The 57,525-nt window shown below is 65.8% G+C and carries 50 protein-coding genes (1 of these 50 only partly in view); 35 read left to right on the plus strand and 15 right to left on the minus strand.

Features of this window, described 5'->3' with window-relative positions:
- A partial coding sequence (locus tag RM532_RS13495; RefSeq protein ID WP_311653859.1) for a hypothetical protein occupies window positions 1-341 on the minus strand: 341 nt, incomplete at its 3' end.
- A gap of 180 nt (window positions 342-521) precedes the next feature.
- On the opposite strand from RM532_RS13495, the gene RM532_RS13500 reads away from it, so the two are divergent.
- Entirely contained in the window at window positions 522-1,499 is a 978-nt protein-coding gene (locus tag RM532_RS13500) for an integron integrase (RefSeq protein ID WP_311653860.1), read from the plus strand.
- Between the two features lie 136 nt (window positions 1,500-1,635).
- Here the strand turns inward: RM532_RS13500 and RM532_RS13505 are convergent, their stop codons facing one another.
- From RM532_RS13505 to RM532_RS13525, 5 genes are all read right to left on the minus strand, one after another.
- Complete coding sequence (locus RM532_RS13505) at window positions 1,636-2,124, minus strand: SH3 domain-containing protein (protein WP_311653861.1); 489 nt, start codon at window positions 2,122-2,124, stop codon at window positions 1,636-1,638.
- Between the two features lie 338 nt (window positions 2,125-2,462).
- Window positions 2,463-5,189, minus strand: a complete 2,727-nt coding sequence (gene acnA, locus RM532_RS13510) for an aconitate hydratase AcnA (RefSeq protein ID WP_311653862.1) — start codon at window positions 5,187-5,189, stop codon at window positions 2,463-2,465.
- 147 nt (window positions 5,190-5,336) lie between these two features.
- Window positions 5,337-5,966: a lysogenization protein HflD gene (locus tag RM532_RS13515; RefSeq protein ID WP_311653863.1), complete on the minus strand. Its 630-nt coding sequence runs from the start codon at window positions 5,964-5,966 to the stop codon at window positions 5,337-5,339.
- Complete coding sequence (gene mnmA, locus RM532_RS13520; RefSeq protein WP_311653864.1) at window positions 5,963-7,069, minus strand: tRNA 2-thiouridine(34) synthase MnmA; 1,107 nt, start codon at window positions 7,067-7,069, stop codon at window positions 5,963-5,965. The genes RM532_RS13515 and mnmA overlap by 4 nt, the downstream gene beginning before the upstream one ends.
- Window positions 7,066-7,527, minus strand: coding sequence for an NUDIX hydrolase (locus tag RM532_RS13525; protein ID WP_311653865.1), 462 nt, complete (start codon window positions 7,525-7,527; stop codon window positions 7,066-7,068). Before RM532_RS13525 ends, mnmA begins: the two co-directional genes overlap by 4 nt.
- A gap of 139 nt (window positions 7,528-7,666) precedes the next feature.
- Here RM532_RS13525 and fabD point away from each other — a divergent pair, with 139 nt between their 5' ends.
- From fabD to RM532_RS13575, 10 genes are all read left to right on the plus strand, one after another.
- Window positions 7,667-8,608, plus strand: a complete 942-nt coding sequence (fabD, locus tag RM532_RS13530; protein ID WP_311653866.1) for an ACP S-malonyltransferase — start codon at window positions 7,667-7,669, stop codon at window positions 8,606-8,608.
- 21 nt (window positions 8,609-8,629) lie between these two features.
- Window positions 8,630-9,367, plus strand: coding sequence for a 3-oxoacyl-ACP reductase FabG (fabG, locus tag RM532_RS13535; protein ID WP_311653867.1), 738 nt, complete (start codon window positions 8,630-8,632; stop codon window positions 9,365-9,367).
- 117 nt (window positions 9,368-9,484) lie between these two features.
- Window positions 9,485-9,724 carry an acyl carrier protein gene (acpP, locus tag RM532_RS13540; RefSeq protein ID WP_311653868.1) on the plus strand — a complete coding sequence of 80 codons (240 nt, stop codon included), beginning with the start codon at window positions 9,485-9,487 and terminating at the stop codon, window positions 9,722-9,724.
- 48 nt (window positions 9,725-9,772) lie between these two features.
- Window positions 9,773-11,017, plus strand: a complete 1,245-nt coding sequence (fabF, locus tag RM532_RS13545; protein WP_311653869.1) for a beta-ketoacyl-ACP synthase II — start codon at window positions 9,773-9,775, stop codon at window positions 11,015-11,017.
- A 10-nt stretch (window positions 11,018-11,027) separates the two neighbouring features.
- The gene (locus tag RM532_RS13550) at window positions 11,028-12,398 is read left to right on the plus strand and encodes an aminodeoxychorismate synthase component I (protein WP_311653870.1); all 1,371 of its coding nucleotides are present in this window, start codon (window positions 11,028-11,030) and stop codon (window positions 12,396-12,398) included.
- The gene (pabC, locus tag RM532_RS13555; RefSeq protein ID WP_311653871.1) at window positions 12,395-13,225 is read left to right on the plus strand and encodes an aminodeoxychorismate lyase; all 831 of its coding nucleotides are present in this window, start codon (window positions 12,395-12,397) and stop codon (window positions 13,223-13,225) included. The genes RM532_RS13550 and pabC overlap by 4 nt, the downstream gene beginning before the upstream one ends.
- On the plus strand, window positions 13,210-14,208 hold the full coding sequence (gene mltG / locus RM532_RS13560; protein WP_311653872.1) for an endolytic transglycosylase MltG: 999 nt from the start codon (window positions 13,210-13,212) through the stop codon (window positions 14,206-14,208). Before pabC ends, mltG begins: the two co-directional genes overlap by 16 nt.
- A complete protein-coding gene (gene tmk, locus RM532_RS13565) occupies window positions 14,205-14,822 on the plus strand; it encodes a dTMP kinase (RefSeq protein ID WP_311653873.1) in 618 nt (205 codons plus the stop codon). Before mltG ends, tmk begins: the two co-directional genes overlap by 4 nt.
- Entirely contained in the window at window positions 14,819-15,823 is a 1,005-nt protein-coding gene (locus RM532_RS13570; RefSeq protein WP_311653874.1) for a DNA polymerase III subunit delta' C-terminal domain-containing protein, read from the plus strand. The genes tmk and RM532_RS13570 overlap by 4 nt, the downstream gene beginning before the upstream one ends.
- The gene (locus RM532_RS13575; protein WP_311653875.1) at window positions 15,820-16,185 is read left to right on the plus strand and encodes a PilZ domain-containing protein; all 366 of its coding nucleotides are present in this window, start codon (window positions 15,820-15,822) and stop codon (window positions 16,183-16,185) included. Before RM532_RS13570 ends, RM532_RS13575 begins: the two co-directional genes overlap by 4 nt.
- A 510-nt stretch (window positions 16,186-16,695) precedes the next feature.
- Here the strand turns inward: RM532_RS13575 and RM532_RS13580 are convergent.
- On the minus strand, window positions 16,696-17,346 hold the full coding sequence (locus RM532_RS13580) for a TetR/AcrR family transcriptional regulator (protein WP_311653876.1): 651 nt from the start codon (window positions 17,344-17,346) through the stop codon (window positions 16,696-16,698).
- Window positions 17,347-17,552: 206 nt separating this feature from the next.
- Here RM532_RS13580 and RM532_RS13585 point away from each other — a divergent pair, with 206 nt between their 5' ends.
- The 15 genes from RM532_RS13585 (at window position 17,553) to RM532_RS13655 (ending at window position 38,771) form a co-directional block, all read left to right on the plus strand.
- Window positions 17,553-18,758, plus strand: a complete 1,206-nt coding sequence (locus tag RM532_RS13585) for an acetyl-CoA C-acetyltransferase (RefSeq protein WP_311653877.1) — start codon at window positions 17,553-17,555, stop codon at window positions 18,756-18,758.
- 91 nt (window positions 18,759-18,849) lie between these two features.
- Window positions 18,850-21,042, plus strand: a complete 2,193-nt coding sequence (locus RM532_RS13590) for a 3-hydroxyacyl-CoA dehydrogenase NAD-binding domain-containing protein (protein ID WP_311653878.1) — start codon at window positions 18,850-18,852, stop codon at window positions 21,040-21,042.
- 74 nt (window positions 21,043-21,116) lie between these two features.
- A complete protein-coding gene (locus RM532_RS13595) occupies window positions 21,117-23,366 on the plus strand; it encodes an acyl-CoA dehydrogenase (RefSeq protein WP_311653879.1) in 2,250 nt (749 codons plus the stop codon).
- A 196-nt stretch (window positions 23,367-23,562) separates the two neighbouring features.
- Complete coding sequence (locus RM532_RS13600; protein WP_311653880.1) at window positions 23,563-25,341, plus strand: acyclic terpene utilization AtuA family protein; 1,779 nt, start codon at window positions 23,563-23,565, stop codon at window positions 25,339-25,341.
- A 17-nt stretch (window positions 25,342-25,358) separates the two neighbouring features.
- On the plus strand, window positions 25,359-27,008 hold the full coding sequence (locus tag RM532_RS13605; protein WP_349255329.1) for an electron transfer flavoprotein-ubiquinone oxidoreductase: 1,650 nt from the start codon (window positions 25,359-25,361) through the stop codon (window positions 27,006-27,008).
- Between the two features lie 196 nt (window positions 27,009-27,204).
- Entirely contained in the window at window positions 27,205-27,951 is a 747-nt protein-coding gene (locus RM532_RS13610) for an electron transfer flavoprotein subunit beta/FixA family protein (protein ID WP_311653882.1), read from the plus strand.
- Between the two features lie 148 nt (window positions 27,952-28,099).
- Window positions 28,100-29,047, plus strand: coding sequence for an electron transfer flavoprotein subunit alpha/FixB family protein (locus tag RM532_RS13615; protein ID WP_311653883.1), 948 nt, complete (start codon window positions 28,100-28,102; stop codon window positions 29,045-29,047).
- Window positions 29,048-29,171: 124 nt separating this feature from the next.
- Window positions 29,172-30,044 carry an SDR family oxidoreductase gene (locus RM532_RS13620; RefSeq protein WP_349255330.1) on the plus strand — a complete coding sequence of 291 codons (873 nt, stop codon included), beginning with the start codon at window positions 29,172-29,174 and terminating at the stop codon, window positions 30,042-30,044.
- 3 nt (window positions 30,045-30,047) lie between these two features.
- Window positions 30,048-30,524 carry a hypothetical protein gene (locus tag RM532_RS13625; protein WP_311653885.1) on the plus strand — a complete coding sequence of 159 codons (477 nt, stop codon included), beginning with the start codon at window positions 30,048-30,050 and terminating at the stop codon, window positions 30,522-30,524.
- A gap of 35 nt (window positions 30,525-30,559) precedes the next feature.
- Window positions 30,560-32,176, plus strand: a complete 1,617-nt coding sequence (locus RM532_RS13630) for an acyl-CoA carboxylase subunit beta (protein ID WP_311653886.1) — start codon at window positions 30,560-30,562, stop codon at window positions 32,174-32,176.
- 108 nt (window positions 32,177-32,284) lie between these two features.
- Window positions 32,285-33,448, plus strand: coding sequence for an acyl-CoA dehydrogenase family protein (locus RM532_RS13635; protein WP_311653887.1), 1,164 nt, complete (start codon window positions 32,285-32,287; stop codon window positions 33,446-33,448).
- A gap of 4 nt (window positions 33,449-33,452) precedes the next feature.
- Window positions 33,453-34,253, plus strand: a complete 801-nt coding sequence (locus RM532_RS13640) for an enoyl-CoA hydratase/isomerase family protein (RefSeq protein WP_311653888.1) — start codon at window positions 33,453-33,455, stop codon at window positions 34,251-34,253.
- Between the two features lie 104 nt (window positions 34,254-34,357).
- Window positions 34,358-36,361 carry an acetyl/propionyl/methylcrotonyl-CoA carboxylase subunit alpha gene (locus RM532_RS13645; protein ID WP_311653889.1) on the plus strand — a complete coding sequence of 668 codons (2,004 nt, stop codon included), beginning with the start codon at window positions 34,358-34,360 and terminating at the stop codon, window positions 36,359-36,361.
- A 119-nt stretch (window positions 36,362-36,480) separates the two neighbouring features.
- Window positions 36,481-38,304, plus strand: coding sequence for a DNA helicase RecQ (gene recQ / locus RM532_RS13650; RefSeq protein ID WP_311653890.1), 1,824 nt, complete (start codon window positions 36,481-36,483; stop codon window positions 38,302-38,304).
- A 20-nt stretch (window positions 38,305-38,324) separates the two neighbouring features.
- A complete protein-coding gene (locus tag RM532_RS13655) occupies window positions 38,325-38,771 on the plus strand; it encodes a YaiI/YqxD family protein (protein WP_349255331.1) in 447 nt (148 codons plus the stop codon).
- A 4-nt stretch (window positions 38,772-38,775) separates the two neighbouring features.
- Here RM532_RS13655 and RM532_RS13660 read toward each other — a convergent pair whose 3' ends face one another.
- The 6 genes from RM532_RS13660 to RM532_RS13685 form a co-directional block, all read right to left on the minus strand.
- A complete protein-coding gene (locus RM532_RS13660) occupies window positions 38,776-41,142 on the minus strand; it encodes a spermidine synthase family protein (RefSeq protein WP_311653892.1) in 2,367 nt (788 codons plus the stop codon).
- 4 nt (window positions 41,143-41,146) lie between these two features.
- Window positions 41,147-41,869, minus strand: coding sequence for a protein-L-isoaspartate(D-aspartate) O-methyltransferase (locus tag RM532_RS13665; RefSeq protein WP_311653893.1), 723 nt, complete (start codon window positions 41,867-41,869; stop codon window positions 41,147-41,149).
- Window positions 41,870-42,000: 131 nt separating this feature from the next.
- Window positions 42,001-42,777, minus strand: a complete 777-nt coding sequence (locus RM532_RS13670; RefSeq protein ID WP_311653894.1) for a glutathione S-transferase family protein — start codon at window positions 42,775-42,777, stop codon at window positions 42,001-42,003.
- 25 nt (window positions 42,778-42,802) lie between these two features.
- A complete protein-coding gene (locus RM532_RS13675) occupies window positions 42,803-43,516 on the minus strand; it encodes a VOC family protein (RefSeq protein ID WP_311653895.1) in 714 nt (237 codons plus the stop codon).
- Window positions 43,517-43,524: 8 nt separating this feature from the next.
- Complete coding sequence (locus tag RM532_RS13680; protein WP_311653896.1) at window positions 43,525-44,604, minus strand: phosphotransferase; 1,080 nt, start codon at window positions 44,602-44,604, stop codon at window positions 43,525-43,527.
- 27 nt (window positions 44,605-44,631) lie between these two features.
- Window positions 44,632-45,201: a carboxymuconolactone decarboxylase family protein gene (locus RM532_RS13685; RefSeq protein ID WP_311653897.1), complete on the minus strand. Its 570-nt coding sequence runs from the start codon at window positions 45,199-45,201 to the stop codon at window positions 44,632-44,634.
- Window positions 45,202-45,502: 301 nt separating this feature from the next.
- Between RM532_RS13685 and RM532_RS13690 the strand changes: the two genes are divergently transcribed.
- Window positions 45,503-46,492 carry an AraC-like ligand-binding domain-containing protein gene (locus RM532_RS13690; RefSeq protein WP_311653898.1) on the plus strand — a complete coding sequence of 330 codons (990 nt, stop codon included), beginning with the start codon at window positions 45,503-45,505 and terminating at the stop codon, window positions 46,490-46,492.
- 66 nt (window positions 46,493-46,558) lie between these two features.
- Here the strand turns inward: RM532_RS13690 and RM532_RS13695 are convergent, their stop codons facing one another.
- The gene (locus RM532_RS13695) at window positions 46,559-47,932 is read right to left on the minus strand and encodes a DUF1329 domain-containing protein (RefSeq protein WP_311653899.1); all 1,374 of its coding nucleotides are present in this window, start codon (window positions 47,930-47,932) and stop codon (window positions 46,559-46,561) included.
- 163 nt (window positions 47,933-48,095) lie between these two features.
- Here RM532_RS13695 and RM532_RS13700 point away from each other — a divergent pair, with 163 nt between their 5' ends.
- Complete coding sequence (locus tag RM532_RS13700; protein WP_311653900.1) at window positions 48,096-49,391, plus strand: helix-turn-helix domain-containing protein; 1,296 nt, start codon at window positions 48,096-48,098, stop codon at window positions 49,389-49,391.
- On the opposite strand, the gene RM532_RS13705 is transcribed toward RM532_RS13700, so the two are convergent.
- Window positions 49,386-51,422, minus strand: a complete 2,037-nt coding sequence (locus tag RM532_RS13705) for an FAD-dependent oxidoreductase (protein WP_423246903.1) — start codon at window positions 51,420-51,422, stop codon at window positions 49,386-49,388. The two genes, RM532_RS13700 and RM532_RS13705, sit on opposite strands and share 6 nt — an antisense overlap.
- Window positions 51,423-51,658: 236 nt before the next feature.
- Here RM532_RS13705 and RM532_RS13710 point away from each other — a divergent pair, with 236 nt between their 5' ends.
- From RM532_RS13710 to RM532_RS13740, 7 genes are all read left to right on the plus strand, one after another.
- Entirely contained in the window at window positions 51,659-52,567 is a 909-nt protein-coding gene (locus RM532_RS13710; protein ID WP_311653902.1) for an acyltransferase, read from the plus strand.
- Window positions 52,564-53,241 carry a DNA-3-methyladenine glycosylase I gene (locus tag RM532_RS13715; protein ID WP_311653903.1) on the plus strand — a complete coding sequence of 226 codons (678 nt, stop codon included), beginning with the start codon at window positions 52,564-52,566 and terminating at the stop codon, window positions 53,239-53,241. The genes RM532_RS13710 and RM532_RS13715 overlap by 4 nt, the downstream gene beginning before the upstream one ends.
- Window positions 53,242-53,245: 4 nt before the next feature.
- Window positions 53,246-53,869 carry an MliC family protein gene (locus RM532_RS13720; RefSeq protein ID WP_311653904.1) on the plus strand — a complete coding sequence of 208 codons (624 nt, stop codon included), beginning with the start codon at window positions 53,246-53,248 and terminating at the stop codon, window positions 53,867-53,869.
- Between the two features lie 116 nt (window positions 53,870-53,985).
- Complete coding sequence (locus RM532_RS13725) at window positions 53,986-54,519, plus strand: PepSY domain-containing protein (RefSeq protein WP_311653905.1); 534 nt, start codon at window positions 53,986-53,988, stop codon at window positions 54,517-54,519.
- 140 nt (window positions 54,520-54,659) lie between these two features.
- The gene (locus RM532_RS13730; RefSeq protein WP_311653906.1) at window positions 54,660-56,108 is read left to right on the plus strand and encodes a TolC family protein; all 1,449 of its coding nucleotides are present in this window, start codon (window positions 54,660-54,662) and stop codon (window positions 56,106-56,108) included.
- Window positions 56,105-57,097, plus strand: a complete 993-nt coding sequence (locus tag RM532_RS13735) for an efflux RND transporter periplasmic adaptor subunit (protein ID WP_311653907.1) — start codon at window positions 56,105-56,107, stop codon at window positions 57,095-57,097. The genes RM532_RS13730 and RM532_RS13735 overlap by 4 nt, the downstream gene beginning before the upstream one ends.
- Window positions 57,098-57,128: 31 nt before the next feature.
- Window positions 57,129-57,525, plus strand: the 5' portion of a protein-coding gene (locus tag RM532_RS13740) for an efflux RND transporter permease subunit (RefSeq protein WP_311653908.1). The gene runs 2,702 nt beyond the window's last position; 397 of the gene's 3,099 nt are visible here — the first part of the coding sequence; it begins with the start codon at window positions 57,129-57,131; its stop codon lies beyond the right edge, outside the window.

A 57,525-nucleotide genomic window follows, 5' to 3' on the forward strand; every position in this document is an offset into this window, starting at 1 on the left:
GACTCTTCGATGACCTGCTCGAGTGGATTGACGGCTAAGCGCATTGCAGCGGGCGAACATGTCAATATATACGAAACAAAACCGCTAACTACAAAGATAACGTCCTCGTCGATATCCCCATCGGCAATGGCTGCAACTGCCGCATTGTACTTCGGTTCGATGTGCTTAAGAAATTCCTCAATTGCCCGTTCTTCCGTTACATACGGGTTTGTGCTGCCGTTCTCAATCCGACAAATTGCCTTTGCGTCTGGAGTGAATGTTTTTAAATCTGACTTCCTGATCGCATACAGGCGGTTGCCCAAATTTGGAGAGTAGAAGTTCCTCAGGTGAACTTGCGACACGTAGTGATCTAGTGGCATAAGCAGTACTGCCTCCTCTCCCCCTGGCACCTAAGCTTAACTATACGACTTGATGTAGGTATAGCACCTAGGGTATTTGTCGCATAGCATAACTCGTGCATCACGCATTAACTGTGAATACCATGATTCTGTGTGGCTATACGACAACGATGCGGGCACATAATGCCTCATCGTGATTCAAGGCCGCCCAAGCTGCTTGATCAGGTGCGGGCGCGATGCCGGGTGAAGCATTACAGCCTCCGAACGGAACGGAGTTATGCGGCCTGGATTCGACGTTACATTCTTTATCACGGCAAGCGCCACCCGCGGGATATGGGCAAGAAGGAGGTCGAGGCGTTCCTGAGTCATCTTGCCGTTGATCGGTCGGTAGCGGCCTCGACGCAGAATCAGGCGCTGGGGGCCATTCTTTTCCTTTATCGCGATGTTCTCGGTATCGAGTTGCCGTGGCTGGATGACGTGGTTCGGGCGAAGCGGCCGGCGCGGATTCCGGAGGTGTTGAGCCGGCAGGAGGTGGGTGCGCTTTTTGCACATCTGGAAGGGCAGAACTGGCTGCTGGCCGGGCTGCTCTACGGGTCGGGGCTGCGGCTGATGGAGGCGGTTCGGTTGCGCATCAAGGATGTGGACTTTGATTACCGGCAGATCGTGGTTCGTGACGGGAAGGGCGGCCGCGAGCGGGTGGTGCCGGTTCCGGCCCGTCTGGTTGAACCGTTACAGGCGCAGATCGACTCGGTGGCCACGATCCATGCCGGTGACCGCGACGCGGGGTACGGGCGTGTTTACATGCCGTTCGCCCTGGCGCAGAAGTATCCGAATGCGGCGGGGGAACCGGCCTGGCAGTACGTGTTTCCCTCGAAGCGATTGTCCCGGGACCCGCGCTCGGGGGAAACCGGACGCCATCATGTCAATGAGAAGGGGTTGCAGCGGGCCGTGAAGGCAGCGCTGGGAAAGGCGGGCATTCGGAAGAAGGCCAGTTGTCACACGCTGCGGCATTCGTTTGCCACGCATCTGCTCGAGGGTGGTAGCGATATTAGAACGGTGCAGGAGTTACTGGGCCATCAGCATGTGCAGACGACGATGATCTACACGCATGTGCTGCAGCGGGGCGGGCAGGGGGTGGTCAGTCCGCTGGATTGGTTGTGAGGGTGGGCTGGCGCCGGTACTGGTGCCTGGAGCTTGTTCAGGCCTTGGTGCCTCGGGCGGGGTTCCCTCTCCCTGGCCCTCTCCCGCGGGCGGGAGAGGGGATGGCTTCGCGGGGCGTTTGGCGGTTAGTGCCTTATTACGGCTGCTCGAACAGGGGGCGGTAGGCCCAGGCTTCGTCGTCCTCGAACTCGATGCGGATCCAGTCGTCGCCGTTATCTTCCAGCACGGTCACGGTCTGGCCGGCGTCGAGCTGGCCGACCTGCTCGTTGTCGGTGCCGGGGCCGCTGCGCACGTTGATGACATCGGTGGCCACCAGTTGCTCGCGGGCTGCCGGTTCCGCGTCGGGTTCGGGGGCTTCGTCGTCTTCGGTAGCGTCGTCGGCGATGGGGTCGAGTGCCTCCATGGCTTCATTGTCGACGCTGTCCGCGGCGGCGGCGTCCGCTTTTTCCTGGGCGGCCAGCTCGGCCTCGAGCTCTTCATCCTCGGCGCGGGCATCCTTCATCGCCTGGATGTGCGACCGGTCGTAGCCGCGCATTTCCAGCAGGCCGTCCAGTGGCAGGTAGAGCAGCACGCCGACCAGGAAGATGGCGTTGAGCAGGATGACGAAGATGGCGCGTCCGATCATGGGTTTGTCTTGTTGATGTCGCTAAAGGCGGGAATATAACAGGCTCGCGCCGCTCTCGGCAGGGTGCGGGCAGGCGGGCAGACGGTCGTGGTGAATGAATTCCGGGACAGGTATGCGAAGGCTCTGATCTCGATGGTTAACCCTGCCTTTGTTGGATCGCTGAAAGTGGCGGACTGAAGTCCGCCCTACACTCGATGGTTGACCCTGCCTTTGTCGGGTCGCTGAAATGGCGGACTGAAGTCCGCCCTACAGGCACGGGTGCCGGATTCAGCGGTCTGCCCCATCACCAACGAAAAGGCCCCGCCGAAGCGGGGCCAGTTTCGCGGGTCGGCCGGTGCTTACGCGGCCTTGGCCAGCTGGCGGAGCACGTAGTGCAGGATGCCGCCGTTCTGGTAGTAGTCCCATTCCTTGGGCGTGTCGATGCGCACGCGGGCTTCGAACTCGGTGGTGTTGCCGTCGTTGCTGGTGGCCTTGACCGTCACGGTCCTGGCGCCGGCGGTGAGGCCTTCGATGTCGAAGGTTTCCGTGCCGGCCAGGCCCAGGGATTCGGCGTTGTCGCCGTCCTTGAACTGCAGCGGCAGCACGCCGAAGCCCACCAGGTTGGAACGGTGGATGCGCTCATAGCTCTGCGCGATGACCGCTTCCACGCCCAGCAGCTTGGTGCCCTTGGCGGCCCAGTCACGCGAGGAGCCCGTGCCGTACTCCTTGCCGGCCAGGATCACCAGGGGCGTGCCCTTTTCCTGGTACTTCATGGCGGCGTCGTAGATGTACATCTGCTCGCCATCCGGCTGGAACGTGGTCCAGCCGCCCTCGGTGCCGGGGGCCAGCTGGTTGCGCAGCCGCACGTTGGCGAAGGTGCCACGCATCATCACCTGGTGATTGCCGCGCCGCGAGCCGTAGGAGTTGAAGTCCGCCGGCTTGACGCCCTGTTCCATCAGGTACTGGCCGGCCGGGGTCTCGGCCTTGATGGCGCCGGCGGGGGAGATGTGATCGGTGGTGATCGAATCCCCCAGCAGGGCCAGGCAGCGGGCGCCGGTAATGCCGGGAATGTCGGCCACGTCCACGCTCATGCCTTCGAAGTAGGGCGGGTTCTGAACGTAGGTGGAGCTCTCGTCCCACTTGTAGATCTCGCCTTCCGGCACGTCCAGCTTCTGCCAGCGGTCGTCGCCGGCGAACACGTCGCCGTAGCTGTCGGTGAACATCTGCGAGTTCAGCGAGGTGCCGATGGTGTCGTACACCTCCTTCTGGCTTGGCCAGACGTCCTTGAGGAAGACGTCGTTGCCGTCCTTGTCCTGTCCGATGGGGTCGTTGGACAGGTCGATGTCCACGGTGCCGGCCAGGGCGTAGGCCACCACCAGCGGCGGGGAGGCCAGGAAGTTCATGCGCACGTCGCCGTGCACGCGGCCTTCGAAGTTGCGGTTGCCGGACAGCACGGACGCCACGTTCAGGTGGTGTTCGTTGACCGCGGCGCTGATCGGTTCCGGCAGCGGGCCGGAGTTGCCGATGCAGGTGGTGCAACCGTAGCCCACCAGGTGGAAGCCCAGGCCTTCCAGGTCATCGTCCAGCCCGGCCTTGGCCAGGTAGTCGGTCACCACCTTGGAGCCGGGGGCCAGGGAGGTCTTCACCCACGGCTTGACGTCCAGGCCCTTGTTGATGGCGTTGCGCGCCAGCAGGCCGGCACCGATCATCACCGCCGGGTTGGAGGTGTTGGTGCAGGAGGTGATCGCGGCAATCACCACCGCGCCGTCCTTCAACTGGAAGTCCGTATCCTTGTAACTGACGTTGGCCACGCCGTCCTCGGTGCCGCTGGGCAGGCCGGCTTCGCCTTCCATGCGGGCCTCGGCCTCGCTCTTCTTGTCGCTGCGCTGATCGACGAACGGCTGGACCTCGCGGCGGTAGGTTTCCTGCATGTCCTTGAGCAGCACGCGGTCCTGCGGGCGCTTGGGGCCGGCCAGCGAGGGCTGCACGGTGCCCAGGTCCAGTTCCAGCACGTCGGTGTAGTTGGCGTCCGGGGCGCCGTCCTCGCGCCACATGCCCTGGGCCCTGGCGTAGGACTCGACCAGGTCGCGCTGTTCCTGTGGCCGGCCGGTGAGTTCCATGTAACGCAGGGTTTCGCCGTCCACCGGGAAGATGCCGCAGGTGGCGCCGTATTCCGGGGCCATGTTGGCGATGGTGGCGCGGTCGGCCAGGGGCAGATCGGCCAGGCCGTCGCCGAAGAACTCGACGAACTTGCCCACCACGCCCTTTTCGCGAAGCATTTCGGTGACCGTCAGCACCAGGTCGGTGGCGGTCGTGCCTTCGGCCAGCTTGCCGGTCAGACGGAAGCCGATCACCTGCGGGATCAGCATGGAAATCGGCTGGCCCAGCATGGCGGCCTCGGCCTCGATGCCACCGACACCCCAGCCGAGCACGCCCACGCCGTTGATCATGGTGGTGTGCGAATCGGTGCCCACCAGCGTGTCCGGATAGGCGAGGTTATTGTCGTCGTTGCCGAATACCACGCGGGCGAGGTATTCCAGGTTGACCTGATGGACAATGCCGGTATCCGGCGGCACCACCTTGAAGTTGTCGAACGCGCCCTGGCCCCAGCGCAGGAACGCATAGCGCTCCTTGTTGCGATTGAATTCCAGCTTGGCGTTCAGGTCGAAGGCCTGGTCGCTGCCGTATTCATCCACCATCACGGAGTGGTCGATGACCAGTTCGGCCGGGGACAGCGGGTTGATCTTTTCCGGGTTGCCGCCCAGCTTGGCCATGGCGTCGCGCATGGCGGCCAGGTCGACGATCGCCGGCACGCCGGTGAAGTCCTGCAGGACCACGCGGGCCGGGGTGAAGGAAATCTCCTTGGAGGGTTCGGCCTTGGAATCCCATTTAGCCAGTGCTTCGATGTCATCCCTGGTGACATCCTCGCCATCCTCGTGCCGGAGCAGGTTCTCCAGCAGGATCTTGTGCGAATAGGGCAGCGTCGCCGCCTCGGGGAACGTCTTTTCCAGCGTTTTCAGGCTGAAGTAGTCGTATTGTTTGGCGCCCGCATCAAGCTGGGCACGAACATTGAAACTGTCCGTCATCGCGTCCTCTCCAAGACGAGTGTTCGGTAACCGGGAGTCGCCGCCAGGACAACTGCCGGACCGGGGCGACATGCGAGGCCGCATTGTAACGGATCGGACGCCGCGGCTGTAGCGGCACGCCCGCCATCCGATCGGACCAGGCGGTTCTCAGGCCGGTCCGACCGCCCCGGGCAGCCCGTCCAGCGCCGCCAGCAGGCGCTTGCGGAACACCACCAGCCGCCATAGCCGGCCGCCGCAATGGCGCCAGAGCACGGCGCAGCGCACCGCCGCCATCAGCAGCACGCGCACATGCTCGGTCACCTCGGTGTTCTGCAGATGTTCGGGATTGCCGCGGACCATGATGCGGGGCCCGATGGGGCTGAGGATGTCGCGGTAGGCCTGATCCAGAATGCCGGGAATCTGGCGGTCGTCGTCGGCGAACTTTGCCCGGCCGATGGCGCCGCCGAGCTGGGTCATTGCCTCGCTTCGCCCCAGCAGGCGCTTGGCCAGACGCACGATCAGGCCGATGGTGCGGGCGGTGGGGGCGTCATCGCTGCGCCCCTCCCGGCGGCCCAGCTGGCGGCGCAGGAAGATCGCGCCGTCGGCGATGGTCGCCGGGTCGCCGATCACGTCGTCGGCGTGGTCCGGATTGGTGGCGAAGATCACGCGCAGGGCGGCGGCCAGCGGCACGCGGTCCAGCCGGCCGGAATCGGCCAGCCGGTGGGCGTTCAGCACGAACTGGGCAATGCCGGCCAGTGCTAGCGCCTGTTCCCGTGTTGCGGTGTCGATATCGGTCATGCGGCCTCGGTGGCCTGCGCCGGCAGGGTGTCGATTTCGGCACAGCCCAGGCAGATGTCGTCGTCGTAGAACACGGCGTACTGACCGGGCGCGGCGGCGAATGGCGGTGTGTCGAAGGTCAGACGCAGCCCGTCGCTCCGGGCGGTTACCACGCAGGGCTGGTCGGTCTGGCGGTAGCGCACCTGCACCCGGCAGGTCAGCGGCAGGCGCGGGGCCGGGCCGATCCACTGCGGCGCGGCGGTGTCGACCAGCCGCGGGCGCAGGGCGGGATGGTCGGCATTCTGGCTGACCCACAGCACCGAATCGGTCATGTTCTTGTCGACCACGAACCAGGGCGCGTCCGGCGCGCCGCGCACGCCGCCGATGCCCAGCCCGCGGCGCTGGCCGATGGTATGGAACGCCAGCCCGCGATGGCGGCCGATGTCGGTGCCGGCCAGCGGGCCGTCCGCCACCCGGATGGGGCCGGGCTCGGTGTCCACGTAACCGGCCAGGAAGCCGTCGAAATCCCGTTCGCCGATGAAGCAGACGCCGGTGCTGTCGCGCCGGGCGTGGTTGGGCAGGCCGGCGGCCCGGGCCAGCTCACGCACGTCATGCTTGTACAGGTCGCCCAGCGGGAACAGCGTTCGGCCCAGCGCGGCCTGCGGTACGGCGGCCAGGAAGTAGGACTGATCCTTGCCGGGGTCGACGCCGCGGCGCAGCCGCCAGCCCGGGCCGTCGACCTCGACGCGGGCGTAGTGACCGGTGGCGATGCAGTCCGCACCCAGCCGGCGGGCGTGATTCAGGAACGGATCGAACTTCACCTCGCGATTGCACAGGACATCCGGGTTGGGGGTGCGTCCGGCGGCATAGCCGTCCACGAACGGCTGGAATACCCGCTGGCGATACTCGGCCGAGAAATCGGCCCGGTGCAGGGGAATGCCCAGGACGTCGGCCACTTCGCGGGCGGCCTCGAAATCCTCCGCGGCCTGGCAGCGGCCGGCCTCGTCCTCGGCCCAGTTGAACATGAACAGGCCTTCCACCCGGTCGCCGGCCTCGATCAGGCGCAGGGCGGCCACAGCCGAATCCACGCCGCCGGACAGGCCCACGATGACGTGGCGGCTCATCGCGGGGCTCCGGTGTAGTCGAAGCAGCGCACGGTATCCAGCGGCAGGCGCCGGCCGGCCAGGTAGTCGTCGAGTCCATGCAGCACCAGCGGCGTGCGCAGCCGGTCCTCCGCGGCCTGCAGGGCCTGATAGTCCATCCAGTGGGTGGCGATGATGCCGTCGTCCAGCTCGCTGTCGCTGTCGTGGTCGGCAACGTCGCCGGTAAAGAGTATGCGCATCACGTGTCGGGTCGCGCTGGGTATCCGCCAGAGATAGGCCCCGACCACCGCGGTCGGGGTGAAGCTCCAGGCCGTTTCCTCGCGGGTTTCACGGACCACCGCGTCAATCGCGGTTTCGCCGTATTCCATGTGGCCGGCCGGCTGATTGAGCACGGTCTGCTCGCGGACCACCTCCTCGACCATGAGAAAGCGGCCATTGCGTTCGACCAGGGCGGCGACGGTCAGTTCGGGCGTGATCACGGCGCGCTCCGTCGCGGATGGGTTCGATGGGTAGGATATCGACGATTCAATAATAACAAACACCGCCCATTCATCGAACGTGGTCAACGGCGGAAGGGGTGCGTATGATTGGCGCCGGTTTTGGACTCCAGGGTGCCTGATGGCCCGTTTCGCAATGCTTTTCCCCGGTCAGGGGTCGCAGTCCGTCGGCATGTTGTCGGCGCTGTCGGAACAGTATCCCGAGGTGGGAAAGACCCTGCGTGAGGCCGGTGAGGTGCTCGGTTACGATCTGGCCACGCTGGTTCGGGAAGGTCCGGCCGAGGCGCTGGACAGCACCGAGAAGACGCAACCGGCCCTGCTGGCCGCCGGCCTTGCCGTGTGGCGTATCTGGGAGGCCCGTGGCGGCGCCGTGCCGGCCGCGATGGCCGGTCACAGCCTGGGCGAGTACACCGCACTGGTGGCTGCCGGCGCGCTGGAATTCAGCGACGGCCTGCGGCTGACGGAGCTGCGCGGCCAGGCGATGCAGAATGCGGTGCCGCCCGGCGAGGGCGCCATGGCCGCCGTGATCGGCCTGGATGACGACGCCATTGCCGAGGTCTGCCGGCAGGCGGCCGGCGAGGGCGACGTGGTGGCGCCGGCCAACTTCAATTCGCCCGGCCAGGTGGTGATTGCCGGCGAGACCGCCGCGGTGGAGCGTGCCATGGCGCTGGCGAAGGAACAGGGCGCCAAGCTGGTGAAGCGGCTGCCGGTGAGCGTGCCGTCGCACTGTGATCTGATGCGGCCGGCCGGCGAACGGCTGCGCTCGCACCTGGCCGAGATTCCATTGCGCACCCCGTCGATCCCGGTGCTGCACAATGTGGACGCGCAGCAGCGCGAGGATGTCGACGGCATCCGCAAGGCGCTGGTATCCCAGCTGGAACGGCCGGTACTCTGGACCGAAACCATCCGGGCATTGCATGGCGCGGGCATCGGGGTGATGCTTGAGTGTGGGCCCGGCAAGGTGCTGACCGGCTTGAACAAGCGAATCGACCGTGACATCGACGCGACGGCGCTGCAGGACCCGGACGGCCTGACAGCGGGACTGGCCGCCGCGGCCGCCTGAGACAGACGACGGGGGACTCCCTTGAACGAGCAGATTGCACTGGTCACCGGTGCCTCGCGAGGCATTGGGGCAGCGATAGCCCGAACCCTGGGTGAAGCGGGCGCCACGGTGATCGGCACCGCGACCTCGGAAAAGGGCGCGGCCGCCATCGACAAGGCGCTGGCCGAGGCCGGCATCCAGGGCGGCGGCCGGGTGCTGGACGTGGCCGACCCGGACCATCCGGCGCAACTGGTGAAGGCGGTGACCGGGGACTTCGGCACCCCGACCATCCTGATCAACAACGCCGCGATCACCCGCGACAATCTCGTCATGCGCATGAAGGACGAGGAATGGGACGCGGTGATCGACACCAATCTCGCCGGCGTCTACCGCTGCTGCAAGGCGGTGCTGCGCGGGATGATGAAGGCCCGCGGCGGCCGCATCGTCAGCATCACGTCGGTGGTCGGCCAGATGGGCAACGCCGGGCAGGTGAACTATTCGGCCGCCAAGGCGGGTGTCATCGGCCTGACCCGCTCGCTGGCCCGTGAAGTGGCCTCCAGGGGCATTACCGTCAACGCGGTGGCGCCCGGATTCATCGATACCGACATGACCCGCGACCTGCCCGAGGCACAGCGCGAGGCGCTGCTGGGCCAGGTGCCGCTGGGACGACTGGGCGCGGTCGACGACGTGGCCGCGGCCGTGCGCTTTCTCGCATCCGAGTCCGCCGGTTACATCACCGGCGAAACCATCAACGTCAACGGTGGCCTCCACATGGGGTGAAGCCGGTCTGGCGTTTGTAGCCTGGACCGGGGTTTTTGCCTAAAATGGCGCGCCATTGCCGGAAAGACCCCGCAACAACTCAAGGGCGAATCAGCCCGATACCGCAGGAGCATAAGCATGAGCAGTGTGCAGGAACGAGTTAAGAAGATCATCGCCGAGCAGCTGAGCGTGGGTGAGGACCAGGTCACCAGCGAAGCATCATTCGTCGACGACCTGGGTGCCGACTCCCTCGATACGGTCGAGCTGGTCATGGCGCTGGAAGAAGAGTTCGAGATCGACATTCCCGACGAGGAAGCCGAAAAGATCGTGTGCGTGCAGGACGCGGTCGATTACATCAAGTCGCACGCCGAGAGCTGATCGCCCGGCGGTTTCGTTCGCGGTTCCATCGGCAGGTCAGGGGGCAACTTGGGCAAGCGTCGCGTCGTCGTCACCGGAATGGGGTTGGTGTCCCCGGTCGGGCTGTCGGTCCGGGAGAGCTGGGACAGCATTCTCGCGGGCCGTAGTGGCATCGGACCGGTCGATACGTTCGACATCTCCGGCTATCCCACCCGCTTCGGTGGGCCGATCCGTGATTTCAACGTCGCGGATTACATGAACCCCAAGGATGCCCGCAAGTACGATGCCTTCGTGCATTACGGCGTGGCGGCCGCCGGCCAGGCGGTGCAGGATTCGGGGCTGGACCTCGAGGCCGAGGATCTCACCCGCATCGGGGTGTCGATCGGCTCCGGTATCGGCGGCATCGGCACCATCGAAGAGACCTGCGAGAAGTTCTACGCCAACGACTACAACACCAAGAAAGTCTCGCCGTTCTTCATCCCCAGCAGCATCATCAACATGGTCTCGGGCCAGGTGTCCATCCAGTTCGGCCTGCAGGGCCCGAACGTGGCCACGGTCACCGCCTGTACCACCGGCACCCACAACATCGGTAACGCCGGGCGCATGATTGCGTACGGCGACGCCGACGTGATCCTCGCCGGTGGCACCGAGATGGCCTGCAACCCCATCGGCATGGCGGGATTCTGCGCCGCGCGGGCGCTTTCCACCCGCAACGACGACCCGGAAGCGGCCAGCCGTCCCTGGGACGTCGACCGTGACGGGTTCGTGTTGTCCGATGGCGCCGGGGTACTGGTGATGGAGGAATACGAACGCGCCAGGGCGCGCGGCGCCACCATCTACGGCGAACTGGTCGGGTTCGGCATGAGCGGCGATGCCTACCACATCACCCTGCCGGCCGAAGGCGGGGGCGGCGCGGTGCGCTGCATGAACGCGGCCCTGCAGGATGCCGGACTGAATCCGGATGCCATCGGCTACGTCAATGCCCACGGCACCTCCACGCGGGCCGGGGATGTCGAGGAAACCCGGGCCGTTCGGGCGGTGTTCGGGGATCATGCCGACTCGCTGCCGGTGTCCTCGACCAAGTCGATGACCGGCCATATGCTCGGGGCTGCGGGGGCCGCGGAAGCGGTATTCACGCTGCTCGCCCTGCGCGATCAGGTGCTGCCGCCGACCATCAATCTGCATAACCCCGACGAAGGCTGCGATCTCGACTACGTGCCCGGCGAGGCCCGCGACCACACCATGACCGTGGCGCTGAGCAACTCCTTCGGCTTCGGGGGCACCAACGGCACCCTCGTTTTCCGCACCCTGTAATCCATTCGTGATGAACACGGCAATCTCGGCTCCGGCCGGTTGCCGGGTGCGCGCGTTGCCGCTGCCGGCGGCCGGATTCGACGCTCTGGCCCTGCACCGGCACAACCCCGAGCGCTATCCGTTCCTGCTGGAATCCAGTGCCGGGGCGGTGGCCCAGGGGCGTTACGACATCGTCTTCGCCTTTCCCGGCGAGGCGCTCTGCCTGGACGGCCGTCACCTTGACGGCCCGGGCGCCGCCGGGGCCGGCGGCGACTTTCTTACTGCCCTGGATCACTGGCGGACGCAGGTTCCGCCATTGCCGCCCGGCGAGCTGCCGTTTACCGGTGGCTGGTTCGTCTATCTGGGCTATGAACTGGCCGGCCAGGTGGAACCGCACCTGCCGTGGGCGGCCGACCCGGTTCTGCCACGGGCGCTGGCGGTCCGCTGTCCGGCCGCACTGATCCACGACCGTCGCGAGCAGGCGCTGTTCGCGGTAGCGGAACCCGAAGCCGAGGCCTGCCTCGACGACCTGGCGGCGGATCTGGCCGCCTGTGGGCGTACACCGGACCGGGCGGTCACGGTGCGCGACTGGGACGAGGACGAGCCCGAACGCTATCTGGATCATGTCAGCCGCATCCGCGAGTACATCCGGGCCGGCGACGTGTTCCAGGTGAACCTGTCGCGGGCCTGGCGGGCGCGGCTGGCGCCGGAAACCGGGCCGGCCGACCTCTACTCGGCGCTGCGGCGGGCCAATCCGGCGCCGTTTTCCGGGCTGATGACCTGGGACGGGGCGTCGGTGATCAGTTCCTCCCCGGAGCGTCTGCTGCGTCTGGCCGGCGACCGGGCCGATACCCGTCCCATTGCCGGCACCCGGCCGCGGCGCGGCGACGATGCCGCGATGACCCGGGAACTCATGGCCCATCCCAAGGAACGGGCCGAACACGTGATGCTCATCGACCTGGAACGCAACGACCTGGGCCGGGTCTGCCGCTATGGCAGCGTGACCGTGGACGAGCTGATGACGGTGGAGTCCTACGCTCACGTGCACCACATCGTGTCGAACGTGTCCGGCCGCCTGCGGCCCGGGGTGGGGCCGGGGGCGGCGCTGCGGGCGGTGTTTCCGGGCGGCACCATTACGGGGTGTCCCAAGGTGCGCTGCATGGAGATCATCGCCGAGCTGGAAGCGGACCCGCGAGGCGCCTATACCGGCGCCTTCGGGTATCTGGGGCGTGACGGCCGCCTGGATACCAACATCCTGATTCGCAGCCTGGCCCAGCGCGGCGACTCGCTCAGCCTGCGCGCCGGCGCCGGCATCGTGGCCGACTCCGATCCGCGCCAGGAACTGGCGGAAACCCGGGCCAAGGCGCGCGGGATGCTGCTGGCGCTGGGGCTGACGGCATGAGCGCACCGGTGATGCGGGTTCACGGTGGAACGCCCGAGGCGGTCGATCCCATGGACCGGGGTCTGCATTACGGCGACGGCATATTCCGCACGCTGCGCATGGTGGGCGGCCTGCCGGTCGCCTGGCCGTTTCACGTGGCCCGGCTGACGCATGATTGTGGCCGGATCGGCCTGCCGCCACCCGATCCGGACGCGCTGGCCGCCGATGTCGCGGCGCTGTTCGCCGACGGCAGCGATGGCATCCTCAAGATTCTGATCACCCGCGGCGTGGGTGGACGCGGTTACACCCCGCCGTCGACCGCCGAGGCCTGCTGCCGCCTGTACCGGTTCGCGCCGGCTGCCCATCCGCCCGAGCATGCCGACACCGGGATTATCCTCGGTCATTCCGGGATGGCGCTCGGCTGTCAGCCGGCGCTGGCCGGCATCAAGCACTGCAACCGGCTGGAGCAGGTGCTGGCGCGCCGGGAATGCGCGGATCATGGCTGGCCGGAAGCGCTGATGGGCACGGCGGACGGGCGGCTGGTCTGTGGCACCATGAGCAACCTGTTCGCGGTCGTCGACGACGCGGTGGTGACCCCGGCGATTGTCGATGCCGGCGTGATCGGCGCCACCCGGCAGCGCCTGATCGAGGCCTGCCGCGCGGCAGGCAGATCGGTCATGGAAACGGATATTCATCCGGCGGCGCTCGCGCGGGCCGAGGAAATATTTGTCTGTAACAGTGCAATGGAGATCTGGCCGGTGCGGCAGTGGGCGGAACAGCATTACCCGGTGGGGCCGTTCACGCGGTGGTGTCAGGCGCAACTGGCGGCGGCATGCGCGGGTTTCTGATCAGCCTGCTGCTGTTTGCGGTGCTGGCCGGCGCCGCACTGGCGGCCGATGTCTGGCGCTTTCTGGATTCCACGGTACCAACGGCGGAGACTGCCACGGTGCAGATTCCGTCCGGCGCCGGCTTCCGGCAGGTGGTGGCGCGACTGGATCAGGCCGGTCTGTTCCGCCATGCCCGTGACCGTTACTACCTGATCGGCTACGCCCGGCTGCGGGGGGTGACCGGGCAGGTGAAAAGCGGCGAATACGCCCTGGAGCCGGGCCTGCGCCCGCCGGCGGTGCTGAACGCGCTGGTGCGCGGGCGGACGGTGCAACACCGGCTGACGGTGGTGGAGGGGTGGACGTTCCGGGAACTGCGGTCCGCGGTCGAGGCCCATCCGGCGATCCGAACCACGATGGCGGAGGCGGATGGCGCCGAGATCATGGCGGCCATCGGCGCGCCCGACCTGCATCCCGAGGGCCGGTTCCTGCCAGACACCTACCTGTTTCCCCGCGATACCACCGATGTCGAGTTCCTGCGGCGGGCGTTCGAGTCGATGGAAGCCACGCTGGCTGATATCTGGGCCGATCGCCGGGCGGATCTGCCGCTGGAATCACCCGAGGAGGCCCTGATTCTGGCCTCGATCATCGAAAAGGAGACCGGCCGGGCCGGCGAGCGTGACCGCATTGCCGGCGTATTCATCCGGCGGCTGGAAAAGGGCATGCTGTTACAGACCGACCCCACGGTGATCTACGGCATTGAGGAATTCGACGGCAATCTGCGGCGGCGCGATCTCGAGGCCGACGGGCCCTACAACACCTACAAGCGACCGGGACTGCCCCCCACGCCGATCGCGCTGCCGGGCCGGGCCGCGCTGGAAGCGGCGGTGCAGCCGGCCGAGGGGGATGCGCTGTATTTCGTCTCCCGCGGTGACGGCACGCACGTGTTCTCCCGCACCTATGAAGCGCATCGGCGGGCGGTGCGCGAATACCAGCTGAACCAATGAGCGGATGTTTCATCACCCTCGAGGGCACGGAAGGGGCCGGCAAGAGCAGTGCCGTGCCGATCATCCGCAACTTGCTGGAGCAGGCAGGCCAGCGCGTGGTGGTGACCCGCGAACCGGGCGGTACGCCGCTGGCCGAGGCCATCCGCGGGGTGCTACTGGCCGACCATGGCGAACCGATGCCGGCCATGAGCGAGCTGCTGCTGATGTTCGCCGCCCGGGCCTCGCATCTGCGCGACTGCATCGAGCCGGCGCTGGCCGCCGGAGCCTGGGTGATCTGCGACCGTTTCACCGACGCCAGCTATGCCTATCAGGGGGCGGCCCGCGGGCTCGGCTCCGACGCGGTGGCCACGCTGGAACAGCTGGTGCAGGGCGAACGCCGGCCGGATCGGGTGCTGTGGTTCGATCTGCCGGTGGAAGTCGGCATCGAGCGGGTCAACGGCCGTGGCGCGTCGAACCGTTTCGACCGGGAACTGCAGGCATTCCACGAACAGGTCCGTCAGGCCTATGCCGCGCGGGCCGAGGCCGATCCCGATCGTTATCGGCGGGTGGATGCCGCCGCCCCGAGTGAGGCGGTCGCCGACCAGATCCGGCGCCTGATCGGGGCGCTGTTATGAGCGAACCGGGCGGCCATGAGCTCTATCCCTGGCAGCAGGAGGTCTGGGCCCGTTTTGCCCCGGTTCTGCGCGGTGAGCGCGCCGGCCATGCCCTGCTGCTGACCGGGGCACCGGGCATCGGCAAGCGCCATCTGGCCGGGGTGATTCTGCGCGCTCTGCTCTGTGAACAACCGGATACGGCGCGGCTGCCCTGCGGCCAGTGTCGGGCCTGCGCCCAGGTGGCGGCGGGTTCGCACCCGGATCATTCCCGGCTGGAGCCGCCGGAACCCGGCAAGACCATCGGCATCGACGCGGTACGCGAGTTCTGTCGACGGCTCTACACCACATCCCAGTTCGCCGGCGGCCGGGTGGGGCTGATCGATCCGGCGGACCGGCTCACGGTGCAGGCGGCGAACAGCCTGCTCAAGGCGCTGGAAGAGCCTCCGGCGGGGTCGCGCATCCTGCTGCTGACGGACCGGCGCGACCGCGTGCTGCCCACCATTCGCAGTCGCTGCCAGATCTGGCGCGTGGACCGACCGGATCCGGCCGGGGTGGCCAGCTGGCTGGCCACCATGCCGGCCGCGGTTGCCGACGCCATGCCGCTGGCTCGCCATGCCCCGTTACAGGCCCTGACCCTGGCCGAATCCCCCGTGGTCACCGAGCAGGGAGCGCTGTTCGAGGGGCTGGCGAACCTGCTGGCCGCACGGCGCGATCCGGTCAGCCTCGTGGCCGACTGGCAGAAAGCCGAGCCGGGCTGGGTGGTCGACTGGCTTTATCGGGTGGTGGCCGACCTGCTCAAGCTGACCTCGGGGGCGTCCGAAGACACGCTTGTTTTCCGGGATCGTGCGCGGGAACTGCGGCGCATGGCAGAATTGCTGGACGGGCAGGCGTTGCGCCGGTTGCCGCCGACGCTGACACGCACCCGCCGATTACTCGACGCCAGCGTCGATCGCCAGCTCACGCTGGAATCGCTGGCCATTGCCTTTCTGGACTGCCGCCGCCGGGAGAAACGAGCCGCATGAGTGCCGACACCGCCGCGCAGCCGGGGATCATCACCCTGGAACTGGCCGACAAGCAGGCGCTTTATGCCGCCTACATGCCGTTTCTGAGTAACGGCGGCCTGTTCGTGCCCCGCAGCCAGCTGCGCGGGCAGCAACTCGAGATGGGCGACGAGGTGTTCCTGCTGGTCAACCTGGTCGAGCACAGCGAGCGCCTGCCGGTGGCCGGCCGGGTGGTCTGGATCACGCCGCGCGGCGCGCAGGGTCAGCGTCAGCCGGGCATCGGGGTGCAGTTCTCGTCGCAGGATGGTGGCTCCACCCAGCAGAAACTGGAATCGCTGCTGGCGGGCTCGCTGGAGTCCGCGCGGCCGACAAATACGCTTTAGCCTGCTTACCGGGCAGTTTAGCGGCGAGCAGACCGGCCGCATGAATGCGGCCCTACCGCGAATCGGGTCGGCCCAACAGCGATGCCGGCCGTAGGGCGCCATTCATGGCGCCTGCCCGAATCAACGGGCCGCCCAACGTTGCAAAAACGTCATTGCGAGGCCCCGACAGGGGCCGCGGCAATCTCGCACCCTCCCGGCAATTCAGCGTTTCCAGAGCTTCAAGACAGAAGAAGATTCCGTTCCGCCCCGAACGGGATTCGGGAGCGGGATGCCCTGTGGCATGTGTTGGCAGCTGCAGGGCCAACCCGTTGCCCGGGTTCACTTCATGCCCGGAGCCACTCGGATAAGATGGCCGCGGCGCTACGCGCCTCGCCATGACAGATGCCCCGTCATTGCGAGGCCCCGACAGGGGCCGCGGCAACCTCATAGCCTGACTTCCGGCAGCTGGCCTTCGAAGACCGCGTCGGCGCTAGCGCGCCTGGCAATGACAGCGTTCAGGGCTGGACGCTGTCAGGAAGCCCGAGCCCGCGGTGCTGCCTCCTCGGTAGCCCGTTCCCGGCTCATTGCCACCCAGATCATGTCGAACAGCACCGGGGCCTTCTCGGTCAGCGGTTCACTCTGGCCGCGCACCAGCCACATGGAAATCTTGCGGGTGGCCACGCCCAGGAAGAGGTCGAGCAGGTCCTTCTCGTCCACGTCCTCGCGGAATATGCCCTGCTGGCGGCCCTCGCCGAGCACCTTCATGAAGATGGACATCAGTTCCGGCTGGCGGAAGGTGTCGTCGCGCCGCCAGGTGTTGAGGTACACCGAACTCATGATGATCTGGGCCACCCGGGGATTGTTCTCGAAGTAGTCGAGCATCACCCAGAACACCTTGCGCAGCCGGTCCTTGTAATTCTCGATACCGCTCAGGTGATCGATCATCCGCTTTGCCAGCTCGCTCAGCCAGGAGTCAAGACTGGAAAAAAGTAGGGTTTCCTTGCTGCCATAATATTTGTAAATGGTCTGCAGGCTCACGCGGCCCATGGTGGCCACGTCGATGAGCTTGACGCGGTGGTACTCCTGCTCCGAGAAAAGCGCCAGCACGGCCGCTTCGATACGTTCGCGGGTCTTGATATCCATGTCCGCGATCGACAGGAGGCGCGGGTCTACTTGATCCATTTTCACACCTTTTCAACAACAGATATTACCGGGCGCCATCCCGGGGTGGCCCATGATAACCGCGATGACAGAAGCGTGAAAAGCGGCCGACGATCGGTCGATCAGGCGAGTTGATTTTTGCCGGCTTTTTGATTAGGTTTCTTTCCGGTATCTGGCGCGGCTGCTCTGCCGGCGCACACGTAACACTTATTACAGGAAATCAAGCGATGTCCGAAGCGCTAATTTTCGACGCTGTCCGTACGCCCCGCGGCAAGGGCAAGAAGGACGGCTCCCTGCACGAGGTCAGCCCCGTTCATCTGCTGAAGAATCTGTTCGATGCGGTCCAGACCCGCAACGAACTGGACACCAGTCAGGTGGACGACGTGGTGCTGGGCTGCGTCACTCCGGTGGGCGAGCAGGGCGCGGACATCGCGCGCACGGCGGTGATCTACTCCGGCTGGGACGAGCGCGTGGCGGGTGTCACCCAGAGTCGTTTCTGCGCCTCGGGGCTGGAGTCGGTGAACCTGGCGGCGCAGAAAGTTCGCTCCGGCTGGGAAGACCTGGTGGTCGCCGGCGGGGTGGAGTCGATGTCACGCTGGCCGATGGGTTCTGACGGTGGCGCCATGGCCATGGACCCGCGTGTCAACGATGCCATGGGCTTCGCGCCTCAGGGCATCGGCGCCGACCTGATTGCCTCGATCGAGGGCTTTTCCCGCGACGACGTGGATGCCTTCGCGGTGCGTTCCCACCAGCGGGCTGCTGCCGCGCGTGACGACAACCGTTTCAGCAACTCCCTGGTGCCGGTGCGCGACGTCAACGGGCTGGTCGTGCTTGATCATGATGAAACCATTCGCCCCGACAGCAACGTCGAGGCGCTTGGTGGTCTCAAGCCCTCCTTCGAGCAGATGGGGCAGATGGGTTTTGACGACACCGCGCTGGCCAAGTATCCGACGGTGGAATCGATCAACCACGTCCATCACGCCGGCAATTCCTCCGGCATCGTCGATGGCGCGGCGCTGGTGCTGATCGGCAGTGAGGACAAGGGCAAGGCCCTGGGGCTCAAGCCGCGCGGCCGCATCGTGTCGACCGCGGTCACCGGCACCGACCCCACCATCATGCTGGTCGGCCCGGGCCCGTCTTCGAAGAAGGCGTTGGACAAGGCCGGCATGAAGGCCTCGGACATCGATCTGTTCGAAATCAACGAGGCCTTCGCGGCAGTGGTGCTCCGCGCCGTGCGCGATCTGGATATCGACATCGACAAGGTCAACGTCAACGGCGGCTCCATCGCGATGGGTCATCCGCTGGGCGCCACCGGCGCGATTCTGATGAACACGGTGCTCGACGAGCTCGAACGACAGGACAAGCAGACCGCGCTGATCACCCTCTGCGTGGGCGGCGGCATGGGCATTGCCACCGTCATCGAGCGCGTCTGAAACACTGAAACACAGCCCCGGCAAACGACCGGGCCGGACGGCAGGCGATGATCATCGCTGCCGCCCAGCCATCATCAGGAGACCTGCAGTCATGGCAGCCAACATGAAAGAGCACACGGACCTCGGCGGCGACGCCATCCGCGTTGAACAGGACGACAGGGGCATTCTCACCCTCACGCTGGACATGCCGGGCCGCTCGGCCAATGTCCTGAATGACCAGTTCTCGGTGCCATTCGCGGCACTTATCGAGCGCATCGAAAGTGACGACTCGGTCACCGGCGTGATCATCACCTCCGGCAAGAAGAACTTCATGGTGGGGGCCGACATCGACGGCCTGTTCGCCGTGACCGATCCGGCGGTGGCATTGCAGATGGCCGGCGATTTCAAGGCCATGCTGCGGCGGCTGGAATGCTGCGGCAAGCCGGTGGTGGCGGCGCTCAACGGATCGGCCCTGGGCGGCGGTCTGGAACTGGCCCTGGCCTGTCATCGGCGCATTGCCATCAACGACCCGAAGGCCAAGATGGCCCTCCCCGAAGTCAAGCTGGGCGTGCTGCCCGGTGGTGGCGGCACCCAGCGCCTGCCGCGCCTGATCGGCATCCAGGCCGCGTTGCCGCTGCTGACCGAAGGCAAGGAGCTGGCCCCCGAGAAGGCCGCCAAGCAGGGGTTCATCGATGAACTGGCGGATGACGCCGACGACATGCTGCGTCGGGCCCGCAAGTACATCGAAGGGGTGATCGAATCCGGTCAGCCGGCCACCCAGCCCTGGGACCAGAAGGGCTTCAAGTTTCCCGGCGGCGATTCCAAGCATCCCTCGCAGGGCCACATGTGGCCCATCGCCCCGGCGATGATGAATCAGAAGACGCGGGGCAATTACCCCGCGCCGCGTAACATCATGTCGGCCGTGTACGAAGGCGGGCTGGTGGATTTCGACACCGCCCTCAAGATCGAGGGCCGCTACTTCGCGGAGCTGGTGGTCAGCCAGGAATCCAAGAACATGATCGGTACCCTCTGGTACCAGCTCAACAAGATCAACAAGGGTGAATCGCGGCCGCAGGGCGTCGAACCCGGCCAGGTGAAGAAGCTCGGCGTGCTGGGCGCGGGCATGATGGGCGCGGGCATTGCCTATGTGTCGGCCAAGGCCGGTATCGAGGTGGTGCTCAAGGACGTCGAGCAGGCCGGCGCGGAAAAGGGCAGGGCCTATTCGGAAGGACTGGAAGACAAGGCAATCCAGCGTGGCCGCAGCACGCCGGACAGAAAGAAGGCAATTCTCGATCGGATCAAGCCGACGGCTGATGTCGCTGACCTCGATGGTTGCGACCTCATCATCGAAGCGGTGTTCGAGGACCGGGAGTTGAAGGGCAAGGTGACGGAGGAGACGGAGGCGGTGATGGACCCGAAGGGTGTCTTCGGGTCCAACACTTCCACGCTCCCGATCACCGGCCTGGCCAGCCGCAGCAGCCGGCCCGACCAGTTCATCGGCATCCATTTCTTCTCGCCGGTCGAGAAGATGCCGCTGGTGGAAATCATCGTCGGCGAAAAGACCAGCGACGAGACCCTGGCGCGTGCGTTCGACTACGTCCAGCAGATTCGCAAGACGCCGATCGTGGTCAACGATTCGCGCGGCTTCTATACCTCGCGCTGTTTCGCCACTTACGTGATGGAAGGCATCGCGATGCTGGCCGAGGGGCAGCACCCGCGGGCGATCGAGCAGGCAGGCCTGAAAGCCGGCATGCCGGTGGGTCCGCTGGCGTTGGAGGACGAGGTGTCGCTGTCGCTGTCCTTGCACGTGATGGACCAGACCCGCAAGGACTTCGAGGCCGAGGGCAAGCCCTACGCCCCGCACCCGGCCGAACCCACCGTCCGCAAAATGGTCGAGGAACTGGATCGTCCCGGCAAGAAGGCCGGCAAGGGGTTCTACGATTACCCCGAGGGCGGCAAGAAGCGCCTGTGGCCGGGTCTGGCCGAGCACTTCCCGCTGGCCGACGAGCAGCTCTCGCAGCAGGAAATGGTCGACCGTCTGCTCTATGCGCAGGCCAACGAAACCGCCCGCTGTTTCGAGGAAGGGGTGGTCACCACCGCGGCCGACGCCAACATCGGCAGCATCTTCGGCTGGGGGTTCGCGCCGTTCCACGGCGGCACCCTGCAGTTCACCAACAGCGTGGGTGGCCCGGCCGCCTTCGTGTCCCGTGCCCGGGAACTGGCCGAACGCTACGGTGACCGCTTTGCCCCGGCCGCCATCCTGGGAAAGATGGCCGAATCCGGCGACCGGTTCGACGCGAGCTAATACGGTATTCTGGTCCACAACCGCCATGCGCATTGCGCAAGGCACCCAGCCAGTCGTCAGCGAGGATCTGAACAATGTTTGCCAAGCTGCTGAAAACGATCAAGGATGCCAGGCTTCTCCCGCAGATTTCGGATACCGAGCGGGCAGCCCTGGAGGCGGGCACGGTGTGGGTCGACGGGGAATTCTTCTCCGGTAACCCCGATTTCACCTCGATGCTGGCCGAGGCCTATCCGAAGTTGCCGCCAGAGGAGCAGGCGTTCCTCGACGGTCCAGTGGAAGAGCTCTGGCGCATGGTCGACACCTGGAAGATCCAGGAGACCCGTGAAGTCCCGGCGGACGTCTGGGAATTCATGCGCGACAAGGGCTTCTTCGGCTTGATCATTCCCAAGGAATACGGCGGCTTCGGCATGTCGACGCTGGGCCGTGCCGCGGTGATGATGAAGACCAGCGGCCTGGGCGCGGTGGGCAGCCTGGTGGTGATCCCGAACACCCTGGGCGCCGCGGAACTGTTGATGGAATACGGCACCGAGGCCCAGAAGACCGAGTACCTGCCCAGGCTGGCGAGCGGCGAGTACGTGCCGTGCTTCGGCCTGACCGAGCCCACGGCGGGCTCCGACGCGGCGTCGATCAAGGCCGAGGGCGTGGTGTTCAAGGACGATGACGGCGAAGTCAAGATACGCCTCAACTTCGCCAAGCGCTACATCACCCTGGCCCCGGTGGCCAATCTGGTCAGCGTTGCCGCCGGCATTGCCGACCCGGACAATCTGCTGGGCAAGGGCGAGTATCCCGGCATTTCGGTGGTGCTGGTGCACAAGGGCACCCCCGGGCTGGAACTGGGTGACCACCATCTGCCGATTTCCGCGTTCGACAACGGCCCGATCATCGGCAAGGACGTGGTGGTGTCGGCCGAGAACGTCATCGGCGGGCCCGGCAATGTGGGCGAGGGCTGGCGCATGCTCATGGAGCAGCTCTCCGGTGGCCGCGCCGTATCGCTGCCGGCCGGGGGCATTGCCAGTTGCAAGCTGGCTGCCGCGGCGGCCGGGCCGTACAGCATGGTTCGCCAGCAGTTCAATATTCCGATCGGCTACATGGAAGGCCCGGAAGCCAAGATCGCCAAGATCGCGGCCATGGCCTACGCCATGGAATCCTCGCGTGTATACGTTTGCGCGGGTGTGGACAACGGTCACCAGCCGCCGGTGGCCTCGGCCATTCTCAAGCAGCACACCACCGAGATGGGTCAGCGTCTGGTGATCGACGGCCTCGACGTGATGGCCGGGGCCGGGGTGATGCAGGGGCCGAACAACATTCTCGGCGGCGCCTACATCGGCGCACCGGTGGGCGTGACGGTGGAAGGGGCCAATATCCTGACCCGCACGCTGATCATCTTCGGACAGGGGGCGGTGCGCTGCCATCCCTATGCGCTCAAGACCCTGCGATCGCTGGAAGATGATGACGTGCCGGCGTTCAAGTCGGCGGTGCTCGGCTGGATGGGCAGTTTCGCCATGAACGGCCTGCGCACGCTGGTTCGCGGGCTCACCCGCGGCTGGAGTTTCCGTAGCCCGGTGAAGGGCCCGACCGCCCGCTACTACCGCAAGCTGGGCTGGGCATCGGCCCGCTTTGCCTTCCTTACCGATCTGGCGTTGTTCCTGGTCGGTGCCAAGCTCAAGCAGAAGGGCAAGCTGTCGGGTCGTTTCGCGGATGCGCTTTCCTGGCAGCTGTTTGCGTTCACGACCTTGCGTCGTTTCGAGGCGGAGGGCCGGCAGGCGGAAGACCTGCCGGTGGTGCAGTGGGCGCTGGAATACAGCCTCAAGCAGATCCAAGACGCGTTCGAGGGCATTTACGCCAACTTCGATGCCCCGGTCGTGGGCTGGCTGCTGCGCTATCCCGGCCGTCTGTTGCTGCGGGCCAATACGCTGTCCACCGGCCCGTCCGACAAGCTCGACCGCCCCGTGGCCAATGCCATCCAGGTGCCGGGGGCGCAGTACGACCGCATCGTCGACGGTCTGGCCATGCCCGACGAGAATCAGCCCGGCATGGGCCGGCTGCTCAAGGCCTGGCGTCTGATCAGCGAGGCCCGTCCGGCCCAGGGCAAGATCATGAAGGCGATCAAGCAGGGCGAGATCACCGCCCGGGAACCGGCTGCGGCGCTGGCCGAAGCGCTGGAAAAGGGCGTGGTCACGGCGGCCGAGGCCGACACCATCCGCAGTGCCGAAGCGGCGCGGATGGAGGCGATTCAGGTCGATGTGTTTCCCAAGGATGAGTACTACCGCAATCGTCAGAGCGGCGGCGATGCGGTCACCATGGCCCGGGCCGCCAACGCCTGACGCGGACGCCGGGCAGCCTGTCGCAGGGCCGGTTTCAACCGGCCCTGCGCGGTGCCTGCCAGTACGGTGACCGTTCATGAAGGAAGGGCCGGCACTACTCGATAGAGTGGTACCAACCAGCCATCGTCCGCATTAGGCTGATTGTCATACAATCAGCGCCATAGAAGCCGGCGCAGCCAGCAATCTCGGGAGGAGCATGCCAAAGACCGTGCGCATCGGTGGGGGTGCCGCGATGTGGGGTGATACTCGCACCGGACCGGCCCAGCTGGTGGCCGGCGGACAGCTCGATTACCTGATGATCGAGTATCTGGCCGAGGTCACCATGTCGATTCTCACCGGCCAGCGCATGCGCGATCCCGAGGCCGGCTGGGGTCGCGATCTGGTACCGGTGCTGGCACCGCTGCTGCCCGAGATCAAGCGTCAGGGCATTCGAGTCATCACCAACGCCGGCGGTGTGAATCCCGCCGGGGCCCGGGACGCGCTTCACGCGGCTGCCCGCGAGGCCGGGGTGGAGTTGCGCATCGCCGTGGTGACCGGGGATGATCTCAGCGGCTGGGCAACCGGGGAGGCGGTCGGCCGGCTGCAGCCGATGGACCCGGATCAACCCCGCCCGGATCGATTCCTGAGCATGAACGCCTATCTCGGGGCGTTGCCGATTGCCGCGGCCCTGGATGACGGGGCGGATGTGGTGATTACCGGGCGGTGTGTCGACAGCGCGCTCGCCCTGGGCCCGCTGATGCATGAATTCGGCTGGTCGCCCGAGGCCCATGATGAACTCTCCGCGGGCAGTCTGGTGGGTCACCTGCTGGAATGCGGGGTGCAGAGTACCGGCGGCCTCTACACCGACTGGGAGTCCGTACCGGGTTACGACAACATGGGTTTTCCCATCGCCGAATGTCATGCGGACGGCAGTTTCGAGCTGACGAAGCCACCCGGTACCGGCGGGCTGGTCAGCGTGGGAACCGCCGCCGAGCAGTTGTTGTACGAGATCGGCGATCCCAAGGCCTATCTGCTACCGGACGTGACCTGTGACTGGACCCGGGTAACAATCGAGTCGACGGGCACGGATCGTGTCCGCATTTCCGGCGCCCGCGGCCTGCCACCGACCGGCAGTTACAAGGTGTCGGCCACCTATGCCGATGGCTACCGGCTGACTGCCACCTTCGTGATCGGCGGCATCGACGCGGTGGCCAAGGCCGAGCGGGTGGGGCAGGCGCTGATCGCCAAGAACCGCCGCCTGCTGCGGGAGGCCGGGTTCGACGATTTCATCCGTACCAGCGTTCAGGTGATCGGCGGTGAATCCATGTACGGGCCGCATGGTCGCGCACGGGCGGCCCGTGAGGTCCTGGTGTGGCTGGCGCTGACGCATGAATCCGATCAGGCATTGAAGCTGTTCGGGACCGAAATCGCCCAGGCCGCCGTGTCCATGTCGCCCGGCATCACCGGTTACGCCGGCGGGCGCCCGCGACCGAGCCCGGTGATTCGTCTGTATTCCGCGCTGGCGGACAAGCAGGCCCTGCCGGTGAGCATCGATGTCGACGGCAGTGCCCGCGAGATCACCATTCCCGCCGGTACCGGCCAGCCCCCGGCGCTGGCTTCCGATCCGCCGGGCGACATCGCCAGTGCTGGCGACGATGCCGTCAGCGTCCCCCTGATTCGACTGGCCATTGCCCGCAGCGGTGACAAGGGCGACAACGCGAATATCGGTATCATGTCGCGCAAGCGTGACTATCTGCCCTACATTCGTGCGGCGCTGACCGAGGCCGCCGTGGCCGACTATTTCCGGCATTACCTCGATGGCGAGGTATTCCGGTTCGAATTACCGGGCATCGGCGGGCTGAACTTCCTGCTGACCCGGGTGCTCGGCGGCGGCGGCATCGCCAGCCTGCGGGTCGACCCGCAGGGCAAGTGCTACGGGCAGATGTTACTGGATCATCCGATCCCGGTCCCCCGGGCATTGGCGGAGCGTTTATGAGTGACCAGAACGAGGAAATCGAGCGCGATGTCATGGAATACGACATCGTCATCGTGGGCGCCGGCCCGGCCGGCCTGTCGGCGGCGATACGCGCCAAGCAGATGTCGGCGGAAGCCGGCCGCGAGATCGACGTGTGCGTGGTGGAGAAGGGCTCCGAGGTCGGCGCCCACATCATGTCCGGCGCGGTGTTCGAGCCGCGGGCGCTGAATGAACTGATCCCGGACTGGCAGGACAAGGGCGCGCCGCTGAATAGCCCGGTCACCCGCGACGACGTCTACTTCTTTACCAGCGAGTCGAAAGCCGTGAAGACGCCGGGCCCCTTCGTGCCGCGGCCGATGCACAACCACGGCAACTACATCATCAGCCTGGGCAAGCTAACCCGCTGGCTGGGTGAACAGGCCGAAGAACTGGGGGTGGAAATCTACCCCGGTTTCGCCGCCGCTGACGCCATCATCGAGGATGGCGTGATCAAGGGCATTCTCACCGGCGATATGGGCGTCGACCGTCAGGGTCAGCCCAAGGATGGCATGCACACCCCCGGCATCGAACTGCGCGCCCGCTATACGCTGTTCGGTGAAGGCTGCCGCGGCCACATCGGCAAGCGCCTGATTCGCGAGTACGGGCTGGATGAAGAAGCCGACCCCCAGCACTACGCCATCGGCCTGAAGGAACTCTGGGAAATCGATCCGGCGAAATTCGAGTCCGGCCTGGTGGTTCACGGCGCCGGCTGGCCGCTGGACAATGCCAACCCCGGCGGTTCGTTTCTCTACCACTTCGATGACAACCTGGTCGCCGTGGGCCTGATCGTGGATCTGTCCTACGAAAACCCCTGGCTGAGCCCGTTTCACGAATTCCAGCGTTTCAAGCATCACCCGAAGATCGCGCAGTATCTGGAGGGTGGAAAACGGCTTTCCTACGGGGCGCGTGCCATCTGCAAGGGCGGCCTGAATTCCCTGCCGAAGATGGTCATGCCCGGCGGGGCGTTGATTGGCTGCAATGCGGGCACGCTGAACTTTGCCAAGATCAAGGGCAATCACACCGCGATGAAGTCCGGCATGCTGGCGGCCGAGGCGGCATTCGAGGCAGTGGCTGCGGACCGCGCCCACGATGCGCTGGACGGCTACACCACGGCGTTCGAAAATAGCTGGCTGCACGAGGAACTGCATGCCAGCCGCAACTTCGGACCCGCCATCCACAAGTACGGCGCGCTGCGGGGCGGGGCGATCAACTACATCGAGCAGAACTGGTTCCGGGGCAAGGCACCGTGGCATCTGCACGACCGCACCCCGGATCACGCCACCCTCAAGCCGGCCGATCAGGCGGAGAAGATCGAGTATCCGAAGCATGACAACCGCTTGAGCTTCGACAAGCTGTCCTCGGTGCATATTTCCAGCACCAATCACGAGGAAGATCAGCCGGTGCACCTGCAGCTCAAGGACCCGTCCATCCCCATCGAGCAGAACCTGCCGAAATATGCCGAGCCGGCCCAGCGCTACTGCCCGGCCGGGGTGTACGAGGTGGTGGATGGCGACGACGGCCAACCGCAGTTCCAGATCAACGCCCAGAACTGCGTGCACTGCAAGACCTGCGACATCAAGGACCCGGCCCAGAACATCGTCTGGGTGGCCCCCGAGGGCGGCGGCGGGCCCAACTATTCGAATATGTGAACGGCGAAAGAAAGAGAATCCGCAGATTACGCAGATTTCGCAGATGAAAAAGGGAAGACAGTTGTCTGGCTGTCGGTAGCCTGACTCAAGTTGCCCGGATGAGGCCGTAGGTCACCGGACCCGACTCGACCAAATCTGCGTCATCTGCGTAATCTGCGGATAAACATCTTAGATCAACGACAAGAGACGGAATGGCATGAAAGTACTGGTAGCGGTGAAGCGTGCGATTGACTACAACGTGCGCATCCAGATCAAGTCGGACGGTTCCGGCGTGGTCACCGACGGGGTCAAGCACAGCATGAACCCCTTCGACGAGATTGCCGTCGAGCAGGCGATCCGCTGGAAGGAAGCTGGCGTGGCCGACGAAGTGGTGGCCGTGACTATCGGCCCCAAGGCCAGTCAGGAAACCCTGCGCACGGCGCTGGCGTTTGGCTGCGACCGCGCTATTCACGTCGCCAGCGACGAGGAAATCCAGCCGCTGACCGCCGCCCGGGTATTCAAGGCGCTGGCCGAGAAGGAAGAGCCCGGCGTCTTCCTGATGGGCAAGCAGGCCATTGACGACGACAACAACCAGACCGGGCAGATGACCGCCGCGCTACTGGAGTGGCCGCAGGCCACGTTCGCCTCGGAAATCGACATGGGCGACGGCAACGCCAGGGTGACCCGCGAAATCGATGCCGGCCTGGAAGTCATCGACGTCGACCTGCCGGCCGTGATCACCGCCGACCTGCGCCTCAACGAGCCGCGCTACCTCAAGCTGCCGGACATCATGAAGGCCAAGAAGAAGCCCCTGGATGAAACCGATCTCGGTCAACTCGGGGTTGAAGCCGCCGCCGCGATCACCGTCACCAAGACCGCGCCGCCACCCGAGCGCGAGCCCGGCGTGATGGTCGAGTCGGTCGACGACCTGGTCGGCAAGCTCAAGGACAAGGGATTGCTTTGATCCCAGGACAGCAACCGCAGATTTCGCAGATTCCACAGATTGAAGGAAGGCGAAGAGGGTGGCTTGCAGGAATCTGCGCCCATCTGCGTAATCTGCGGTTAACCGCTTTCAAGGCGAAACGCCGAACTTTCCCGGAGATTTCATCCCCATGAGCAAGATTCTGATTGTGGCCGATCATCTCGACGGCCAGCTCAACAGCTCCACCGCCCGGACCGTGGCCTGTGCCGCGGAGATCGGCGGTGATATCGACATTCTGGTGCTGGCTGACAGCGCCGGCCCCATCGCCGAGGCGGCGGCCGGTCTGGATGGCGTCAGCCGAGTGCTCACCGTCGAGCGGGCCGAGAACGCCCACCCGCTGGCGGCGATCTATGCGCCGCAGATCGCCGCCGCGGCCGAACAGGGCGACTACAGCCACGTGCTGGGCCCCAACACCACCTTCGGCAAGGACCTCATGCCCCGCGTGGCGGCCAAGCTGGGCGTGGCCATGGTGACCGACATTGCGGCCGTTCACGGCCCGCACGAATTCGAACGGCCGATCTACGCCGGCAACGCGGTGAACACTGTCACCGCCCCGGATGGCCAGACGCTGGTGGGTTCGGTGCGCTGTGCCTCCTATGGCGCGGTGGGTGCGGGTGGCAGTGCCGCGGTGGAAGCCCTGAGTCTCGACGCCGAGCTCCCCGGGCACACCCGCTTTGTTGAACTCCAGGCCAGCAGCTCCGACCGGCCCGATCTGCAGACCGCCGGCAAGGTGGTCTCCGGTGGCCGTGGCGTGGGCAGCGAGGAGAACTTCAAGGTCATTTACGACTTCGCCGACAAGATCGGCGCCGCGGTGGGCGCGTCACGCGCGGCGGTGGACGCCGGTTACGTGCCCAACGACATGCAGGTGGGTCAGACCGGCAAGATCATCAGCCCCGAGCTTTACATGTGCTTCGGTATTTCCGGCGCCATCCAGCATCTGGCGGGCATCAAGGATGCCGGCACCATCGTCGCCATCAACAAGGACGAGGAAGCCCCGATCTTCGAGGTGGCGGATTTCGGCCTGGTGGGCGACCTGTTCAAGGTGCTGCCGGAGCTGGAACAGGCGGTTGCTAAGTAAAACGCTAAACGCAAAGGACGCGAAAGACGCAAAGGGATGAAGAGGGTCAGACCGGACCTGACGGAAACCTTGTTCACTTTGCGTCTTTTGCGTCCTTTGCGGTTCATTAAACGGTAGATACGTGTTGCTCTACGATTCCATTTTCAAGCCTGATCTGTTCGCCGGCCAGCGGATTCTGGTCACCGGCGGGGGTAGTGGTATCGGCCGCTGCGTCGCCCACGAGCTGACCAGTCTCGGTGCGAGCGTGGCGCTGGTCGGCAGGCGCGCCGAAAAGCTCGCCGAAGTGGCGGCCGAGATCGCCGAGGACGGCGGCCGGGCCACCTGCCACACCCTGGATATCCGGCAGGAGGACGACGTCAAGCGGGTGGTGGGCGAGATACTTGCCGAGCACGGCCGGCTGGACGGCCTGATCAACAACGCCGGTGGCCAGTTTCCGTCACCACTGGCCGGGATCAACCAGAAAGGGTTCGAGACGGTGGTGCGTACCAATCTCACCGGGGGCTTCCTGGTCGCCCGGGAGGTGTTCAATCAGCACATGAACCGGAACGGCGGCGCCATCGTGAACATCATCGCCGACATGTGGGGCGGCATGCCCGGCATGGGACATTCGGGCGCCGCCCGGGCCGGCATGCTGAACCTCACCGAGACCTGTGCGGTGGAGTGGGGCGGTGCCGGCGTGCGGGTGAATGCGGTGGCCCCGGGCTGGGTGGCTTCCAGCGGGCTGGATACCTACGAGGATCCGGCCATCAAGGCCATGATCCCGAAGCTCAAGGAAAGTGTGCCGCTCCAGCGCCTGGCCACGGAATCCGAAATCAGCTCGGCGATCTGCTTTCTGCTGAGTCCCGGCGCCGCGTTCATTTCCGGTGCCTGCATCCGGGTTGACGGGGGCGCCCCCTGCAACAGCCGGACCTATCCGTTGACCGACAACGGCCGATCCCGCCCCTACCAGGGCTTTCACCGCTATCAGGCGCCGGCCGCGCTGGTCGGCGGGGAGTAAGCCATGCGCCGAGTTCTGATTCTGCTGCTGATGCTGACGGCGACGACCGCGGGCGCCGACTGGCGCAAGACCGCGGATACCGACGAGAAAGTCGAGACGCTGGTCGACATCCTGCCCGGCACGTCGCACTGGATGCTCGACGTGGCCGAGCGCTACCGCAATCTCTACTGGGCGGCGAAGTTGGAGCAGTGGCAGTTCGCCGCCTATCAGGCGGACAAGCTGCACGGCCTGCTGGACGAGACCGTGCCCCTGGCCCGTGACAAGCGGGCGGAGACAGCGGCGCGGTTCGTCGACCGCGTGTATCCCGAACTGACCGAGGCGGTGGAAAGCCGCGACTGGGATCGCTTCGAAGCCGCCTTCGAGAGCATGCGCGGGGAATGTATTGCCTGTCATGCCGCCAACGACTACGGCTTCATCATTCCCGCGAAGGTGCCGCGTCGCGGTGAAAGCCCGGCCCTGCATTTCGACGACACGCCCTGACCCGGGCACGACTGTGATCCACCCGCGAGATTCCCATGCCGTTGATTGAATCGACCGTTGACCGTAACGGCGAGACGTTTGTCCGCAATCGCGAGGAAATGCTGGCCTGCATCCAGCGTTTCCGCGACGTGGAGGACAAGGTCCGGGCCAGCGAGGAAGCCCGGCGCGGCCGTTACGACGAGCGCGGCCAGATCCTGCCGCGTGAACGGGTGAGCCTGCTGCTGGATCGCGGCTCCCCGTTTCTGGAAATTTCCACCCTCTGCGGCTACGGCCATCACGACGATACCGACGGTTCCCTGGCTGGCGGCAATACCATCATCGGTATCGGCTACGTTACCGGCGTGCGCTGCCTGATCGTGGCCTCCAACAGCGCGATCAAGGGCGGCACCATGACCCCCTGGGGCGTGCAGAAGACGCTGCGCTGCCAGGAAATCGCCATGGAGAACAAGCTGCCGGTGGTATCGCTGATCGAATCCGGCGGGGCGAATCTTCTCTATCAGGCGGAGCTATTCATTCCGGGCGGCAAGACGTTCGCCAACCAGGCGCGTCTGTCCGCCATGGGCATCCCGCAGGTCACCGTGGTGCACGGCTCCAGCACCGCGGGCGGCGCCTACATGCCGGGGCTGTCCGATCACGTCGTGATGGTACGGGGCAATTCCAAGGTATTCCTGGCCGGCCCGCCGCTGCTCAAGTCCGCCACCGGCGAGGTCGCCACCGACGAGGAGCTGGGCGGCGCCGACATGCATGGCACCCAGGCTGGCACCACCGAGTATCTGGCCGAAAACGACGTCGACGGCATCCGCCTGGCGCGGGAGATCGTGGCCGGGCTGGGCTGGAACGAGCGGCAGACGCCGACGCGGACGTCGGCCTTCACGCCGCCCCGGCACGACATCGACGAACTCTGCGGCATCGTGCCCGCGGATTACCGCAAGCCGTTCGACTGTCGGGAGGTCATTGCCCGGGTGGTCGACGGCTCGGAATTCATGGAGTTCAAGGCCGACCTGGATCAACAGACGATCTGTGGCCGCGGCCGCATTGAGGGCCACACCGTGGGGTTCATCGGCAACAACGGGCCGATCACCACCAAGGGGGCCAACAAGGCTGGCCAGTTCATCCAGCTGTGCTGTCAGTCGAACACCCCGATCGTCTACCTGATGAACACCACCGGTTACATGGTAGGCACGGAGTCCGAGCAGAACGGCATGGTCAAGCACGGGTCCAAGATGATCCAGGCAGTGGCCAACGCCAGCGTGCCGCAGATCACCATCGTCATGGGCGGTTCGTTCGGCGCCGGCAATTACGGCATGTGCGGTCGCGGATTCGGCCCGCGCTTCATCTTCGCCTGGCCGAACTCGCGCACCAGCGTGATGGGTGGGGAACAGGCTGCGGGTGTGATGGCCATCATCACCGAGGAAAAGATGGTCAAGGCCGGCCAGCCGGTGGATCAGGACAAGCTGACCGCGATGAAACAGAAGATCATCGACCAGTTCGACGCCGAGTCCGACGCCCTGGCCGCTACCGCCCGGCTGTTCGATGACGGCCTGATCGATCCTCGCGACACCCGCCGGGTGCTGGCCTTCACGTTGTCCATCTGCCGCGATGCCGAGATACGCGACCTGCATCCCAACAGTTTCGGCGTGGCGCGGTTCTAACCAAGGCTGGAACCGCAAAGGGCGCAAAGATCCGCAAAGTCAGAGCGATCCTGACGGTGTTTCTTAGCGTCTTTTGCGGTCTTTGCGGTTAACGTTTAGAGGCAAGTAATGCACATAAGCCACGAACATCAGCAGATATTCGATACCACCCGGAAGTTCGTCGAGGAGACGATCAATCCGCATGTGGATGATTGGGAAGCCTCCGGCATCTGGCCGGCCCACGACATTCTGGGGAAGATGGGGAATCTGGGCCTGCTCGGGATCGCCAAGCCTGAAGCCGTCGGCGGACTGGGGCTGGATTACTCCTATCAGATCCAGTTCGCCGAGGCCCTCGGCCATTGCCGGGTGGGGGGCGTGCCCATGGCCATCGGCGTACAAACCGACATGGCCACCCCGGCGCTGGCACGTTACGGCTCGGACGAGCTCAAGCGCGATTTCCTGATGCCGGCCATTGCCGGCCAGCAGGTGGCCTGTATCGGCGTTTCCGAACCGGGCGCCGGATCGGATGTGGCCAGCATCAAGACCACCGCCCGCCGTGACGGCGACGACTACGTCATCAACGGCCAGAAGATGTGGATTACCAACGGCGTCCAGGGTGACTGGATATGTCTGCTGGTGAACACCGGCGAGTCCGGCGATGGCAACCGGCACGGCAACAAGTCGCTGATCGTGGTGCCACTCGATACCCCGGGCATCGACCGCAAGACCAAGCTCGACAAGCTGGGACAGCGCTCGTCCGACACCGCCATCATCTTCTTCGAGGACGTGCGGGTGCCCGCGCGTTATCTGATCGGTGAGGAGGGCAAGGGTTTCGTCTATCAGATGCAACAGTTCCAGGAGGAACGCCTGTTCCTGTCCGCCAGCATCCTGGCGGCCATGGATCGCTGCATCGCGGAAACTGCCGAGTACGCCGGTCAGCGCAAGGCCTTCGGCGGCACGGTGCTCAACCAGCAGTACGTGCAGTACCGCCTGTCCGAACTGGCCACCGAGGTGGAGGCCACCCGGGCGCTGGTCTATCAGGCCACGGAAAAGCTGCTTGCCGGCGAGGACGTCACGCTGCTGGCCTCGATGGCCAAGCTCAAGAGCGCGCGGGTTGCGCGCGACGTGGCCGACGACTGCCTGCAGTTCTGGGGCGGGCAGGGCTTCATGTGGGACAACCAGGTGGCCCAGTTCTACCGCGACCTGCGGCTGCATTCCATCGGTGGCGGCGCCGACGAGGTGATGCTGTCGATCATCAGCAAGCGCCTGGGCATGGCCGGTGGCAAGCGCTAGCGCCATGCAACTGCCGGACTACGAAACACTGACACTGGCCGCCGATAACGGCGTGCTGCACGCCACGCTCAATTGTCCCGAGGCCCGCAACGCGATGAACGTGGCGATGGTGCGGGAACTCACCGAACTCGCCGGATTCGCCAACGATCAGGCGGCAGTGCGGGCGCTGGTAATCCGGGGTGCGGCGGGCAACTTCTGCGCCGGCGGCGACATCAAGGACATGGCCCGCATCCGCCAGGCGGACGGGAGCGGGGATCCGGCGGCCGACTACAACCGCGGCTTCGGCACCATGCTCACCGCGCTGTCGCGAACTCGCGCCGCGGTCGTTGCCGTGCTGGAAGGCGCGGTGCTTGGCGGCGGCTTCGGGCTGGCCTGTATCTCGGATGTCGCCATCGCCCACAAGGACGCGAAGTTCGGCCTGCCGGAAACCGGGCTGGGCCTGCCGCCCGCCCAGATCGCCCCGTTCGTGGTCGCCCGCATCGGCCTGACCCAGGCCCGCCGCCTGGGGGTATGCGGCGGCCGCTTCGATGGCGAGGAAGCCCGTCGCCTCGGTCTGGTGCATTTCTGCGAGCCCGACGATGCGGCTCTGGCCTCGCGGCTGGATGAAACCCTCGGACAGATTCGCCGCTGCGCGCCCAACGCCAACGCCATTACCAAGGCCCTGATGCTGCGGGTGGGCAACGAGGAGCTGGAGCCCCTGCTGGACGACGCGGCGCGGCAGTTCTCCGAATGCGTGCGCAGCGACGAGGGCAAGGAGGGCACCGCGGCATTCATCGAGAAACGATTGCCAGGCTGGGCAGAGTGATCAACCGCAAAGCACGCAAAGGGCGCAAAAGTGAAAGAACGACAGAAAACTTTCTTTGCGTGCCTTGCGCACTTTGCGGTTACTAAAGGATCGGGAAGTACGCCATGAAGAAGATACTGGTCGCCAACCGTGGCGAGATTGCCGTCCGCGTCCTGGAAGGTGCGGCACGTCTCGGCTATCGCACGGTGGCCGTTTACAGCGATGCCGACGCCGCCGCCCGCCACGTCCGTGTGGCCGATGAGGCGGTGCGCATCGGGCCGCCGGCGGCCAGCGATTCCTACCTGTCGATTCCGGTGATCATCGAGGCGGCGCGCGCCACCGGTGCCGATGCCGTGCATCCGGGTTACGGGTTCCTGGCGGAGAATGCCGACTTCGCGCGGGCGGTGGAGGCCGCCAGCCTGATCTTTGTCGGCCCGCAACCCGAGGCCATCGATCTGATGGGCAACAAGCGGGCGGCCAAGGAGCGCATGGAAGCCGCTGGCGTGCCCTGTATTCCCGGCTTCAAGGGCAGCGACGACATCAAGTCGCTGGCCGACCGGGCCGCTGAGATCGGGTTGCCGGTCATGATCAAGGCGGCCGCCGGGGGCGGCGGTCGCGGCATGCGTCTGGTGGATGAGGCTGCCGGCCTGGCCGAGGCAATCAAGTCGGCGCGTTCGGAGGCACAGAGTGCCTTCGGTAACGACGAGATCATTGTCGAAAAGGCGGTAACGGGTGCCCGGCACGTGGAAATCCAGGTGCTGGCCGACGCCCATGGCCATGTCATTCACCTGGGCGAGCGCGACTGCTCCGTCCAGCGCCGCCATCAGAAGATCGTTGAGGAAAGCCCCTGTCCGGTGGCCACGCCGGAACTGCGCGCAGCGATGGGCGAGGCGGCGGTCGCGGCGGCCCGGGCCATCGACTACCGCGGTGCCGGCACGGTGGAATTCCTGCTGGATGCCGACGGCAAGTTCTACTTCCTGGAGATGAATACCCGGTTGCAGGTGGAACATCCGGTGACCGAACTGGTCACCGGCGTGGACCTGGTGGCCTGGCAGCTACGGGTGGCCAACGGCGAGCATCTGACCCTGGTCCAGGACGATATCCAGCTACGCGGCCACGCCATCGAGGTGAGGCTCTGCGCCGAGGAGCCGGCCAATCAGTTCCTGCCGCAGACCGGGCCGGTGCTGGCCTGGCGCCCCCCCGCGGGGGAGGGTATCCGGGTGGATCACGGCGTGCTCGACGGGGGCGAGGTCAGCCCCCATTACGACTCGATGCAGGCCAAGATCATCGCCCATGGTGAAACCCGCGAGATCGCCCGCCAGCGGTTGCTGCGGGCGCTGGACGACACCATCTTCTTTGGCGTGGCCTGCAATCGGGATTTCCTGCGCCTGACCCTGGCGCATCCCGCTTTCGCCGCCGGCAGTTTCGATACCGGCTTCGTCCCCACCCATTTTCCGGATGTCGCGGCATCGCTGCCCGCCGCGGACACTCGCCATGCGGCGCTGGCTGCCGCACTCTGCTTCCACGGTGATGCCCGTCAGCTGGCCGGCGACCGCCATGTCAGCGAGGAACTGCTGACCTGGCACAGCGCCAATCCGAGCCCGGCGCCACTGGTGCTGCGTGCCGGACAGGCACAGGAAAAGCTCCGCCTGTGGGTGCACGCCCGGGGGGTAGGACGATACCGTGTCACCACCGGCGACGGTGACCAGTTCGTCGCCCACGAAATCACGCTCGACGCCGTTGCCGACGGGCATCTGCGCTGTCGCATCGACGGCGCCGATCACCGGGCCCGATTCACCCGTTGCGACGATGCCCTCTGGCTCGATCTGCTGGGTCTGACGCTGGCCTATCACGATGTCACGCTCGCCGCTGCCGAGACTCGCGGTGACGTTCAGGGCTCCGGGGAAATCATCGCCAACAGCGACGGCAAGATCATCGAGGTCCGGGTGGCCACCGGTGACCAGGTCACGCACGGCCAGACGCTGCTGGTGCTCGAGGCGATGAAGATGGAATTCCAGGTGGCTGCTGACGTGGACGGCGAGATCGCCGAGGTGGCGGTTGCGGCCGGGGATCAGGTTGGCGCCCGCCAGTTGCTGGTGCGAATCACGCCGAACGACGCCGGCGACTGACATTCGGCCGGTGCGACTCTCCACGCGGGCTCGATCCGGCGCCGCGGAACAGGCTACAGTCCGCGGCTGCGGTTTCCCGCCTGCGCCTGTCCCACACCTTGAATAATCCCGAACCCAGCATGACGGCCAACTCCGATGCCGAGCGCATTCTGCGCGAGACCTTCGGTTATCAGACCTTTCGCGGCCGTCAGGCCGAGATCGTGGCCGCGGTAGCCGCCGGTGACGACGCCTTCGTGCTCATGCCCACCGGTGGCGGCAAGTCCCTGTGCTATCAGATTCCCGCGCTGCTGCGGCCGGGGCTGGCCGTGGTGATATCACCGCTGATCGCGCTGATGGCCGATCAGGTGGCGGCACTGCGGCAGCTCGGCGTGGCCGCGGCAGTGCTCAATTCCAGTCTTTCCGCCGACGATCAGGCTGCGATCGAGCGGGACATGCAGGCCGGTTCGCTGGACCTCGTCTACATCGCGCCGGAACGCTTGATGCAGCCCCGCACGCTGGCTCTGCTGGCCGACTGCGATCTGGCCTTGTTCGCCATCGACGAGGCCCACTGCGTGTCCCAGTGGGGCCATGATTTCCGGCCCGAGTACATGCAACTGTCCGGGCTGGCCGAACGCTTTCCCCGGATTCCCCGCATCGCGCTGACCGCCACCGCCGATCCCCGCACCCGGGAGGAGATCCGCCAGCGCCTGTCACTGCAAGGTGCTGCCGGCTTCGTGCACAGTTTCGACCGGCCCAACATCCGTTACCGGGTGGCCGAGCGGGGGAATGCCAAGCAGCAGTTACTGCGTTTCTTGCGTGACGAACACCCCGACCAGGCCGGTATCGTGTATTGCCTGTCGCGGCGCAAGACCGACGACATCGCCGCGTGGCTGCGCGAGCAGGGCATCGATGCGTTGGCTTACCATGCCGGCCTGGATCGCGAGCAGCGGGCCGCGCATCAGGCCCGATTCCAGCGCGGTGAGGACGTGGTGATGGTGGCCACCGTGGCGTTCGGCATGGGCATCGACAAGCCGGACGTGCGCTTCGTGGTCCACCTCGATCTGCCCGCCAGCATCGAGGCCTATTACCAGGAGACGGGTCGCGGCGGCCGTGATGGCGAGCCGGCGGACGCCTGGATGCTCTACGGCCTGCAGGACGTGGTCCAGCGTCGCCGGATGATCGAGGAGGGCGACGCCCCGGAACCGCGAAAACGGGTCGAGCGGCACAAGCTGGACGCCATGCTCTCCTACTGCGAACTCACCAGCTGCCGTCGCCAGCACCTGCTGGCCTATTTCGGCGAAACCCGTGACCAGCCCTGTGGCAACTGCGACACCTGTCTCAATCCGCCACAGACCTGGGATGCCACCGATACCGCACGCAAGGCGTTGTCGGCGGTGTATCGCACCGGTCAGCGGTTCGGCACCGGCTACGTGATCGATCACCTGCGTGGCCAAACCGACGAGCGCGCCGAACGCCAAGGGCATACGCAACTGTCCACCTTCGGCGTCGGCAATGATCTTGGCGTCAAGGAATGGCGCGCGGTGTTGCGGCAACTGGTGGCGCTGGGCTATCTGACCATGGATGTCGACGGTTACGGCGGCCTGCAACTGGGCGATAACTGCCGCGCCCTGCTGCGGGGCGAAACCCGGCTGCAACTACGTCAGCTACGCACCGAGGACCGGCCCGCGCGCCGCGCCGCCGGCAGCGCCGCGGAAGATCTCGATCCGGCGGATCGCAGGCTCTGGGACCGGCTCCGGGAACTACGCAAGCGGCTGTCGGAGGCCCAGGAAGTGCCGCCCTATGTGATCTTCCACGACCGCACGCTGCTGGCGATGGTCACCCACAAGCCGACCACCGAACAGGCGCTGCTGGCAATCGACGGGGTCGGCCAGAAGAAGCTGGAGTCCTACGGCGGCGACTTTCTCGCCGAGATGATCGAGGGGCTGGCCGAGGTCGCGGACTGATGGCGGACAACGAAGCCGCCATGGCGATCTGGGTGGATGCGGATGCCTGTCCGGCGGTGATCCGCGACATCTTGTTTCGTGCCGCCATGCGTACCGGCACCACCGTCACCCTGGTGGCTAACCAGCCCCTGCGCGTGCCGCGTTCCCCGCATATCCACACGCTGCAGGTGGCGGCCGGGTTCGACGTGGCCGACAACGTCATCGTCCAGCGGCTCGCGCCCGGCGACCTGGTGATCACCGCGGACATCCCGCTGGCCGCGGAGGTGATCGAAAAAGGGGGGCACGCCCTCAACCCGCGCGGCGAGCGGTATCAGCCGGACACCATCCGGGCACGCCTGAACATGCGGGATTTCATGGATACGCTGCGCAGCAGCGGTATTCATACCGGCGGCCCGGCCGCGCTGGGCAAACCCGAACGCCAGGCTTTCGCCAACGAACTCGATCGGTTTCTGGCTGCCTGGCGGTAGACGGTCAGAATCGATAACCGATTGCTGCGATTGCGTAGAGGCCGACGGCGATGACAACGAGCAGGGTAAATCCGAGATGGACACCCAGCAGGGTCGCAAGGATTACCGCCACCACCGAGGCAAAGCCGTTGATCGCCCAGGCCCAAGGCAGCAGCGCCGGGTCGCGTTGCCCCAATCGTCGCAGGGCCCGCGCGTAAGGCATCCCCATACAGGTTGCCAGCGGCGCGATCAGTGTCAGGCATGCGGCGACGCGAATCGGTACCGGCTGGGCGACCAGTGTCGGGGAAGCCGCCGGCAACAGGATCAGGTAGATTCCCGACAGGATGGCAATACCGGCGACCGGCCGATTGATGCTGTCACCCAGGCGGCTCGCCAGTACGCTGCCCACACCCGCAAAGATCAGAAATCCGGCGAGCACAATGGCCACGGCGTAAACCGGATGGCCCAGAATCAGCATGAACCGCTGGATGAAGGCGATTTCCACGAACATGAAACCCAGACCGACCGCCAGGCACAGGGTCAGTAACCGGGCACGGCCTGCCCGGGTTTGTCGCAGCGCGCCGGCACGCACCGTCATTGGTGCCAGAATAAGCAGGCCCGCGATGGTGCCGGCCTGCAGCAAGGCAGCCCAGATCAGCGGATAGCCGGTTTCGACCTGGCCCAGCGCCCCGCGGCTGCGCTGTTCGACCAGGGAGGAGAGCTGGCGCCATTTGAAGAAGTGGAAAAAGTAGGGCTGATCATCCGTGGCCGGGGTGACGTTAAAGGGATAGCGCCGGAAGAAGTCCTCCCGGCCGTCCCCGAGCAACGCTTCGGCTGCCTCGTGGAACCATGGTCGGTCCAGGCGGTTATGGCGGTTGACCTCGTCGGCTGCCAGGCCGGGAAGATGGGCAAGGTCGAAGGACCGCTTATCGGCGAATCGGCGTACCGCCTGGATCTCGTCCGCCGTCAGCGGGGTCGGTTTGACCAGCAGAGTGGCACTCTTCCAGCCTCGCACCAGAGCCAGGTGCTCGCCGGGTTCGCGCACGCCACGTCTTTCCAGCGCGTCGATCGCCGTAGCCAGGGCCTTGACGGTGGCACGTGGCGGCAGATTGATCGCGTGCGTCACTGCCAATAGGCCACCCGGTCGCAGGCGATCCAGATAGTCGGCATAGGCCTCCCGAGTATGCGCATGCGCTTCTCGCAGGCTGCCAACGCCGGCCGTGGCGCCGGTCGGCGCGCCCAGATATGCCATTTGAATCAGGTCGAAGCGATCGTCGGTCCGACGCACGAAGGCGCGTGCGTCAGCGATGTGCAGGTCCGTGCCCGCCAGCACCTCGCCGCCGTACTGGCGGATCAGCGCCGCACTGTCCGGATTGACCTCGACCGCGTCCACGGCCCGCGCCTGGTGGTACTTGGCCTGCCAGATATCGGTACCGCCACCGAGGCCCAGAAGCAGCGTCGCCGGCCGGTTCAGCAGGGCGTAGGGGAGGGCCGAAGTCAACCAGTCCAGGTACGCGGGCGGCTCGTCTGCATCTTCGAGTACGGCGGTCTTGCCGTCACCGTCCGTGAACAGCGCCAGTTGTGCCGGGGGCGCATGGGGGCTGGCCATGCTCATGCCGGGTGCGTGCCGGATCGGTACCTGCGGGCTGCGCACCAGCTCCAGTATCCCCAGGGGGCCGTGGCGCCGGTCGATCACCTTGGCACCCGGCGCGTTGAGTTGCTGGCTGATCTGCTTGTACTGGTTGGGCTGTGGTGCCAGCCAGGCGGCCGGTACTGTGGCTATTGCCAGCGCTGTCATGACGGCTGTCAGACGCAGGCCGCGGCGGCCAACCAGCAACGCGGCAACCGCACCCAGTACCGCAGTCAGGCGCAGGCTGGCTGCAGGATCCAGCCAGAACAGCAGGGCCACCAGTGTGACCGCTCCGATACCGGCGCCGGCCAGGTCGGCACCATAGGTATACGTCGCGCGGGCCGGCGCGGCTTGCAATGCAATGCAGACCGCGGCGCCGATGAACAGGAATGGGGGTATCAGCAAGAGGTACTGACAGCCCAGCCATAGCCATTGCAGCGGATCCCAGTAGATCGCCAGTGGATTCAGCGGTAGCCGCTGCGCCAGAGCCCAGCCGGCCGGTGCCGTGATGGCAAATCCCAGGGCGGCAATGGCGAATGCGGCCCGTTCGCGATCCACCAGTCTGGCGCCAGTCAGCGTCAGCAGGGTGCCCGCGATACCGAACCCGAGCAGCGCGAGACTGATCGCGAGATAGGCAAAGTGGTGTGACTCGGCCACTGCAAACAGGCGCAGCAGCAGGACTTCGTAGGCCAGGCCGAGGCCCCCGATCAGGCCGACAGCGGTGTAGGGAATGGGGTGGCCCCGAAACGCGGGCGCCCGCATCCGGTTAATCGCCGCCGCGGGTCAATGGCACGAAGCGAACGGGCAGGATCTGGCGGTTGCGGACGCTGCCGTCCTCCAGCTTCTCGACCACGGTCAATGTCTGGTTCGCGTAGGGATTGCCCAGCGGCAGGACAAGCCGTCCGCCCGGCGCGAGTTGCTGGATCAGGGGTGGCGGCACGTGGTCGGCCGCGGCGGTGACGACAATGGCGTCGAAAGGCGCGTGCTCCGGCCACCCGTGGTACCCGTCACCCTGGCGCACGGTGACGTTGTCGAAGCCGTTGTCCGGCAGGGTTCGGCTTGCTCGTTCAGCCAGTTCCGGCACGATCTCGATGCTGTAGACATGGTTGACGATTGCCGCCAGCAATGCTGCCTGGTAGCCAGAGCCGGTGCCCAGTTCCAGGGTACGATCGCCAGGCTGCAGATCGAGCAACTCGGTCATCAGCGCCACGATGTAGGGCTGCGAGATGGTCTGCCCGTAGCCAATCGGCAACGGCCGGTTGCGGTAGGCGTTGTCGCGCTGATCATCCGGTACGAAATGGTGACGGGGCACGGTACGCACGGCCTCTGCCACCGGGTCGCTCAGGCTGCTGACGCCAGTCTCATCCGCTGTTCGCTCGATGAGTTTCTCGACGGCTGCAAACATCTCACCGCGGGATTCGGCAGGCTCCTGGGTTGATGCAGCCGCTGCGGGCAGGATCAGCAGTAACAGCAGGGTGGTTACGCGCATCAGGCCACCTCGACGGGCGGTTCGTGGTAATTCACTTCGTTGGCGCCGCGGGCGGCAGCAGTGTCTCGCCGGGCGCCGGCTCGAATCAAGTGCCGTAAACGGGTGGTAGCCGGCGCCGTCCCGGATCGGCGTCAGAGCTGCAGCGGCAGGACCAGATGCTGATCGTAGATGAAATCGCGATGTTCCATCAGAGCCGGATCCGTTGCTTGCGCGACCACTGGATCGGTATTCGTGTAGACGGCGCGGAACAGGGGGGTCATGGAGCAGTTGACCTGGGGTAGCGGCTCGATCAGGGCCGCACTGGCGGCCCAGTACAGATCCAGCGCTGTCAGATGGTTGCCCATCAGGTAGTTCCCGCCGTGGTCGCGCATCCGATTCAGCCGCGCCGCGAAGTGCTGCAGGATTTCCGCGCAGCGGTCCGGTGCCTGTGCCGCGGCCTCGGCGCTGTAACCGTACTTGTCACCGAGCGCGGTGAATATCTTCCGGGTTTCCGGGTCCTGCTCGGGCCGGGTGAAATCGCGGACCATGATGTGCCGCCGGGCGGCGATGAAGCTGTCGTCGCCCATCAATTCGTTGGCCAGTCCCAGCATCTCGACCCGGGCATCGAAATCAGCGGGTATCAGGCGCGGTTCGGGGGCCAGCCGCTCGAACAGGTAGAGCTGTTCGAGCCAGTTGGAACGCGGTGGTTCGTCCTCCCAGGCAGCCACGGGAGCGCTTGTCTGGCCCGACCACCGGCGCAGCGCAGGGTTGGGGCCAAGCACGTCCTGACGGGCCGGGACATACTCGAGCCCCTTGACTTGCAGGATGGCCTTGGCGGACTCGCTCCATGGCCCGGGTATCCCGGGTGTGAGCACCACTCGCAGCCCCGGCAGATCAAGCGCCTCCTCGACGTCAATGTAGTCGGTCATCGCTGGATCCTTGGCATGATGGGCGTCACTGCCCCGGCGGCTGGCCGGTCAGCGACGTGCGGGCGGAGATCTCGATCCAGTTGCCGTCAGGATCCTGGACGAAACCGATGCGCGCGATGTCGCCGACGCCGAACGGGGCTCGCGCAAGCCGCCCACCGCGCTCAACGATCGACTCGCAGGCCTGGTCGGCATCGAAGACCTGCATGGTGAGATAGCGGAATCCGGGGCCGATGAAGTGCTCGTCGATCCCACCGCCGTCACCCGGCTGCACGAAAAGCAGGGTATCGCCGCACCGTGCGGTCCGGGGGGCAAGGCGCTCGAACGACATCGCCTCGCAGTAAAAGGCCATCATCCGCTCGGGATCGGGCGTGTTCACCGTGACCGCGATACCCTCCACCCCTTCGGTGCCGGTGGGCACCAGCCGAACCCGGCCACCGTCAGGATGCCAGCCTTCCCAGGTCGAGGGGTTGTCGCGTGCGATGGTGAGGGCGGTATAACCCGATGGCGGTAGTGCCGGCAGCTCGCCGCTCCAGTGATTGACCTTAACCACCGAGCCGTGAGCATCGAAGCGATGCTGAACCCAGCGTTCCGCCTGTGGAGCGGCTGGCGGGGCCACCGAGAGCGGCAGCTCGAGCTCGTGATCCAGGCGCAGCCCGGCGTCGTCGCGCCAGAAGGCGCCCTGTGCCTGAATGTCTGCCGTGAACAGGCCGATGTCGAGATGCGGTTTTGCCAGACGCATGCGGCCCTTCAGTCCGGGAGGTCGTCCAGGGCATTGTTGTCCAGCGCCTGCAGCGCCGCCCCGGTAATCATGTGCATGAACAGGCGGTCACCGCGGTCGGTGCGTTTGACGATCATGGTCGCGGTCATGGCCACGGCGATCTGGGCAAAGCTGTAGTGGGCATAATCGCGCAACAGGTGATCGAAGCTGTAGTCCGTGACCCCGTGGTGCACCAGCTGATCGTGATACGCCTGCAGCAGTGGCCGTTCATTGGCTCGGCGGGTCTCCCGATCGAATATCGCGCCCAGGAAGTAGGCCGGATCCATGCCGGTGCCGAGGAAGTTGCTGGTCTGCCAGTCCACCACGGCGACCCGCCCGTCCGCCCCGCCGAACAGCATGTTGTCGGGACGGAAGTCGTTGTGGGAAAAGCATTTCGGAAAGTCACGCGGCCGATTCCACCAGGCATGGTTGCGCACGAACTTTGCGCACACATCCATCACTTCCGGACTCAACTGACCGTCATAGGTCTTGCGCACGTGGTCCCAGGACTGTTCGATCAGCTCGGTGGTGTAGAAGCCCTGGGCGCCTTCCGGCACGTAGCACCAGTCCTGATTCATCAGTTCCCGGTCGTTCCAGAAAGCAGCATGCAGAAGGGCCGCTTCCACCAGGGCCTTGCGGGCCTCTTCGACGCTGCAGCCGCGCATCTGGTCGCCGCACCAGGCCGGGGCGAGATCCTCCAGCAGCAGGACGAAATCGTTGTCGTCGTCGAGTTCGGCGACATACACGTCCGGCGTGCGAATGTCGGTCTGGTGGGCCAGTTCCCGATAGAACATGAGTTCGGAGCGGTAAAACCCCATGTTCTTGCCGCTGTCGGCCGCCGTCTTGTCCGCCGACGGGAACTTGCCGACCAGCGAGGCCGGCGCCGCCGGCGGCGGGGTGCCACGGTAATGGATGAAATAGCGGCGGGTTTCACCCAGCTGACCGGTGCCGACAGCTTCCATGTCCAGGGAGGCCACCGTGGCGTCGATACCGTTGCGGTGCAGGGCAGCAGTCATCCATTCGGGCGTCACCTCCTCGGGGGAGACGATGGGCAGGACTTCGGCGAGCATGCGGACTCTCCTGTTTAGTGGTACAGCTCAGCCGGTTGCGGTCTTCTGCTGATTCGCGGTGTCCGGCAGGGGGCAGGCATCGTCGACGATCTGCGCGACCTTGAGGATCCTGCCCAGGCCCAGGGCCATGGCACACCACAGGAGCAGTTCCGTGACCTGCTCATCGCTGAAGTGTTGCTTGAGTTCCTCGAAATGGCTGTCGGTAATGGCGTGATGGTTATCGCCGAAGGCAGCGGCAAAGCGCACGACGGCGCGCTCCTGGTCATTGAGGTTCGACGCATCGATGCCTGGTATGGCGGCCACGTCATCCTCGCTTACATCCGGTGTGTAGCGTACCGCCAGGCACAGCGGGCACTGGGTTCCCTGGGCGATTGCCAGCCGGGCGAGCTCGGTGAGCCTCGGTCCCAGCTTGTTGTCGAACCAGATACCGAAGTAGTAGGGAAAGAAGCGTTCGGCATGTTCCGGCACGTTGCCGAGCAGGCCCATGTAGCGTTCGAAGTGGGGCATGAACTCCGCATCCACACGCGGATACAGGTCGTCTGCAATCTCGCGCATGTAGGGGGAGAGCTCTTCCTTGGAAAGGGCGTTGACCAGCATGGTTTTCTCCTCGTTGATCGGATTTCCGATGGGATGCCGCGGGTCGCGGCCTGACTGCAACATAGCCGTTCCTGTCCGCTCGGGCATGGCAATAAGCGACATGACATCTGGCCAGAACTGACCTGATTCCGGCGTGCACCGACGGCCACCTTGCATCCCGGTCGGCTTGCCGCATAATGATGCGGACCGTAGCGTGCATGCTGCGGTCCGTAATGACCGGGGGCAAAAGGTGACGACGATGCACGTCCGCAGGCGTGCACGAACGCCTCGATGCGGCATGGAGGAGTCTATGGAACCGCGTATGCCGTCCCTCGTCGCGCGCTGGCACGACGCCGACGCCTGGAGTACCACGTGTGTCGCACCCCACCGCCAGTTCGACTACTGGCGCGAGTTCGTGGCCGACGCCCACATGCGCTGGCGTATTCCCCCGATTCGCTGTGATCGCTTTCCGGCATTCATCCGCCAGGGGCGCTTCGAGGGCTTCCGCGTTACCCACCTCACGGCCGGGCAGGGCGACATCGTGGGCAAGCGCGGCAGAAGCGAGATCGCCAGGGATGATGAGGCCCTCTACAACCTCATCTATATCGCGGAAGGCTCGATTTCCCTGGTCATGAATGATCGTGAAGCCGCGCTGACACCCGGTAGCTTCGCCCTCTGGGACACCACACGTCCGATGACCTTCGTGACGGGCAGTGGTCTGCGCCAGATCACCTTCGGGGTGCCGCAGGAAAGGCTGCGACAGGCCCTGCCCCGGGTCGATGATTTCGTCGGCAAGCGCATCGACGCTGACGGAGGCGTCAGCCGTCTGCTTGTCGATCACATTCTTGCGCTGGATGCCCGCTTCGGGGAGCTGGCGCGCAGCGATGCCAGCCACGTGCTCGATGCCACGACAGAGCTCCTGGCGGCGACGTTGAGTGCCTCGCTACCGAGACCGGACCGGGACCGGGCGAGCCTCATGTTTCTGCAGCGCGTCATGGATGACATCACGCGCCATCTGGATGATCCCGACCTGGATACCCGCAGTATTGCCGCACACAACCACATCAGCGAGCGTCACCTGCACCGGCTGTTCGCCCGCGCGGGTACAACCCCCGCTGGATGGATTCGCCAACAGCGGCTCGAACGCTGCCGGCGAGACCTGTCCAGCCGCGGTGAGCGTTGCGAGAGCGTCACCGATATCGCCCTGAGGTGGGGGTTCCGGGATTCCGGTACCTTCAGCAAGATCTTCCGGCGAGCCTACGGCGTCAGCCCCAGCGCTCTGGCTGTCGACGACTCGACACAGCCAGACTGAGCGAGGGGAAGCCGGCCCGGTCGAAGGCATCGATACTTCGAACCGGGCCTTGTCTTCAGCGTAACCCTAGGCGCCGAGGCGACGCATGGCCTGGGTGGTCAGGTACTTGTCGTAGGCGGTATCGCCATCGGTACCCCATTCCGACTTGTAGCCACCGGTGACTTCCTTGGCCTGATGGAAGCGGCTCATGCGACCCGACTGGATGTCGTGGCTGGTGACATACGCCCAGCTCCAGGGGGTGTGGCCTTCCGGGGTCTTCATGCCTTCGTACTTCGCGTACCCGGCGTCCCAGTTCTTCCACACCTTGCCCTTGCGGTCGTAATCGACGCTGAGCACGTGGGTGAAGTTGCGGGCGTCGAACCAGGTCCGGCGCTTGCCGACCGGGGAACGCGGATAGCCAGTAGGTTCGAGGTCGACCACGATGGTTTCCGGCACCAGTTCGCGGACACTGTCCCAGTAGGTCTTGCCCTGCGGCCCGCCGTGCACGCCCGGCTCCCAGTTGGGATCGTCCTTGGCCCAGGCACCGCGGGCGGCACCCAGCATGGGCTTGCGCTCGACGATCTTGTGGTTGCCCCAGGTGGCCAGCGGATCGCCGGCGGCCCAGGCGTTGGACAGGAACACGGTAATGCCCGGCACCAGCGGCTCGAAGCGCTGGTTGGTCGGATATTCACGCACGCGCTTGAACGCCGGGAGATAGCCGATCAGGCCCGGAAACTGGCGCTGGTCGTACGGCCAGGTGTTCAGGAACGAGGTGCCGGACTGCTCGTTGGGTGCGGTGAAGAACACCGACTGGTAACGCAGCATGTCGGTTTCACCGTTCCAGCTGGTGTCGTCGGGCCGCGCGTTGACCTGCAATTCGGCCCAGACGAAGTCGTACTGATACTGCAACTCGCCGTCGGGACCCAGATCCCAGTCACGCACGCCGTACTGCTGGTAGTTGTGCCGCCCCCAGCTCAGGTTGATGTTGGCCTGGGCCTGGTAGCCGTCATCCGGCTCCACGAAGGGCAGGCCACCGCGCAGCGGGTTACCCTTTTTCTGATCCCAGACGTTGCCGTCGCTATCGACCATGGCCCGACCCTGATTGCGCAGGGTGGCTTCCAGGAACGGATCCTCGAACAGGTCGGTCATGTCCGTGGTGGTTTCCTGGATCTTGATCCGGCGGCCGTCCTCGCGGATTTCGATTACCTCGATCGGGTCGAGCAGATGTTCGACGTGTTCGAGGTTGTCGGCGGTGATCACGTCACCGGGCTTGATCTTGCCCTTGGTATGGGCCTCGATGGAGGTCAGCTCCTCCGGGTAGGCCATCTTGATGTCGGGCGTGTCGGCCTTGGTGATCATGGGCCAGAGGCTCGTCAGGACGCCGGCCGAACCGATGCCCTTGGCAGCTTTTTCCATGAGCATCCGGCGACCGTAATCGAAGTCGTACTTTCTGATGTGCATTGCTTGGCTCCTCCTGCAAATCCGCATCAAGCAGTTGATGTACTCTTACCACCCGAAAAGGTAGCGGGGCGGAGGCTGCCGCGCTTGCCGTTGTGTGCACCAAGGTTGCGTTTTCGTGCACGGGTAGCGTTGCGTTTGCAGCACAGACCGGGGAACCATTGCCATGGATATCACGACAGATCTGCCATCCAGGGACTTCCAGGCGGCGAGACGCCGCTTCCGTGAGTTTGCGCCGTTCAAGGATTTCGTGAACGCCACATTTCCGTGGCTTGAATTCAAGACCAGCTGGCGGCGGGACTTCGTCGCCGATGCCGTCGGTTATGCGGGTCAACAGCATCTGATCATGCAGCTTCAGACCCCGGCCGTTCATGTGCAGCGGCCGCGCCGGCGCGCCGAGTCGGATCAGGTCGGCCACATCAAGTTCTTCTGGCAGCTGTCCGGTATGACGGCACTGGAGCAGGGCGGACAAGAGGTAGTCATGAGGCCCGGGGATACCACGGTCTGCGACACGGCTCGAGCTTATCGGCTGCGGGTAGCCGATCATGCCCGTTTTGCAGTGCTCTTGTTGCCCTATGACAGCTATCCGGACTGGTTCCGGACCGCTGAGCGCCTGGTTGCCACGCGCCTTACCGAACGCGCGACTACGCGTGCCGCGCTCTGTGCGCTGATGTCACTCATGCAGAGTACAGCCGCCGGTGATGACGATTGCGTGGAAGACGTCGTCTTGCCGGTGCAATCCATGCTCTGCAACTCGCTTGAGCGCATGGCCGGCAGGCCCCGGCACGGTGCCCCGGAAGGCCGATCCCTGTTACAGCGCGTACAAGCCCATATCGATCGCAATTTGCACGATCCCGGACTGTCACCCGGAGAACTGGCCCGGGCAGTGAATCTATCGCGCCGGGGCCTGTATCTGGCGCTGAAGCGGCACGGCCTCACGCCGGCTCGTCTGATTACGGATACCCGACTGGCACGCTGTCGTCAGGCGCTTGCTGATCCCGCCCGACAAGCCAGGACCATCACCGATATTGCGTTCGAATACGGTTTTGCCGACGCAGCGCGATTCAGCCATATCTTCCGGGCATGCCACGGCATGCCGCCCCGCGAATGGCGTCATCGCGTCCTGGCAGATGAACAGTTCAACGCCGCCGGACGGGATGCCGTGGCACCAGGTGGCAACGCGATGCGAACGGTGGGGTCTGCCGGCACCGCGGCGTCTGCGTCCCCCACGGCCGTTTTCACCCGGCGTGAGCGTCAGATCCTGACGCATCTGCCGGAATGTGGCAGCAATGCCGATGTCGCGCGTTCCTTGAGCGTGTCGGAAAACACGGTCAAGTTTCACCTCAAGAGCATTTATCGCAAGCTCGGTGTCAGTGGCCGCTTGCCCGCCATACGAGCTGCCGGAGCCCTCGGACTGCTGGACTTCTCGCAAACGCCGATGCACGCGAGAAGCGATTTATAGACCGGCCGCCAGTTCGCTGGCCTCCCGAATCGCCCGTTTGGCATCCAGTTCCGTAGCCAGCCGGGCGCCGCCGATGACATGCGGCTTGAAACCGCTTTCGGTCAGCGCATCAGCGAGTTGATGACGGGGCTCCTGCCCGGTGCAGGTAACCACGTTATCCACTGCCAGACACCGGGTTTCGCCGTTGCACACGATGGTCAGGCCCCGGTCGTCGATGCCTTGATACTCGACCCCGGACAGCATCGTCACGCCTTTATGCTGCAGCGAGGCCCGATGCGCCCAGCCGCTGGTCTTACCCAGCTTGCGGCCGGGCTTGTCGTCGGTGCGCTGGCACAGGAAGATTTCGCGCGGCGAGGGTGTCGGCTGCGGCTTGCCGACGGCACCGCGGCTGTTCAGCGACACATCCACGCCCCATTCCGCATTGAACAACTCGGCATCCATCGCCGGCGAGCGGTCATGGGTGAGAAACTCACTCACATCGAAACCGATCCCGCCGGCACCCACCACGGCCACCCGCGGGCCGATATCGGCGCCATTCAGCAGCACATCGACGTAACTGCGAACCATCGGGTGGTCGATACCCTTGATCGGCGGCGTCCGGGGCGTCACCCCCGTGGCCACGATCACCTCGTCGTAACCCGCCCCGGCCAGACGTGCCGCGATCGCCGGCTGCTTCAGCCGCAGATCCACGCCTGTCAGTTCGATCCGGCGGGCGTAGTAACGCAGCGTTTCGTGGAATTCCTCCTTGCCGGGAATACGCTTGGCCATGTTGAACTGGCCGCCGATCTCGCTACTGGCTTCAAACAGCGTCACCTTGTGACCGCGTTCGGCCAGTACCGTGGCCGCGGCCAGTCCGGCCGGCCCGGCACCCACCACGGCGATGCGTTTCGGTGTTTCGGCCGGCGTGTAGACCAGTTCCGTTTCCCGGCAGGCCCGGGGGTTTACCAGGCAGCTGGCATGCTTCCATTTGAAGGTGTGATCCAGGCAGGCCTGATTGCAGGCGATGCAGGTGTTGATCTCGTCGGCCCGGTTGTCCGCCGACTTGCGCACGAACTCGGCGTCGGCCAGGAACGGCCGGGCCATCGACACCATGTCCGCCACCCCGTCGGCCAGCAGGCCCTCGGCCACCTCCGGCGCATTGATGCGGTTGGTGGTACACAGCGGAATCGCGACCTCGTCCCTGAGCCGCCGGGTGATCCACGCGAACCCGGCCCGGGGCACCCGGGTAACGATGGTGGGAATGCGGGCCTCGTGCCAGCCGATGCCGGTATTGATGATCGTGGCGCCGGCGGCTTCCACCTTTTTCGCCAGTGACACGATTTCTTCCCAGGTCTGGCCGTCCTCGACCAGATCCAGCATCGACAGCCGGTAGATCAGAATGAAATCCGGGCCCACCGCCTCGCGGATGCGGGAGACGATCTCCACCGCCAGCCGCTGCCGGTTCTCGGCACTGCCGCCCCAGTCGTCGGTGCGCTGATTCGTGCGCGGCGCCAGGAACTGGTTGATCAGGTACCCCTCGGAGCCCATTACCTCGACGCCGTCATAGCCGGCATCACGCGCGAGCACCGCGGACCGGGCGTAATCGCCGATCGTCTGCTCGATCCCGCTTGCGGTGAGGGCCTTCGGTGTAAAGGGGGAAATGGGCGACTTCTTCCCCGAGGCCGACACCACGAACGGGTGATACCCGTAGCGCCCGGCGTGCAGAATCTGCATGCAGATCTTCCCGCCCTCGGCGTGCACCGCCCGGGTGATCTTGCGATGCGGCCAGACATGCCGGCGCTTCGACATCTCGCCGGCCAGCGGTGATACCCAACCCGCCCGGTTGGGTGCGATGCCGCCGGTGACGATCAGCCCCACACCGCCCGCCGCGCGTTCCGCGAAATAGGCCGCCAGCTTGTCGTAGTGCCAGAAGAAATCCTCCAGCCCCGTATGCATCGAACCCATGAGTACCCGGTTGCGCAGCGTGGTGAAGCCCAGGTCAAGCGGGGCCAGGAGATTGGGATAGGGCGTTGCGGGCACGGCGGCATCCATCGGAATGATTCAGGAATTATACCTTTCCTTTTTTGAGTCGCGCTGGTCGGCACACGAATGGCCTGCCGCGGGTGTCCGGGTTGGGTTTGAGGCGGGATGAATCCCGCCGTACGGTCGGGTGCCTTCGATGGAATCCGGCCGCATCGTGGTAGGGCCGGATTCATCCGGCCTTGCGGGCTCCGGTCAGCCACCGATCCGCGCTAGAATTCGCGCTGTTTCGCACCAGAACCCGATCCATGCTCCAGTGGCTGCCCACGCCGATTCTCGGCGCCGTGACCTCGCTGATCCTGCTTATCAACCTGCTCGTCTGGATGGTGCCGGTCTATGCACTGATACTGCTCAAGCTTTTTGTTCGCGGCGCCGCGCGGGACCGGGTGTCCCGCTGGATCGCCAGCGCGGCCCAGCAGTGGGCGGCAATCAACGTCTGGGTCTGGCGCCGGCTGGTGGATATCGACTGGCAGATTCGTGGCGTGTCCGATCTGGACCGCGAGGGGCAGTATCTGGTGATCGCCAATCACCAGTCCTGGGTGGACATCCCCATGTTGATGGCTGCCTTCGACCGGCGGGCGCCGTTCTTCAAGTTCTTCATCAAGCAGGAACTGATCTGGGTGCCCATCCTGGGGCTGGTCTGGTGGGGGCTGGATTTCCCGTTCATGAAACGCTACTCCGCGGCCCAGATCGCGAAGAATCCCTCGTTGCGCGGCAAGGATATTGAAACCACCAAACGCGCCTGCGAAAAGTACCGCAACCAGCCGGTGACCATCCTCAACTTTCTCGAGGGCACCCGTTTCACCGCCGCCAAGCACCAGCGCCAGGCCTCGCCGTATCCGCAGCTGCTGCGCCCGCGGGCCGGAGGCTTCGCCTTCGCCCTGTCGGCGCTGGGGCCGCGCCTGGACGCCATGTTGGACGTGACCATCGTCTATCCGGACGGGGCGCCAAAGGGGCTGTGGCAACTGATGTCCGGACAGATGCGGCGGGTGATTATCGAAGTCCGGCAGGTACGTATTCCCACGCCGCTGTTCGAGGGCGATTACGCCGGGGATCCGGCTTTCCGGGGCGAACTCAAGAAATGGGTCGACGCCCTGTGGCGGGAGAAGAATGCCCGCATCGAGGAACTGAAGCAGGAAAGCGGGGCCGCCGGGTGACGGCATTCGCACCGATTCTCGCCGCGGCGGTGGCCCGTGCCGGCGATGAGGCCGCCCTGCGGGCTGACCTGAAACAGCCCGAGCCGCCCGAGGGGCTGGCAATGGTGGGCGACGATCGCTACCTGTCGCTGATGACCCGACGAATCTTCCGGGCCGGCCTGCAGCACCGCATGGTGGATGCCCGCTGGCCGGCGTTCGAAGCCGCGTTTGCGGGTTTCGATCTCGACCAGACATCGGCGCTGGACGACGCCGACATCAAGCGGCTGACGCAGGACGAATCCCTGATCCGGCATCCGCGCAAGCTGGCAGCGGTGCGCAGCAACGCCATCGCCATGCAGGCGATCCGCGAGGAGTTCGGCAGTTTCGGCGTCTGGCTGGCCCGCTGGCCGGAGGACGAGATCGTGGACCTCTGGTTCGAGCTGAATCAGCGCTTTTCCCAGCTGGGCGGCAATTCCGGCCCGGCATTCCTGCGCATGGCCGGCAAGGATACCTTCCTGCTCACAGACTGGGTGACCGCCGGCCTGCGCCAGTGGCAGGCGCACCCGGGGCCGTTCAAGTCGAAGACCGCGCAGCGCGAGGTACAGGCCATCTTCAACGACTGGGCGGCGGAAACCGACGAGCCCCTGAGTCTGCTCAGCCAGATCCTGTCGCGCAGCATCGGCGAACTGGACTGATCCCGTGCGGTTTGGCCTGATCGCGTTCCTGCTGACGCTGGTCGGTTGCACCGAATCCGCCGAGGAGGCCGCCGGCCGCCTGCAGTACGCCTGTCCGGGGCAGATGTTCTCGGTGCAGCCGGTCGCGTCGGACCGCGTCGTCCTCGAACGGGATCGGACTCGCTGGTCACTGCCCGCCGTTCGTTCGGCCTCCGGCGCGCGCTACGCGGCCGACGAGGTCGAGTTCTGGGACAAGGGCCGTATCGAAGCGATGATCACGGTGGATGGCACTACCCACGCCCCTTGCATACTAACGTCGCCGCTGCCGGACGCCGGCAATCACTGGCGGCTGCAGGGCAACGAACCGGCCTGGATGGTGCGCCTCCGGGACGGGCAGGGCGCACAGCGCCTGCAGTTCGTGTTCGGCATCGGTGAACCGACGGTGGTGCAGACCGACTCCATCGAGCATCGCCGGACAACCGACGGCACCCGGATTTATGTGGCACCGTCGGCCGATCTCGAGATTCGCCTGCGAGCTGACACCTGCCGTAACAGCATGAGCGGTGAGCGCCATGCATGGATGGCCGAGGTAATCTGGCAGGATCAAACGCTTCGGGGCTGCGGCGACCGACAGGAAGGCGATTCATGATCGGAATGGCGTTGTTATCAGTTTCAAAGTCGTCGGCGGCGCGGCGCTTGCGGCGGGCTGAAGCCCGCCCTGCAGAAGGCAGGCTGGCGCCCGCCGGGCCGGCTTCGGCCGGCCTCATGTTTGGCGCCCCTGCCAGGTTGTTCGGCGCCTGCGCACTGGCGATGCTTCCGGCCATCACCATCGCCGCACCGAACGTCCCCATCAGCGAGTGCCTGGACGCCGCGGCCGCCGTGAAACCGGGGGAGTTCGCCAAGGTCGAGTATCTGGACCCCTCGGCCGAAGGTGTCCCGGCCTTCGTCATCGAGGTGCGAGACAACGCCGGCGGGTCCTGGGAACTCAGCTGCGATGCCCGTTCCGGTGCCATCTATGAGATCGAAAGCGAAGTGCCCGGCCCGGACGATCCCCGCTTCGCCGGTACCGCGGAGCTGACCACCGCCGACGCCGAGGCGCGGGCGCTGGCCCTGGTGCCCGGCCGGATTCTGGAAGTGGAATACGAGGTGGATGCCAACGGCGATCCGGTCTTCGAGCTGGACATCGAAGACAGCGATGGCGTGGAACGCAAGATCGAGGTGCACGCCGTGACCGGGGAAATCCTCGAGACCTCGGTCGAGCACTGGGAAATCGGGATCGAGGCGTCGGAACGACGGTAATGACACCGGCGCAGGCCGCGCGGCATGAACCAGAGAGCCCCTTACGGCCGATTTGCTGCGGGCGGCGACGCGGCCGCTATACTGCCGGCATGGTCGGGAAAACTTCCCAGTTTCGTCACGGAAGCCCCGCGGTGTCGGCGGTGACGAGGCTTCCGGTACGGCTTCTCGGCCCGGCGGTCCTGTCACTGATCGCGGCCGGCTGCGCCACCCAGCAATACCAACCCACGCCACTTGATCCCGCCGACAACGCACAGCAGTTCCGCGACCAGCGCCTGGATTCCCCGGCGCTGGCCGATTTCGTCACCGCGCTGAATCCCGATCGCACAGACTGGCCCCCGCAGCGCTGGGATGAGAGGTCGCTGTTTCTTGCCGCGCTGTTTCATCACCCGGATTTCGCCGTCCAGCGGGCCGAATGGCGGGCCCGCCAGGCCGAGGGCGAGACTGCCGCCCGCCGTCCCCCGCCGGGCGTGCAACTGCAGACCGAATATGACACCGATCCGGAAGAGCAGGGCGCGTCGCACTGGTCCCTGGGCGGTCTGCTGAATCTGACCTTCGAGGCCCCCGGCAAGCGCGATGCCCGCATCGTCGCCGCCCGCGCCCGCATCGATGCCGCCCGCCAGCAGCTGGGTCATTCCGCCTGGCAGCTGCGCGAGCGGGTGCTGCGCCGTTACATCGAATGGCAGGACCGCAGCATGCGAGTGCGCCTGGCGTCCCTGCAGCGGCTGGCCGCCGATCAGGCCACCACGCTGCTGGTGGAACGCCAGCGCGCCGGGGTGACCGGCGGCCTGGAAGTCAGCGTGATGCGCCTGCGCGATCAGCGGGCCCGGCTGGAAGAAGTAGCCGCCCGCAACGAGGTAATCACCGCCCGCATGGGCCTGGCTGCGGCCATGGGGGTACCCACCGACGCCATCGAGGCCATTCGCAACCGTCTCGGCAAGCCGGCCGGGGACCTGCCGGCGGTGGACGAACTCCGCCTGCGCCGCAGTGCGCTGACCGGCCGCTATGACATCCAGCGGGAACTGGCTGCCTTCGCCGCGGCCGATGCCGACCTGCGCGGGGCGGTGGCGGCCCAGTATCCGGACGTGACCCTGGCGCCGGGTTTTATCTACGATCAGGGTGACGCGGTCTGGTTGCTGGAGGCCTCCTGGATGCTGTTGCTGCGCGGCTACAACGACGGCCCGATTGCCGCCGCCCGGGCGCGCCGCGATGCCGCCGCGGCCCGGTTCCGGGCGCTGCAGGCCCGGGTGATCGGGGAACTGGATCAGGCCGTGACCCATTACCGCGGCCAGCGCCGGGTGCTGGAAACCGCCAACAAGCTGCTGGCCGAGCAGCGGGATTACGAAGCGGAAGTCCGCCAGCGCCACGCCGCCGGCTATGTCGACCGCCTGAACCTGCTCACCGCTCAGATCGAGACCCTGGCCGCCCGGCGTGCCAGGCTGGATGCCTGGCGCAATGCCCTGCTGGCCCGGGCGCGGCTGGAAACCACCGCCCAGACCACCGTGCCGGTCCGCGATGACGATCTTCAGCTGGCCATCCGCCGCTTCGTCAACCAGTCCACCACCGACCGGCAATCGGAGTCCGGCCCATGAAAACCCTTGCTGCGCTTGCCCTGGCTCTGCTGCTGATCGGTCCGGTTCACGCCGACGATGATGACGACGATCCGCCGGTGGGCGAGTACACCCCGCTACGCATGACCATGGATGAGGAAGTCCGGACCCTGGCCGGCATCGGGCTGACCGAACTGCAGGCCGAGCGGCGCGTGCCCACCGTCACTGCCGCCGCCGAAGTGCTCAGCCTGCAGCCATTGCTGGTGGGGCAGGCGGAACTGCTGCAGGCCCGTGCCGACGTACGCGCCGCCAGCGCACGCAGCGAAGCCAGCAACGAGAATTATCAACGTCTGCGGCGGTTGCAGGGCGGCAATGCCAACGTCGCCGCCCGCGAGCTTGCCGTGGCCCGGGCCGAACAGCGCACCAACGCCGCCCGGCTGGACGCCGCCCGGGCCACGCTGGCCAGCCGCGAGGCCGGCTTCCGCGATCAGTGGGGCGACGCCCTGTTCGACTGGGCCACGGCGGAGGAGCCTCCGGCAGCCTGGCAGGCCCTGCAAACCCGCCGCCAGCTTCTGCTGCTGGTCAATCTGCCGCGGCGCGCGGGCCAGCCCGAAACCGGTGCGGCGATCGACCTGATCACCGATGACGACACGCTGAGCGCGACCCTGATCGCCCCGGCCCCGGGTCTGGCCGCCGTCGGCAACGGCGCCACCTGGTACGCCCGCGCCGACGCCGGGCCGCTGCGCACCGGCATGCGCCTGACCGCCAGTGTGCCGGTGAACGGCACCGAACGGCGCCGCATCCGCATTCCGGCGGCGGCGGTGGTCTGGGACGCCGGCCAACCCTGGGCCTTCGTGCATGCCGGCGGCGATGATTTCGAGCGCCGTCCGGTGACCGGCCGAGCCGGACCGGGCGGCGACTGGCTGGTCGAGAATCATTTCTCGGCTGGCGATGCGGTGGTCGTATCCGGCGCCCAGTTGATGCTGGCCCAGGAACGGCGCGCCAGCATTCCGGAAGAGGACGACGATTGATGGATCGCACGGCCAGGGCTGGGCAAGCCTGATGCTGGGCATCCTCATCGATTTCGCCCTGCGCCTGCGCGGGGTGGTGCTGGCGCTGGCGCTGATGCTGTTTGGCTATGGCGGCTGGATGCTGACCGAGGCCGGGCTGGACATCTTTCCGGAGTTCTCACCCAAACAGGTGGTGATCCAGACCGAATCCCCCGGCCTGACCGCCGAGCAGGTGGAAGTGCAGGTCAGCCAGCCGATCGAGAATGCCCTGGCCGGGCTGATGGGTCTGAAGCTGATCCGTTCCCAGTCCATGCAGGGGCTTTCGGTGGTCACGCTGATCTTCCAGCCGGATACCGACACCTTCCGCAACCGCCAGATCGTGGCCGAGCGCCTGGGCACAGTGGGCAACCAGCTGCCGCCCGGGGCCGAGGCCCCGGTGATGGTGCCGC

The organism is Spectribacter hydrogenoxidans (genome assembly GCF_031846275.1).
Classification (GTDB): domain Bacteria; phylum Pseudomonadota; class Gammaproteobacteria; order Nevskiales; family Salinisphaeraceae; genus Spectribacter; species Spectribacter hydrogenoxidans.

What these genes read in the sequence shown, in the direction of transcription:
- RM532_RS13585 (WP_311653877.1), top strand. Translation starts at nt 17,553, where the DNA reads ATGTCCGAAGCGCTAATTTTCGACGCTGTCCGTACGCCCCGCGGCAAG.
- RM532_RS13500 (WP_311653860.1), top strand. Translation starts at nt 522, where the DNA reads ATGCCTCATCGTGATTCAAGGCCGCCCAAGCTGCTTGATCAGGTGCGG.
- RM532_RS13635 (WP_311653887.1), top strand. Translation starts at nt 32,285, where the DNA reads ATGCACATAAGCCACGAACATCAGCAGATATTCGATACCACCCGGAAG.
- RM532_RS13640 (WP_311653888.1), top strand. Translation starts at nt 33,453, where the DNA reads ATGCAACTGCCGGACTACGAAACACTGACACTGGCCGCCGATAACGGC.
- RM532_RS13610 (WP_311653882.1), top strand. Translation starts at nt 27,205, where the DNA reads ATGAAAGTACTGGTAGCGGTGAAGCGTGCGATTGACTACAACGTGCGC.
- RM532_RS13515 (WP_311653863.1), bottom strand. Translation starts at nt 5,966, where the DNA reads ATGACCGATATCGACACCGCAACACGGGAACAGGCGCTAGCACTGGCC.
- RM532_RS13645 (WP_311653889.1), top strand. Translation starts at nt 34,358, where the DNA reads ATGAAGAAGATACTGGTCGCCAACCGTGGCGAGATTGCCGTCCGCGTC.
- acpP (WP_311653868.1), top strand. Translation starts at nt 9,485, where the DNA reads ATGAGCAGTGTGCAGGAACGAGTTAAGAAGATCATCGCCGAGCAGCTG.
- RM532_RS13680 (WP_311653896.1), bottom strand. Translation starts at nt 44,604, where the DNA reads ATGCTCGCCGAAGTCCTGCCCATCGTCTCCCCCGAGGAGGTGACGCCC.
- RM532_RS13735 (WP_311653907.1), top strand. Translation starts at nt 56,105, where the DNA reads ATGAAAACCCTTGCTGCGCTTGCCCTGGCTCTGCTGCTGATCGGTCCG.
- pabC (WP_311653871.1), top strand. Translation starts at nt 12,395, where the DNA reads ATGAGCGCACCGGTGATGCGGGTTCACGGTGGAACGCCCGAGGCGGTC.
- RM532_RS13685 (WP_311653897.1), bottom strand. Translation starts at nt 45,201, where the DNA reads ATGCTGGTCAACGCCCTTTCCAAGGAAGAGCTCTCCCCCTACATGCGC.
- RM532_RS13625 (WP_311653885.1), top strand. Translation starts at nt 30,048, where the DNA reads ATGCGCCGAGTTCTGATTCTGCTGCTGATGCTGACGGCGACGACCGCG.
- tmk (WP_311653873.1), top strand. Translation starts at nt 14,205, where the DNA reads ATGAGCGGATGTTTCATCACCCTCGAGGGCACGGAAGGGGCCGGCAAG.
- RM532_RS13580 (WP_311653876.1), bottom strand. Translation starts at nt 17,346, where the DNA reads ATGGATCAAGTAGACCCGCGCCTCCTGTCGATCGCGGACATGGATATC.
- acnA (WP_311653862.1), bottom strand. Translation starts at nt 5,189, where the DNA reads ATGACGGACAGTTTCAATGTTCGTGCCCAGCTTGATGCGGGCGCCAAA.
- RM532_RS13600 (WP_311653880.1), top strand. Translation starts at nt 23,563, where the DNA reads ATGCCAAAGACCGTGCGCATCGGTGGGGGTGCCGCGATGTGGGGTGAT.
- RM532_RS13675 (WP_311653895.1), bottom strand. Translation starts at nt 43,516, where the DNA reads ATGCGTCTGGCAAAACCGCATCTCGACATCGGCCTGTTCACGGCAGAC.
- RM532_RS13670 (WP_311653894.1), bottom strand. Translation starts at nt 42,777, where the DNA reads ATGACCGACTACATTGACGTCGAGGAGGCGCTTGATCTGCCGGGGCTG.
- RM532_RS13615 (WP_311653883.1), top strand. Translation starts at nt 28,100, where the DNA reads ATGAGCAAGATTCTGATTGTGGCCGATCATCTCGACGGCCAGCTCAAC.
- RM532_RS13570 (WP_311653874.1), top strand. Translation starts at nt 14,819, where the DNA reads ATGAGCGAACCGGGCGGCCATGAGCTCTATCCCTGGCAGCAGGAGGTC.
- RM532_RS13575 (WP_311653875.1), top strand. Translation starts at nt 15,820, where the DNA reads ATGAGTGCCGACACCGCCGCGCAGCCGGGGATCATCACCCTGGAACTG.
- mnmA (WP_311653864.1), bottom strand. Translation starts at nt 7,069, where the DNA reads ATGAGCCGCCACGTCATCGTGGGCCTGTCCGGCGGCGTGGATTCGGCT.
- RM532_RS13505 (WP_311653861.1), bottom strand. Translation starts at nt 2,124, where the DNA reads ATGATCGGACGCGCCATCTTCGTCATCCTGCTCAACGCCATCTTCCTG.
- RM532_RS13660 (WP_311653892.1), bottom strand. Translation starts at nt 41,142, where the DNA reads ATGCGGGCGCCCGCGTTTCGGGGCCACCCCATTCCCTACACCGCTGTC.
- RM532_RS13590 (WP_311653878.1), top strand. Translation starts at nt 18,850, where the DNA reads ATGGCAGCCAACATGAAAGAGCACACGGACCTCGGCGGCGACGCCATC.
- RM532_RS13705 (WP_423246903.1), bottom strand. Translation starts at nt 51,422, where the DNA reads ATGGATGCCGCCGTGCCCGCAACGCCCTATCCCAATCTCCTGGCCCCG.
- RM532_RS13665 (WP_311653893.1), bottom strand. Translation starts at nt 41,869, where the DNA reads ATGCGCGTAACCACCCTGCTGTTACTGCTGATCCTGCCCGCAGCGGCT.
- RM532_RS13595 (WP_311653879.1), top strand. Translation starts at nt 21,117, where the DNA reads ATGTTTGCCAAGCTGCTGAAAACGATCAAGGATGCCAGGCTTCTCCCG.
- recQ (WP_311653890.1), top strand. Translation starts at nt 36,481, where the DNA reads ATGACGGCCAACTCCGATGCCGAGCGCATTCTGCGCGAGACCTTCGGT.
- RM532_RS13710 (WP_311653902.1), top strand. Translation starts at nt 51,659, where the DNA reads ATGCTCCAGTGGCTGCCCACGCCGATTCTCGGCGCCGTGACCTCGCTG.
- fabD (WP_311653866.1), top strand. Translation starts at nt 7,667, where the DNA reads ATGGCCCGTTTCGCAATGCTTTTCCCCGGTCAGGGGTCGCAGTCCGTC.
- RM532_RS13550 (WP_311653870.1), top strand. Translation starts at nt 11,028, where the DNA reads ATGAACACGGCAATCTCGGCTCCGGCCGGTTGCCGGGTGCGCGCGTTG.
- RM532_RS13700 (WP_311653900.1), top strand. Translation starts at nt 48,096, where the DNA reads ATGGATATCACGACAGATCTGCCATCCAGGGACTTCCAGGCGGCGAGA.
- mltG (WP_311653872.1), top strand. Translation starts at nt 13,210, where the DNA reads ATGCGCGGGTTTCTGATCAGCCTGCTGCTGTTTGCGGTGCTGGCCGGC.
- RM532_RS13630 (WP_311653886.1), top strand. Translation starts at nt 30,560, where the DNA reads ATGCCGTTGATTGAATCGACCGTTGACCGTAACGGCGAGACGTTTGTC.
- RM532_RS13695 (WP_311653899.1), bottom strand. Translation starts at nt 47,932, where the DNA reads ATGCACATCAGAAAGTACGACTTCGATTACGGTCGCCGGATGCTCATG.
- RM532_RS13655 (WP_349255331.1), top strand. Translation starts at nt 38,325, where the DNA reads ATGGCGATCTGGGTGGATGCGGATGCCTGTCCGGCGGTGATCCGCGAC.
- RM532_RS13725 (WP_311653905.1), top strand. Translation starts at nt 53,986, where the DNA reads ATGTTTGGCGCCCCTGCCAGGTTGTTCGGCGCCTGCGCACTGGCGATG.
- RM532_RS13690 (WP_311653898.1), top strand. Translation starts at nt 45,503, where the DNA reads ATGCCGTCCCTCGTCGCGCGCTGGCACGACGCCGACGCCTGGAGTACC.